Here is a 56,351-nt window from a genome sequence, read left to right as displayed (position 1 = left end):
GCCGACGCCTCGCGGTCGAAGGTGGCGACCTTCAGCACATGCGCGCGGGAGGGGTTCGCGCGGCCGTCAAGCATGTCGGCCGCGGTGACGGTCACCGCGGCCTGAGCCTTGCGGCGCTCGTAGTCCTGGCTGACCGGGTCCCAGATCTGGCCGGGCCGGTACCAGGTGGTGCCGTCCCACCAGTAGCCGCCCGCGCGGTACAACAGCGGGTCCCCCGCCCAGTCGCTGTGCAGGGACGAGGTTCCCTCTCCCATCAGGATCACGGTCCGGCCGTGCTGGGGGTGGTAGCGGATGGACCAGGCGAGGCTGTGGTTGATGGGGTCGGTGGTGAAGGCGCGCCATCCGTCGTTGGAGCGGTCGAGGTCGAAGCGCCCCCACGTGCCCTGAGCCTCGTGGCGGCCGACCGCCTCGATGGCCTCGGGGCCTTTGTCCAGCGGGAGATGGGAGTCGTCGACGAACGGCAGGCCCGGGACCGGGTGATCGGTTCGGGTGCCGTTCGCGAGGGGACGGAAGTAGTGCGACAAAGCGTTGCCCTTCTTTTCCCGGCGAGTGCTGTGTTTCTAGTACAGCACTTCCGTGCCCGCTTCTACAACGAATCAAAGCCCTTTAGTACAGCGGTATTTGGCCAAGTTGTGCGTTCATGCCGTACGCCGGTCAGACCGGGTCTGGTCACCAGCTGCGGTACTGCCGCGTTGGGCGCGCTCGGCGCGGGCGCGGCGCAGCGCCTGGGCGTGCGTGGCCTTGGCTTCGCGGCGGCGCTTGGCCCGGGTGTTCTCGATCGAGTCCGGGTCCGGATCGGGGAACGCACGCCGGCTGAGCTCGCGCAGGGCGCGGGTCTGTGCCTCGATCGCCTCGGCGATCGCCGGGTCGACGTGTCGCTCGGGCCGAACTGCTTGGTGAGCGGCGAGCGCCTGGTGATAGCCGTCGGAGGCGGTCGCCCGGGTGCGCACTGGTCCGGCGGGCGCGGTCGGGACCGGATCCGGGTCGGCGGCCGCCGTGGCAGGGCCGGTCTTTCCGAGTCCGGGCGAAAGGACGTTCAGGGTGCGCACGTTCGCGCCGCGCACCGTCGTGTTGGCCGCCTCGATCAGCTTCGGCGCGCTCCAGCGCAGCTTCGTGCCGTACGCGGGGGCGTCGGGGGCGACGTCCAGGCGGCCGGTGTCCGCGTCGAACCCCACGGCCTGGACGTGACCGGCGAGTTCGGGCGCGGCCGCGGCGAGGACGTCGCCGAACTGGGCGAGGACGCTGCCGCCGGCGGCCGGGGCGACCATGCCGCGCTCGGTCATCATCATGGTGATCGCCGTGCCGAGCCCGAGCGGCTCTCGGCCGTCGCGCCGCACCACCTGCGTCCGGGACCGCCTCGGCTTCGCCTTCTGAGTGCTGCCGCCGTTCTTCTTCGCCGCCTCCCGGGCCGCGGCCAGGGCCTGGCGCGCGAGGTCGACCCCGCTCACCTCTCCGGTCACGCGATCACCATCCCGGCCATCTCGCCGTCCAGCGGTCGCGCCGCGAGCTCGGTCAGCCGGGCCGACCACGGCGCGGGCGCAGCCGTCTCGGTGCGATCCGCCGTCCGCTCGCGCAGCTGCTCCAGCCGGACCGTGAGCAGGTACTCGGCAGTGCGTTCCCGGGCGGCTTCGGCTGCCGTTGTCGCGGCGGCGACCGCGTCCGCGCCGTTCGGGTTCGCGCGGAACCACCTGCGGTTTTGCTCGGTCTTGTACGCCCGGCGGGCTTCCTCCTCGGCCTCCGGAGTGCTTCCCAGCCGCCCGAGGGCGCTGCTGCGGTACTCCGGCAGGGCCTGCTGTACGGCCTGGAGGGCGTTGAAGGCCAGCACGGATGCCGCCGCGACCGGGTTCGTCTCCAGCTCGCCCGGTTCCATCAGCTCCAGGAACTGCAGGTGGGCGGTCTCGATGTCGGCTTCCAGCGTCGAGCGGACGTGCGCGGCCACCGCGGCGACGTCGGCGGCGTCGTCCAGGTCGGCCGCCCAAGTGGCCGCGACCAGCCCGGCCTCCGTGATCGCCGCCTCGGTCCGACGCCGGAGACCGCACGCCTCGCACAGCCCGGCCGACCGCTGCTGCCCGCAGTCCTCGCACGGCAGCTCCTGGCGCGCGGCTTCGGCGGCCGCCGCCTCCTGGCGCTCGTGCTCCCCCCGCTCCCGGGCAGCCGCACGAGCCGTCTCCCGCCGGGCCTGCTCCGCGCGGGCCTGCTCCCGGCGCCACACGAAGTCCTCCGCCTCCGCCTCGGCGTGCTCGCGCAGCCGGTCCTCGAGGACCTGGCGGCGCTTTGCCTCGCCGATGCCGGGCAGCTCCCGGTCGATGTCGGCCGCGATCCGCACCCGGCGGGCACGGCGGATGTGAATCACGTTCCCGCAGTTCGCGCAGTCGCCGCCAGTGTCCAGCCGGATCCCGTCGTCGCACCGCACGTCCGAGCAGGCCGGCCGCTGCACCAGGCCCCGCCTAGTGATCCAGCCGAACGGGCTGCTCACCCGCGCCTCGCCACCGACCTCCTCCAGCCGGTCGGTGAGCCGATCGGCCAGCAACCGAGGCGCACCCTCCGGCTGCATCAACAGGTCCTTCAGCCGCTCCAGCTCGGCCTTCACGGCCGCCACCACATGGTCCTGCTGCCAGCGGTTCAGCCCCGCCCACAGCCACGCGACCGGCCCCAGAGCCACCCGCAGACCAAGATCATCGGGAAGGTCCACCTTCCCCTGCTGCCGCGTCTTTCCACCCACCACGGCCTTCGGCCAGCCACCGGCCTGTGTCCCGGCAGCACGCTGCCCACCCTGCTCATCGACCGCGGACTTGCCAGGCTTTTCCCCGCGAAGCGGGCCGACCTTCGCCACCGGCAACGCAGACTCGACAGTGGAGTGCTCGCCATCCGGGGCCTGATTCTCGCGCACGCACACGCGCTCCGGCCGACGGTCCTCACCCCCACGGCCTTCGCCGGAAAAACCCCCAGAGAGCGGGAGAGGAACGACGGGAGTAACCACAGGTGCGTGGTCTGCGTGGAACTCTGCACCACCGGGACGCTCCCGATCCCCCGTCTCCAGGGCCGTCTCGGCACCACAAACCCCAGGCGTACCAAGGGCATTGGCATCCCGGCCAGGAGCAAGATCTCCGACTGCACCATCGGGACGCTGCGAAAACACCGACCCAGAGCCCTGGACAGCCTCCACAGGGGCCACAACACGGCCGTACGCACGGGCGACCGGCAGCAGCATGACCCGGCCACGGCCGCGCATCCGCGTCACCGTCGCCTTCCGCCCCCGGGAGACCACACCGGCCTTCGTCAACCTGGCCAGCACCTTCCGCGCGCCAGACGCCGAGCAGCCCAGCAGCCGGGCCAGCGTCGCCGCCCCGCGCCCCTCCTTCTTCCGCACCGAGCCGCCGCACAGCTGCAGCCAGCCCGACGCCCGCGTGTTCAGCACCATCAGCAGCAGCCCGAGCCGGTCGGTCGCCGCCCCCTTGCCCGTACGGCTAGCCAGCAGCCCCGGAGGTGTCGGCTCCTTGCCCTCCGGCGCCCAACCAGGACCGAACAGCGCCTCCAGCAGGCGCAGCAGCACTGACAGCTCCACCTTCGACAGCGCCAGCGGATCAGCCGCTCCCCCGCCCTGGTGCGCCCGCCACAGTGGCATGACCAGGCAGTCCAGCCCGACCGGGTGCCCCTCATCGTTCGTGACCATCCGGGTGTGTAGAGCCTCGGCCTCCCGCAGCACCGGCAGCACGTCGTGATGGACCGTCGACTCCGACATGCCCAGCCACCGGCCCAGCTCCGCACCCCAGATATACGACTGCAGATCGTCCTTCCGGCCTTCCGGCGCCCGCGACTTCGCGTACAGCACCACCGCCGCCAACCGCGCCGCGTCCCCGAGCCCGGCCAGCGACTCATCCGCCAACAGCGCCCGGATCGCAGCCAGCAACCGCAGTCGCATACTCCGACCCAACCGCAGCGCGTCATCTAGGCCCCCGCCCGGTAGCAACCGCAGACCACCCCGCCGTGAGGGAAGCTCCGGAGCGTCGACCACGGAAGAGTTGATGAACGCCGGCGGCACCGCGGCCGATGCCGCAGCGCCGCTCATCCTTCTGCCCCCGGAACAGGCACGGTCAGCCGCACCGGGGCCACGACCCTGCCGAGGCCCCTTCTGCCCAGGACGGCCCGCACCTCGATCGCCAAACGACCACGACCAGCCCAGCCGAACGCGAGCGGATGCCCCGGACCACGCTTCACAACCGGATCAGCGGTCTCCGGAACAGTACGTAGCCAACGCAGCCTCGAAGATTGGTGGCCGACAGACATAGACCCAGCGCACCGGGCACCCCAGAGAAACCGCGCACGGGATGCCGCGCCAGTCGGCTCGCATGGCGAAGTGGTCGGCTGATGGGAAAACTGTGACGCGGAAGACGGCGCAAAATGCGCCAACCGGGCATGGATGGGCTGACAAAGGGCAGCACGATGCTGCAACATAGTCGTGCCTCTCTTCTTCAGGGAGGAGGGCATGAAAAAGGCGCCTTTGGCGCTGGTTCGCGGAGAACCAAGATCGAACTGTTCGGCCGGCGGCTAACCGGACGGACAATCCCTTCAGGGGGTCGGCAAACCCTCTGGTGGCAGATGGGACGCTGTAGCCGAGGTGACGGCTAATCACCTGGGTGGCCGGGCGTCCCGGCGGCTCGAAGACCCGTTCAACGGGCGCCGCCGCAGACGACTACGACATCTCGCCCCCTTCCGGGGCGGAGGTACGCCCGCAGCCGGATCGGCGCGGGAAGACAAAGAAGGCACCCAGCCGGAGCGACGGACGAGCCATCGCTGCCACGGCGAGTGCCTTGGTGTGTGTCTGTCGGAGGGTACGGGTACCCTGCATCATGTCGTGACCTTCCCTGGATAGGTCAGCGGCCGTGCCCCGGAGCACCACCTCGCGGGGCTTAACCATGTCTATGTCGATCTTATTCACGGACACGGTACCCCTCTGAGATCCCACAACGACACCCCGGTACCCCTCGTGTCGCCAATCGACGAGCGGGTCCTGACGGAGCGCCAGGACCCGCAAATAACCCGCCCTGCTCCACACCCGAAGCACCATCCGGGCATGATTAGTGGTATGCACGCGACGCGGAAGCCCAGGAACGACGATCACCTCGACGTGGAGACCTTCGCTCACCCTGAGCAGCAGCGCCGCTACACCGCGGCCATGAACCGGATCGCCGCAGAACGCTGCCCCGGCAATCCGGTCCGCATCTACGTCAGCGCCAGCCCCAAGACGGTCAATGACTGCAATTGGGAGCGATGGCTCAAGCGCATTACCGAGGACCTGCCCGACGGAGTCGAACTCCTCCACTACCGCTCCGCCTTCGGGGAATCCGCGTACGACTGGGACACGCTCGCAGATCAGCTCGACGGACTCGTCGTCATCGGACGACCCAAACGACTCGGCAGTCGCGTCCACGTCCTCGGCCCTGTTGCCCGCCTCGAACTCCGATCGCTGGTCGCGAAGAAGCCCGTCTTGCTGTTCACCCACAACCTCGGCCTCATCCCGGTCGTCGACTGCATGAGCCAGGTCATGCCCCCGGCCGACGCGCCGCGGCTCAAGCTCATTGCGCCCAAACGGTGGAACCGTGACTCGCGCACGCTCCACGCTGCCCTGAACGCCCTTCGGCCAGCTGGCCTCGCCAGGCAGGAGCCTGTGCCGCGCCGAAGTACGCAGGCTCACCTGGGGGCTCCGTTCGCCGTCGGCGCGAGCTGACCGCTGATGGCGGGTGCATCGTGGTGCCCAGCCTTTCGGGAGGGTCATCGAACCCCGCCCCCACTGGGCAGCGCGGTCTCGTAGTAGTAGGTGAGCACGGCCTCGGCTGCCGATCCTTGTGCGGTGGCTATGCGCTGGTAGCGCGCCGACCGGAGGTCGCCGGCGATCCAGATGCGCCGGTGCTGCCTCTCTGGTGGGCAGTAGCCATCTTCACCAGAAACGAGCCCAGTCACAGCCGCCGGCTTGTTGCCGAGGTTATTGAGCACCGATGTGGCGGCGTAGATGGTCTTGGCCCCATCGTGGCCTTCCACCTCGACTGTCCAACCGCCGCCGTACGAGGGCTTGGTAATCGCGGCGTGCGAGATGGGCACGAGCCGTACGCGATCGTCGGCCTCGACTTCGGCCGCCTTGTATGCGTCGGCCGGTGGGCACAGCACGTGCAGTGTGGTCTTCACATCCGGGTGCGCTCGCAGCCAGGTTCCGAGTGGACGATCCGCCCCGAGGACGTACGTTCGCGCGGTGAGGTCCTGCGGAGTGGCGCGCCAGAGCGGTGGAGCGGAGAACTCGGCGGAAGCGGTAATCCATGCCGCGTCGGACGGCGCCAAGTCGGTCACGCCCGTGGCGACCACGATGAACTCCGTAGTGAGCACGCGTCCGTCGTCGAGGGCGAGTTCTGCCCGGTCGTCGTGTCCACTTACCCTCGCGGCGATGCCCTGCACGACCGTGCATCGCCCGGCCTTCTCCAGGCGTTCAAGGTCCACGGCCAGGGCCTTGGCGAGCTGGGGGCCGGTCGACCAGCTGCCCGGGACGTTCTCCAGGGCTCCGATCCTGTGCAGCTTGCCGCCCACCGGGCCGGCCTCCACGACCATGGTCCGCAGGTTGAGGCTGGCCGCCATGACTGCGGCCGCCACCCCGGCCGGGCCGGCGCCGACCACGAGAACGTCCGTGTCGCGTGACCGTGTGTTCACGACTGCGCCTCCGGGATTCCGTGGATTCGTGACAGGACGACGTCACTGGTGAGTAGGTGGTCCGTGCCGATGTTTCGGGCCGCCATTAGCAGCGCCGCGTCGTGGTACTGGGGCCCTCCGGTGGAGGCGCAGGCGTCAGTGACGATCCACGGCCGGAAGCCATGGTGATAGGCGTCTCGGGCCGAGTCGTACACGCACGCGTCCGTGTCGATGCCGCACAGCACCAGGTCGGTCCATCCCGCGTCCCGAATGAGCTGGGCGCCCTCGGGCGTGAAAACGGATGCCTGGTCCTTGTCGATGACGGCGGCCGCGGTATCGGCGAACGGAGCGAGCTCGGCGGCGAGAGCCTGCTCCTCGGGAGAGCGCAGCCGAGTCCAGCCGGTGATCGTTTCGTACGCCGAACCTGGTGTGTTGTGGAACCGGGTCAGCACCACGGGTGCGCCCGCTGATCGCCAGCCCTCAACGAGCCGCGCGATCGCGGGGAGCACACTACGGCTGTGCTGGTTGACGAAGCCCTGCTGTACGTCGATGACCAGCAGCGCTGTCGAACGAGGGTCCACCCAGTCCCGCCTTCCATATGTATGTCTGTTATGGGTTGCTGTCTCGCAGTGCGTCCTGTGCGGCGCGCAGCCGATCAGGAAGTTCACTCGTGGCGAGGATCGCCTCGCGCATCACCCGATGCTGGGCGGTCTCCGTCGGCCTTGCGGTGGTCAGCCGCACGTATGCGCCGCGCAGGAAACGCCACCCGTACGCCGGGGGCATCACCGGGTCGTGCCCTTCCTCGATCACGCGCAGGATGTGCGACGACAGAGCCCACAGCGCCTGGACATCCAGCTCTAGGGCAACGATCTGGCTTGTCGTCAGGGCACGTTCGTCCGGCTGGGGGTGATAGGAAACCCCAGACCAGCCAGCTACTCCCCGTGAGGCACCGCCGTCGAACGCCACCGCTTCCGGATGTGCCCAGCCATCGCGGAACTTGGCGTCTTCAACACCCGCTCCGAGAGGCCTGATGTTCTGTGGGTCCTGGCGGTTGACCAGGACCGACGGGGTGGTCAGCAACTGCAAGGCCGGATCGAGCCCTGCTTTCGTCCAAGAGTGATCACGCAACTCGTACACGGACAGGACGTACTCCGGATCCGGTGACGGATCAACGGCTCCGGGGCTGCACTGCTCCAACAGGCGCGTCATGCGCTGGCCGGTCCAGGCCCGATCCGTCAGGTACGACCGGTACCGCCACAGCGCCAACTCGGTTAGGGAGTCAACGCGTTGGTGTTCTTCCAGGAGCGCCAACGCGATCCCGCAGGCAAAAATGTGGACTGTGGAGGCATGCGCCGTCCGATGCTCCCCTGGGAGAACCCGCTGCTCAAGCCCTCCGGGGCCCGACGGCCGGGGCGCCCCGGCAGCGTAGAGCGAGCCGAGTCGATCGCCTAGGTACACCGGCAGGAATTTGTACGAGACAACGGTGCATGGTGCTGGCTGGGCTGCTTCAACCCCAGCCGCGCCAACAGGTTCCCCGCGCAGTGCCGCGAGCCGGAAGCGGAACGCTTCCTGCTCTTCCGGCGTACACCGGGCGAGCGCGGCATCAAGGATCTGTGCCATATGGGGACGGCATTCGCGAGTTGGGTCCTCTTTCCAGTGCGAGACCGTCCGGGGGCTGATGCCGAGGTCGTCAGCGAAGTCGCGGACGGACTGGCGCTTCACGGACCGCAGCAGCAGCCCCTCTTCACCTGTCCACTGCTCCACAGCGATCACTACACACCCCCAAACGGGTCCTTGACCAGGCAGCAGAGGCCGTATTGCCACGCTAAGTCCACACCACTGCTACGCGGGGGCATCTCGCTCACAGCCCATGCCCCGGAAGCTAGTTGGCGACGGAACCAGCCATTCAGCGATCGGTCGGTAGCCCCCATGTCGTCAGGCGTCGAACTCGTAGTCGAGGACGTACGAAGCCGAATCGAGTGTCATCTCGTTGACCTCAACTACGCGTTGGTCCGCGGCGAACGCCGTCCTGCAGATCTTGAGAACAGGACGTTCGAGGGACATGGCCAGGGCGGCTGCCTCTTTGCTCGTAGGCAGAAGGCACCGGACCTCCTCGCGGAAGTGCACGGGTGCGTGGCCGAGATCGGCGAGTCGCGCGTACACCCCACCCGGCCCGGTATCCGCCTGAGTGATCGCCGACCCTGCCACAAGGCTGTACGGCAGGTACGACGTTGCGACCATGACCGGACGTCTGTCGAGCATGTAGCGCCGCGACCTTGCACAGGCGGCTTCCCCCTCCCCCAGCTCCAACATGCGCTGGATGTGCGCCGGTGGGATGAGTTCCTCGACGGTCACGTGGTCCACGTCCAACGGACGGTTCTCGTCGGCGGCCCAGATGGATTTGCCGCTCCCCCACTGATCCCGCGCCAGGCGCTGAATGCCTCGTCGGCGGATGGGCTGGAATGCCTGGACGAAGAAGCCGGCCCCCTTCCGGGACTCGGCGAGCCCTTGGCTCGCAAGCATGCGGAGAGCTCGTCGGGCGGTCATCGGGGACACGGCGTACTGCTGCGCGAGGAGGCTCTCTCCCGGCAGCCGGTCGCCAGGGCCGTACGTGTCCCCCAGCTCGATCGCTTCCTTCAGTGCGTCAGCGATCTGCAGGTACTTGGGCTGCTCGGCGCCCGGTTCATCCGCCATACGACTCCTCACCTCGCTAGCGATCCTAGGCGCCTCGATGTCTAGCGCCAGCGTCGTGGGCGGCCCAGGTCGCTGATCTGTAAGCCCTTGGCCGTATTTCGATATCGAACCTCTTGACTTCGATAGCGATCATAGCCTCTACTGGAAGCAACTTCGATATCGAAGTGCGGAGAACTGGACTCCGGTCTCGGCGCACTGAGTTGGCGCCGGCTCGTTGTCGGACCTTCGCCCGGAGCCGCCGTAGGCGGGGCCGGTAGGGAACGGACGCAAGTCCCGGTCCCGACGTACGACCAACCAAATAGCGCAGCTACGTCGGAAGCTCTGCGCGCCGGGTGACGAACCACGAGGTCCCTGGCCGGCCCGACGGGAGCTACAGACAGCAGTTGCGCTGCCTGTCCTCCACGATCTGACCAGCAATTCTGTGTGCGGTCGGCTCTTGGCGGGCGGGGAACGCAGCGAGTGTCACACCACCCAGGGAGTTCTTCGTGCGCCCCAGCCCTCTCCCCCCTTACCTCGCCCGCGAGTTGAAGCCACAGGACCTCAATCTCCGCGACGGTGAGAAGCCGATGATCGTGTGCCCTGAGTGCGGAACCTGGCGGTTCTTGAAGCGCAGCATGATCCAGGCGCATCACCCGGGCCAGGAGGACCTGAAGAAGGGAGAGCGGGCGCCGCGCTGCCTTGGCAGTGCCCGGCTGGTCGACTTCTCCGGGCTGACCGTCGAGGAGTGGGGTGCCGCCCTGGTGGAGGGTGACCTTGAGGCTGGGGCGCGACGGAGTAAGCAGCAGTTCAGCAAGCCGACCCCGCCCTCGGGGCAGGCGGTCCACCGCCTGCCCCGTACCACCCAGACGCCGCTTGAGCGTGCGCGTCAGGCGATTGCCCGTCACCAGGTCGACTGCAAGATCTGCTCGGGTGGCAAGAAGTGCCGGATGACCGTGCTTCTGGCCCAACGCGAGGCGGGCCGGGCGGGGTTGGCGGCGCTGGAGCGTGCTCTGCGTGCGGTCGCCCGTCACCGCGTCGGGTGCGACGACTGCCGGCGAGGCGAGTTCTGCCCGCTGGGCTACGAGTTGGCCGAGCGGCGGGTGTGGACGGAAGAGACCCGCGCAGACGTCGTCCAGAAGCAGATCCGCGAGCAGCAGGAAGAGCAGAGCTGGGAGCGCGGCCGCGATCGCCGTCACGCTCGTCGGCGGGCAAGGGACTGGCGTCGTCTGGAGTCCGACGTCCGGCGTACGGACCGCGCCCGCGCGCAGCGCCCGGTGGGCACTGACTCCCCGAACGATCACACCAGCGTCCCGCTGGAACCGATCCACGTCTCGTGCTGACACGGAGGGGCTTCATGGAAATCGTCGAACCCGGTACGTACGACTTCGATCTCGGCGTCAGCTTCCCGACGCCGATGAAGGAGCTGTTTGAGCTCCCGGGCTCCATGGCCAAGGACTCCGAATGGACCACCTTTCGTAGGGCGACCGGCAAGACGACGCTCAAGGATCCGATCGAGAAAGACGCGCTGGCCGAGCGGCTGTCCGCTGAGGCTTTCGAGGACCTGGCCGAGGACGTCACGGTCGAGCGGCTGGAGCTGACTCTCACGTCGGTTCCGACGGTCGAGGAACAGGTGGTCCTCGACTACTTGGCCTGCATCCGGGTCGCCGGCAAGCACGTGGATTCCTGCGTGGCCTGCCAGAACGAGCAGTACTGCGAGGCGGGCGAGCCGATCCTGTACCACTTCGGGCTGGCGTTGGACCGGTACCGGCGCCGCGAGAGCCTCCTCATCTGATCTCCGCGCACCGTGCGACTCCTGTGTTACCTGTGATCGCCGCCTGTGTGACGTGCGGCGATGGCAGGGGGCAGCAGGATCTCTTCAGGTCAGCAGCCCTGCTGGGGTGGCCTCCGCCAGGGAAGGCCACCCCAGCCCGAGAAAACCGAAAAACGAGAACGGCCCCGGGGTGCATCCCGGGGCCGTTGTCGGTCGCTTGTCGTTCATCGCGAGAGGAACACGACCTTGTTGGAGAACATGATGACATCCCCCGGGCCGATCAGTGCGCAGGGGGACGGGAACCCGAGCCAGGAGGACGAGGCGCTGCGCCGCGCCAAGGAGAACGACCAGAGGGGCGGGAGGCGGTGACCGCCACCGTCTACGGCACCGGCACCCTGCACGCCGTGGCCGTGGACGCGAGGCCGTCTCTTCCCGATCCGGTGCCGGACCTGGTGGTGCACGAGTACGAGCGTGGCTTCCGCGCTGACCTGACGGCGTCCCGTGAGGCCGTCAGCGGTGTCCGCGCGCTGACTCGCTCGGTGCCTGCGACGTACGGCACCGACCAGGGCCTTGCCGAGTCCGCCGAGCTGGTGGTGTCCGAGCTGATGGGCAACGCGGTTCGGGCGAGTACGTCGCGCGAGGCGGTTCCGCTGGTCGTCGAGGTGCACGCCGCACCGGTCGGCTCGCCGGGTATCGAGGTGATCGTCCACGACACCGTCTCAGGGCAGCCGAACCGCGGGGATGCCGCGCTGGACAGTGCTGAGGCGGAGTCGGGCCGGGGCCTGGGCATCCTCGAGGCGCTCACCGACCGCTGGTCGGTCGAGCCGTCGACGGAGCCGTCCTTCGCAAAGATGATCAGGTGCCTCGTCAGCCGAGCTGAGTAGCACCGCCGCTGTACGGGTGGGCGGGCGCGCGGAAGGTCAGCCCCCTCCGGCGTTGCCCTCGCGCCCGACGGGGCCGGAGATCACCTCGCGCCCGCCCCCCATCCGCCCGAGCGGGCTCAGCAAGACCCCCAACTTCTGGTGCTGGCCGTCCTGTTGGCTGGCACGCCCATCGATTTCACGGAGGAATCACATGGACTGGCGTCACAACGCGGTGTGCCGGGACGAAGACCCCGAGCTGTTCTTCCCGATTGGTAACACCGGCCCGGCGCTCCTGCAGATCGAGGAGGCGAAGGCCGTGTGCCGTCGCTGCCCGGTCATGGACCAGTGCCTGCAGTGGGCGGTCGAGTCCCGACAGGAAGCCGGCGTCTGGGGTGGCCTGAGCGAGGACGAGCGTCGGGCCATGAGGCGCCGCGCCGCCCGGAACCGCGCCCGACAGGCCAGCGCCTGACCGTCCCGCCACCTGCAGCCCTGCGCTGCCCGGGCGCCACCGGACCAGCCCCTCGTTGGCCCGGTGGCGGCGGAGAACGCAGGGACCAGGCCGCACCAGACCAATGGCGCGGCCTCTCCCGGACCACCCACACCCCTCCGAGATCCCCAGGGAGATCCCGATGGTCGCGAACACCCCGTGCAACCACACGCCGCCCTGCCCGTCCGCCGGCAGCCCCGATCGCGAGGCCGCCCGCGTCACCTCCGGCCACCCGGAGCAGGGATGGAGCCTGCTGTGCAACGGGCTCCTTCTCTTCGAGGACACCGGCGAACTGCTGCCCGACGGACGGGTCATCGCCCCGCACCGGCCCACGGACAAGCTCGCCCTCCAGGGCTCGGTCGGCGGGCAGATGGCTCCGCTCCCCATCCACTTCGCGGACACCAAGGTGCTCCTCGGCGGCACGGCCGGCAGGGGGAAGACCAGCGCGGCCGCGGCGATGCACCGGTTCGCCCTGGCTCCTGAACGCGACTGCACCGACGCTCCTGCGGACCACCCGTCGGTCTGACGGCTGCCTCCCCCGTCCGTCCCGGCCCGGCGCCGGCACGGACGGGGTCGAAGAGAGCCGGACAGCCCGGACGGCACGGCCACAGCTATAAGGGGGAGCACATGCTCCGTGTCATCACGCGCAGCACCCACCGTCGTCTCCAGGATGCGGTGACCGAGGCCGAGAGGATTCCCGGCCTCGAAACCGAACTCGCCGACCTCCGCAGGAAGTTGAGGATCGCGCAGAGCGGGAAGGACGACGCCGCGCGCACGGCCGAGGACCTGGAGGACGCCCGGCAGGCCGGTGCCGAGATCGCGGCGACGCTCACCCAGCCGGACGCCCTGCAGCGCGATGCCATCATCGACATCGCCGCCTCGCTCGTCCGCCACGCCCAGGGCCTCGGTCTCGATGTGAAGCGGCTGCACAGCGGAGAGCCGTACAGCACGTCCCCCACCGCCTCCGTCGAACCGGAGTCACCTCCGGCCGGGGCCGAGAGCGGGGAGAGCGAAGACCTTCCCTACGTGCACGTCTACGTCCACCAGGGGCAGATCCGTTCCGTGCACCGCTGGAGCGAGACTGCTGTGCGCCAGGCCCATGCCGACGGCGCTCCCCCGGAGGGCTGGTGCCAGGACCGCAGCTGCTCCGAGTTGCCCGGGCCGATGCCGTACTCGCTGTACCCGCTGCCTGTGCAGGTGCCGTGGCCGGACCGCAGCCAGGTGCACCTGCTGCTCCACCAGGGCCGGCCGATCGCGGCGTTCGGTACCGAGCAGGCCGCCCGGCGCGACTGCGCCATCACGAGCATGGCCGCCACCGAGCCCGCCCTCGTCACGGTCGTGAGCTGGCCGATCCCGGACAGCCAGTTGTACCCGACGGGCACCGAGGATGAGCACGGCCTGGACGCCGACGCACACCGGCATCACGCCCGGCTGCTCGCGGCCATGGCCACCGGCCGGTGCGCGGCGATGCGCCTCAAGGACGTCGAGCCGCCCGAGGCCTTCCTCCAGCTCTGCTCGAACCTCAGGGCCGCCGCGGTGAAGCTCTCGGTCACCGAGGCCGAAATCGACGAGTACGCCTCGACCTGGGCGGCACTCCTCTGATCGCGACTTCACGGAGATCCGACCACGGAAGGGCATCTGCCATGCCGATCGCGCTCCTCCTCGTCCTGGTGCTGGTCGGCGGCCCCGCGCTCGTCCTGGCCGCCAACCCGAAGCAGCCGTTCTTCCTGCAGCTCTTCGGCAGCCTCCGGTCCGCCGAGCACACCCCCACACCCGAGCAGCGGTACTGGGCTGAGGTCAACAACGACGGGCTCACCAACGACCAGCTGCGCCGCCGGGCCATGCGGCTCGGCGGCACTGTGGGCCTGGGTACCAGCGGCGATGTCACCACGATCGAGGTGAGGGGCGAGAACGAACTCGGCCCGACCTTCTCGATGGTGCGCTACATCCGCGGCAAGGACGGCCTATGGCGGGCCGGGTGACCACCCGCAGGCCCCTCCCCTGAGTTGCCTGTCGTTCCCGGCGATCCGAGTTGCCGGGAACGACAGGGAGCAGCAGGGATTTCCCCCGATCCCGTGCTCCACGGCCGGCCTCCCCCGTGGGAGGCCGGCCTCGTGCCGCCGGGTCCGGTACGACCATCCCCCCGTACCGGACCCGGCTTCCCTATCCCGACCACGAAGGGTTTCGTCATGCCGATCGTGCTCGCCCTTGTCCTCGGCCTGGTCCTGGTCGTCGGCGCTGCGATGGTCCTGGTCGCCAACCCGAAGCAGCCGTTACTCCGGCAGTTCTTCGGCACCGACCGGCCCACTGAGCAGCGCCCGGACAGCCAGAACTGACCTGCTTCCCTGTGTTGCCTGTCGCCCCCGCCGACCAACTGGACGGGGACGGCAGGGAGTTGCAGGGACGATCCCCCGATCCCGCGCTCCACGGTCGGCCTCCCCCGTGGGAGGCCGACCGTTCTGCTGTCCCCGCCACGACCCTTTCGTGCCCGCTCGGTGTGCAGCTCGCCGCCGAAGCCTGAGTTTCGTGCCCGCTCTCCAAAAACTGCGGGCTGTTTCGCACCCGCCTGCCGACGCTCCCCGGAACCCTCGCCCGTCCCGGGCGGGATGACCTCTCGCCATAGCCCAGTTTCGGGGGCGCGTCGGCGCCCCGGAGCTCGTTTCGGCTCCGGCGACTGCCGTTTCGGGAGCGGCCCTCACCGTTTCGAGCACACCCTGAACCGCCCCTTCCGGAGGCCATCATGACGATCACCGAAGTGCCGCAGAAGGCGGCACACGAGACTCCCGTTTCGCACTCGCCGACACCCGCTTCGGAGGCAGCCGATTTCGTTTCGGATGCACGCGGGACCGTTTCGGGCGCGGAAGAGCGGAAGCCGATCAAGCCCAAACGCGACCGCCTGATGACCGCCCTGTCCTTCGTTGCCGCGGTCGGCGGCACGGTGGTCGGCGCCATCGGCTTCGCCATGTCCTACAGCACCTTGGCAAAGGTGGCCCTGAGCTGGGGGTTCAGCGAACGGCTCGCTCCCTGGTTCCCGGTCGGTGTGGACGCGTCGATCATCGCGTTCCTCGCGCTGGACCTCTATCTGATCCGCAAGGGCACCCCGTGGCCGCTGCTGCGGCTGGCCGCGCACTGCATGACGGGCGCGACGATCTGGTTCAACGCCAGCTCACAGGGGCAGATCGCCGCCGATCTGGTCAAGGCCGCCTCGCACGGCATCATGCCGGTCCTCTTCGTGGTCGGGGTGGAGGCCGCCCGCCGCCTGATCATCCAAAAGGCCAGGCTGGAGGCGGGAACCGCGACCGACCGGATCCCGCTGCACCGCTTCATCCTCTCTCCGCTCGCCACCCCGAAGTTCTACCGCCGGATGAGGCTGAACGGGGTCACCAGCTACCCGGAGATGGTCCGGCGCGAGCAGGAGCTCATCGCCTACGAGCAGTGGCTCAAGCGCAAGCACAAGGGCGACTTGAGCAAGGCGACCGAGGACGAGCGGCTGCCGATGAAGATGGCTGCCTACGGCTACACCGTCTCCGAGGCGCTCGCCCTTCCTGAGCAGCAGGAACGCGAGGCGGAGAAGCGGGCGGAGGAAGCCGAGAGCCGGCGTCTGGAGGCGGCCACCCGCCGGGAGATCGAGCAGAAGCAGGCCGAGGGCCGGCGTCTGGAGGCCGACGGCGAGCTCGAAGCCACCCGCGCCCGGGTGGAGGGCGAGACGGGCCAGGCCCGCGCACACGCTCGTGCCCAGGTCAGCGCCGCTGAGCGGGCCGCCCAGCGGGAGGAGCAGGAGCTGGAGACCGCCGTCATCCTCGAGGCCCGGGCCCGGCAGGCGGAGGCGGAGCTCCAGGAGTCCGAGGCGCGTGAGGCGAAGGCCGCCGCCGACCTGCGCGCGGCCGAACTGGAGGAGCAGGCCGCCGAGAAGCGGAGGGCCACGGAGGAGGCCGACCGGGTCGCCGCGGCGGAGGCTCAGGCGATCGAGACGGCGACCATCGCCGAGGCCCGCCAGCGTAAGAACGAAGCCGACCAGGCCGCCGCCGAAGCGGAGTTGAACGCTGCCGAAACGCGCCGCCGCACCGTCGAAGCTGACCGGCTGGCGGCGGAAGAGGAAGGGCGTACGGCGACCGCCCGGGCCAACACGGAGGAGGCCGGGCAGCGCGCGGCCGAAGCCGCGAAGGCCGCCGCCGAAACGCGGCTCGCCGCCGCCGAAGTTGAGCGGCGCGCGATCGAAATCGAGGACGACGCGAGGCTCTCGCCGCGCGAGCGTGCGGTCCGCAAGGTCGCCCGGATGGTCATCGCCGCAGGTGGAAACGCCGACCAGGTGCTGCTGGCCGACATCCAGCGCGAGACGGCCGTGTCCTCCACCGACACCGCCTCGAAGTACCGCCAGGAGGCCGCCGAACTCCTCGCCAGCGGGTACGCCGCCGCGTAGCGACCTGCACGAACTGCTTCGACGGTTCCACCGGCCCCCGAGATGACGTCAACACCTCGGGGACACGGTGAAGGCGCCGAAGCGCCGGGTCCCACCCTCTCACCCAACCTGCCCGTCAGGAAGGTGAATCGGGGGGTGACCAGCACAAACAGCGGCCGGGTGATCGGGCATCGCATTCTGCGAGCCGCCCGGCCGTTTTGACCCTCTTTGACCCAGCGATCGAACGGAGGATCACGACGACGTGGGCGGCACCGCGTTCTGGACAAAGCAGATAAGACGGGCGGATGGACGGTCGCCGAAAGAGGGTGCGACCAGGCGGCTGGACCGCCTGCGCGGACTGCTGAAGGAGGCCGAGCCGGCGGTCGCCGACCGCGTCTGGCGCGAGGTCGTCGACATCCTTCAGCGGACCACCGACCGCCACTCGGCGCGCGGATCCGAGTACTGGACCAACGAGATCAAACGGGCCGACAAACGATCGCCCAAGGAGGGCGCGACCAAGCGGCTGGACCGGCTGCGCGGCGTGCTGCAGAGGGTCGATCCGGTGGTCGCCAACCGCGCCTGGCGCGACGTGAGCGACACCCTCCAGCAGATCACTGTTCGTCACACACGGTGATCGTTCACCCATTCATTCACCCGGGGGAGAGATGAACTCGACCCGCCCCTACACGCGTACGTACGCGCACGAGGGCAGGCGTTCACTCCCCCGGTCGCAGACCGTGAGGGGAAAGCGATGGAATTGCTGCTTCTCGCTTGCGCATGGCTCGTGTACACGGCGGGCGCGCAGAGCGAGCAGGCAAAGGTCGGGCTGTCCCCGGCGCAGCGGGAAATCCTGAAGGAGCGGACGCGGCACGAGAAGGCCGTGCAGAAGATCGCCGACAAGCACGGGGTCTCTGCGCCGGCCGACCGCAAGGCAGGCGTCTCGCCCTGGAAGGAACCGCCGGCCTCGGAGCGCGATCCGGTGCTCACGCTGCCGGAGGCGTTCCGCTCGGGCTACCGCGGCCACACCCGCGTCGAGCGGCTGGCGACCCCGGTGGGCCGCCGTGCCGGAGGGTGGGCCGCGCAGGGCGTCGGCTGGGCTGCGGACACCGGCCGGGGCGCGCTGCGCGAGTACCGCAAGCGCCGCAGGGCCGGGGGCCATGACGATCCGGCCCCGGTGCTCGTGCCACTGCCGCCCACCCACGCGCCGGATGTTCCGCCGATGCCGGCGGGCCCGCCGACGGCGGGCACCGACAGCGGCGACGGCAAGAAGGGCGTCTCCCTGGAGAGGCCGAAGGAGGCGACCGAGGCTCCGGAGCCGGACGGCACCGTGAAGCCGCCTGAGGGGGCCACAGAGCCTCCCGCAGGCGGCGATGGCTCCCCGGGGACCCCGGAGGCCTCAACAGGCCCTGAAACGCCGCCAGATGGGGCCGCAGAGGCGCCGGTGAAGGAGCCTGCGGCTCCAGCCCCGGAGGCCTCACCGGCTCCCGAGGAGGCTGCGGACGGGCCCGAAACCAAGGAAGCGGCGGCCGAACCCGAGCCCGCCGCCGCCGAAGCCAAGGACTCCGCGGACCCGAAGGGCCCCGAGGAGCCCTCCGGCGCAGCCGAAACGGAACCCGCGCCGGCCCCGGCCGAGCCGGAAGCCGCCGCGGTGGCACCCGAAGACTCGGCTGCCGGGCCCGAAAGCCCGGCTGCCGAACCCGAAAGCCCGGAGGCGGAGCCCGAAGGCGCCGCGTCGGGACGGATGAGGAACAGCGAACCGGCTGCCGCCGGTGAAGGAGTTGGTCGTATGGCAGCAGAGGTGACGTACGAGTCTGTCGCGGAGGAGAGCGACGAGCTGTCCCTGATGTGCAAGGAGGACCAGCAGGTCTGCGACCGGATCAAAGACCGCGCCGACCGGGAAGTCGGGCGCGGCGACAAACTCCTCGCGGAGATGGAGGCGACGGGCTTCGGACAGTCCCTCCAGGCCTGGGTCACCCGCTGCAAGGAGGACTACCAGGGGATGGGCACCCACCTCGACAACCTGAAGGCGAACACGATCGCCCAGGACGAGGCCGTGGTGAAGGCCAAGGCGCTGCTGCTCGCGGGTCAGGGCGTCTACTACGACATCGCCCTGGACATGGAGAAGGTCGCCGAACGCGAGGCGTACGTCAGCGACGCGGTCGACTCCGAGGACACCTCCGCACACACCGAGATCTACGAGACGAAGGGAGCCTGACCATGAGCAGCGTAGGCAAGGCTGTTGCCTCGTTCGTCACCGTCGCCGCCATCCTGGCCAGGGCGACGGCGTACGGGGTCCGGGCCGCTATGACCAAGAGGGCCGTCGAGCGGCTGGAGAAGCGCTACCACGACCGCGCTGACTCGGCGAAGTACATGTCCGACGCGATGACCAAGTTGACCGTCGACGTGCCGACCACCTCCGCCTACATGGAGGTCTTCACGCTGTCGGAGGCCATGGCGACCGACGTCGCCGGCATCGTCGGCCGCGCCGACTCCCTGCAGGCCAACGCCCAGGGCCTGTCGCAGGCGACCGAAGCGGAGCACGGCCGGATGAGGGACGCCAACCGCACCCACAGCGTGCAGATGGCCCAGGCGAGCTTCATCCAGCCCCGCTAGGCACCAGACACCACCCCACCTCGAAGGGCGGGACCGCAATCCGCGGTCCCGCCCTTCGTCTTCGCTGAAAACGGAGAAGAACCGGATGGCCACGACCACACCGATCAAGGAAGAGACGGAAGAGACCGCTCCCCAGGAGCTGACCGGACTGCGCGCGCAGATGGCCCGGATGCACAACCCGGGCCTGTACGTCGGCTCCGGACTCGGCATCGCCTCCGGCTGGCTGTCCGGTGACCCGCTGCTGCTCACCACCCTCGGCTCCACCGGGGTCGCGGCCGGCTGGGCCGCGCTCGGTATGAACCCCGGCCCGTGGCGCTGCCTGCCCGGGCAGGGTGAGCCCTGGGAGTGGATGGTCCGCAGCAGCCGGCGCGGCTACCGGCGCCGGGTCCGCCGGATGCGCCGCCGCCTGGGACTGGACCACACATACGGGCCGGCCGTCGGCGCCGAAGGCCTGCTCGTGCCCACCATCGGGATCGCCGACGGGTGGCGGCACCGGGAGGACCGTGCCGCGCTGGTCCGTGCGGCGAAAGCCGACGCCTACCGCACACGGGCCGCGGCGCTGCGCGTCATCTGGGCCAAGGCGCTGCCCGACTGGGAGCGCGGCTGGTGGCGCCGCTACAGCCCGACGGAGATGGCGCTGCGCGCCGGCCCTCTGGCGGTGATCCCCGCCTCCGGCTACATCGACGTGCCCTGGTGGGCCCGCCTCCTCGTCGCCTCCACAGCGGCGACCTGGGGCGCGCGGGTGTGGGACCTGCCCGACCGGGGGACGCCCGCGGCGGCCGGGGACCCGGCCGGCGTCGACTGGTACCTGGCCCGGTGGGCTGAGTGGATCGCCTGCGACCAGGGTCCGCTGGCCGCGTCCAAACTCACCGACGTCCACCTGGACGAGGACAGGCTGACCGCGATCATCGTCTCCACCACCGCCAAGCCCGCCCTCGGCGTCGGCCAGGACGAGGTCTCGATCGCGTTCGATGTCCCGCCGCGGGCGGTCAACATCTACCGGCCCGACGACATGGCCGCCTCCCGCGCCAAGCTCTCCGTCCGACTGCGGACCAGGACCTCCGACCTGGACATGGACGACCTCGCCGCCGTGTGGGAGGAGTACACCCCCTACCACGGCAGCGAGCTGTACGACGCCGAGGAGACCGAGTTCGGCCGGCGCTTCAAGCTGCTGATGCCGCGCAGGGGCTCCTCGGTCGCCGACGTACAGCCGCTCGCCATCGCCCAGGCGCTGGACATGGACGGCGAGGATGCCGTCTCCCACCTGCACCTGCGGGTGATCGACGCCAGGCGCGTCGAAGTCAACGAAATGAGCATCAACCCGCTCCAGGACGGCGTCCCGCTGGACCCGCAGGCCCTGGTCATGGACGACCGCGGCTACGTCACGGTCGGCAAGGACATCTACGGCGACCCCGCCCGCTGGCGCCTGATGATCCCCAACGAGGGGAAGTTCGGGCTCACCGGCCAGCAGGGCATGTCCGCCGTGCACTCGTTCTCCTCCGGCACCACCGGCTCCGGCAAGAGCTCGCTGGAGGAGACCCTCCTGATCGCCCAGATGATCAACGGGATCGTCGGGTGGCTGGCCGACGGCAAGTACGGCGCCGGCTTCGCCTCCTGGACCCACGTGCTCGACTGGATGGTCAAGAGCCACTACGGCGCCATGCTCATGGGCCAGGCCGCCGTCGACGTCGGCAAGTTCCGCTTCTCGACGCAGATGAAGATGCAGTGGCAGGACGCCGACGGCTACGTCATGGACGGCCGCTCCTTCTTCGTCCCCGGCGAACCGTTCGCTCCCATGCAGTTCACCGCGGACGAGTTCAACGAGATGGTGATGGACCCGGCCAAGGACCACGTCAACCCGCTGCTTGCCAGCGTGTCCAACCTCGGCCGCCAGACCAGGTCCGCCGGAATCGGCGCCCGGGTCTACGTCCAGATCCCCAACCTCGACTCCATCGGAACCAACAAGCACGCCAACGCCATCCGCGACATGCTCCAGTCCGGCAACATCGCCTTGTTCCGCACCGCACGCGCGGACGTCGACATCATGTCGCTCGGATCCAGGACCCCGAAGTTCCGGCTGGAGCCGATCCCGGAGACGTTCCCCGACGGATCAGGAACCGGCGGCCTGGGCTACATCGCCGACGGCTCCGACCAGTACACCCAGTCCCGCATGATGTTCCACCCCAACCCGGTGCGCATCGCCCGCGAACTGCCCCGCCCGACCCTCACCAACCCCGAAGCCGACGCGATAGCCGACATGAGCCCCGCGGGCATCGCCTACCTCCGACGGGACGAGTACCGGCACATGGACGCCGGCGAGGAAGAGGCATTCCTGCGCGACCTGGTCCAGCAGGAGAACGAAAAGCGCGGCAAGAGCACCACCGTCGTCGACCTCGCCCCCGCCCCGGCCCTCCAGGCCGTCGCGGACATGGACGTCGAAGACGACGACCTCGACGACCTGGTCCCGCCCAGCCGCTCCGAGCTCGTCTGGCACGCCGTCGACCGCGGAGCCCGCCGCAACGGCGAGATTGCCAAGGTCACCGACCTGAAGCCGCCCAACGTCGCCAACGCCACGAAGCGGCTGGAGCGGCTCGGGAAGCTCACCCAGATCGACCGCGACTGGCACACCGTCGACCGCCTCGACGCCTGACCCCCACCCCTTCCCCCTTCACGAAAGTTGGAGATCAACCATGGAACTGACCGTTTCAGGTCTCGCGCTGCTCGTCGCCATCGGCATCGGCATCTGGATGAAGAAGGACAGCAGCTTCCGCAAGCGAGAGGTCGCCGTCGTCTCGGTCTTCTGGATCCTCGTGATGATGACGCCCCTCGGCGCGGACGGCGTCGAGAAGGTCCAGGAGATGTTCGGCAACGGAGCCAAGGGCTTCAGCGACACCGTCAACAACGTCTCCTCCAAGTAGACCCCGCCGGACACGAGAGGCGGCCCGCTCGATGCGGGCCGCCTCTCCTGTGTGCACACCCTCGGCCCACCAGTAAGGAGTGACACGACATGGCCGACTACCTCGCAGGCCGTGGGCGGGGCCAGACGGCTCAGGAAGCGTTTGATGAGGCGCGCATGCTGGCCAACTGGTACAGCAGCAGCGTCCCCACGACCACCAGAGCCGCCGCTCCCACCCCCACCGCCCTGCCGACCCCGCCCACCGCGGGCACCGTGCCGTTCGACCCGCACGGACGACCCCCCATGTCCCAGAGGGCCACCGACCACGCGGTCCTCGTGATCGTCTACTCCTGGGGCTCGCTCCCGGTCGGCGGCGCGATCTCCCTGGTCCTGTGGCGGCTGTCCAGCATGAGCCCCACGCAGCTCACGATCGCCGGCCTGAGTGCCTCCGGCCTGTTCATCGCGCTCGGCGCCGCCGCCCGCATGATCGGACGGGCCTTCCGCGACGTGGCCTCCGAGATGCCCGACCACACGGTCAACCAGTACTCCGGCACGGTCTACGTGCAGCACACCGAACTGCACACCAACACCCGTGGGTTCGGGCGGACCAACAACGAGATCACCGACGGCAAGCAGTAACCCAGCCCGCCGGAAACCACCAGCTCACGACGCGCGCTGACGTTTGCCTGTCCACTCCCGAACCCCGCCACGGGGGCCGGGGGCGGGCAGGGAGCCGGAACAGCCCCATCGACTGGATGAGGATTCACATGGACACCACGGATCCGTCCGAGGACGAGACCGCGGCCGTGGCCGCGCTCCTCCTGACCCGCCACCCGGCAGCAACATTCGATACGACTGGCGCCGTCGCGACGGCAGGATTTCTGTGCTCCCCTGGCGCACCCGGCACTGGACAGACTCGCGTCTGCCACCGCGCCCCGTTCCCGAGCGTCTTCAACGGCCGGTCCTTCGCCGAGGTCGAGGCCGAGGAGTACGTCTTCGTCGCTACCTATGCCGATCTGTTGCGCGAACACGGCTGGGCGGTCACCGAGCTGCCCCTCGGCCGCCCCGGACTTCTCGTCTCCAAGAACACCGTCGTGGCCGGGGAACTGGTCCATGGCTGACCACGACCCCCGGCCGTTCAACTGCCCCGACTGCGCCGCCGCGCCCGGCGAACTCCACGAAGACGGCTGCGACCAGGCGCACTGTCCGGACACCGGCCGTCAGCGCTTGGTATGCGACCACGACGGCGCCTGTACAAGCCGCTGGAGCGGCGACTTCGTCGGAGCCGCTGAATGCCGTGAGTGTGACTGGTGGCTCGTCGAGGACCCCGAACTCGGTCTCATTCCGTGCCCCGCCGGCACCAAGGACGCCATCGAGGACTTCAACCGGCTGTTCACCCACGCCCGCTGGGACGCCGAACTGCAGCGCTACGTCCGCACCGACCTCACGACCACCTGATTCCGCGCCGCTGAGCGCCCCGTGAAGAGAGGGACACACACGATGACCACCAACTCCGCCGCCGGGAACGGCCACGAGCATGCGCCCCGGTGGAACCCCGTCAATGAGGTCCTCGGCTGGATGAGCCGCCGGTGGAGCCAGTCCGTGAGGAACCTGGCGCAGCTGTGGCGGCAGGAAGCCGTCCGCCACGTGGCCTTCAGCGCCATCGCCACCCTCCTCGGCGCCTTGCTGCTGAGCCGCCTCATGCCCCATGTGCCCGGCTGGACCGAGATGGTCGACGAGGTGCGCGCCACCGTCGACGACCCCGTACGCCGCTACCTGACCACGCACACGCAGGCGCTCCCCATCACCGCCGCCACCACGTACAGCATCTGGAAGGTCATCGGCTTCGGCTCCTTACTCCTCGGCTTCCTCCACAACGGCCCCGCCCGTTTCACCTGGACGGTGATGGGCGCGGCCACCGTGATCATGGTGTGGGTCGAGACTCCCGGGCCCGGCCGTCCGATCGCTACCGGAGTCGCGTTCCTGGTCTGGGCCGCGCTGTCCGTCCTGGCGCTGCGCGGACTGCGTCTGCCGCCGCTCTCGTTCGTCCACGTCGACGTGCACAACGAGGCGCCGCCCCCGCCCGAGGTCGAGGTCCGCACGGAGATCCACACCCCGCAGCAGCAGCCCCAGTACCTGCCGTACGTCCTCCCGTACGTGCCGCCGTCGAAGAACTGACGTCTGCCTGTCCGCCCTTCGGCCCGCCACGGGGGCCGGGGGCGGGCAGGGAGCCGGACCAGCCAACGCGCCGCTGCCCTCCACCCCGCCTGCCGGCCGCCCCTGTCGTCCGCCCCGGCCCCGGCCGACACGGACGTAGGGGCGCCGGACACCCTGTCCGGAAGGGACTTCATCGACCATGATCATCGGCACGGGCAACGAGACGTACGTACTCGACTCTGCGCGCGACGGTCAGCGCATCCTCGCAGGAATCGACGGTGACGCCGCGGACGCTGTCGAGGCACTCATCAGCGGATACGTGGAGTTGCGCGACCGCGTCCAGCAGCTCAAGGACGGGCTGCCCCAGCATCACCCCGACCCCGAACTGTGCTCCGCCTGCGAGGCGTTGGAGCAGCCCTGCCCGTACCACGCCGGACGAGCCGAGGGCTGGATCAAGCTCTCCAAGGTGGTCCGCCTCGTGGCGGGTGACGACTCCACCTACGCCACGCTCGTCGAGGAGCACGCGGACGCCGCCGGGGACGACGCATGACGGTCGCCACCGACACCCCGCTCTCCATGACCACGGCCGCGGACATGCCCGAGAACGGCACAGTCCACGACGTCGACGCCGCGACGACCGCCCCGCAGGCCGCGGGGAACGCGGCCCTGGCCGCCGTACGCGCCGGGAACCTCGAAGCCGCTCAGCTCATCATCGCCGAGTTGCTCCCCGACGAGCGCGCCGACCTCGCCGGCCACGTGGAGGAACTCCGCAAATTGCTCGGCCCGACCTGCGCCGAGTGCGGCGCACTCACCGAACTCGGCGCGTGCACCACCGATCCCTTCAGCGCGGAGTGCCGCTTCCTGTGCAGCCGTTGCACGGCCGCCCGCCGCACCCCCTGAACGACCCCGCCGGGGCAGCCGCCTCAGTCCCCACCGGGCTGCCGCGTGCTGTCACCCCACCTCGACAAGGAGCCAAACTCATGGTCCTCGCGTTCTTCAACCGCGCCCGCACGGCGCCCGTCGAACCCCCGGACCTCGAGCCCCGGCCGGAGCTCGGCAAGACATGGATGCCCGAAGGCGTCACCGTCGTCGAGCGGCACTGGAACCAGGCGAAGAGCGCGATCGTCCTCGTCTACTCCACCAGCGACAGCGGCTACCACGTCGTCGCCTGCCTCGGCTGCCACTTCAGCGTCGCGCAGGACCCGGACCGCGGCGTCGTCAGCGGGCTGAATCTGAGCGACGCGAACCGGATCGCCACCGAGCACGCCACCAAGTGCCGGGCGGTGTCCCGCGCCCTCCCGGACTGCCCGGACGACGCCACCGCCCGCGAACAGTTACGCAAGTTGACGCTGAGTTGGCGGCGCACGGCCGACAAGGTCCAGATCATGGTCAGCTACTTCGACGTCCACCGCCTCACCCTCCAGCGCAGCAACGAGTGGATCGAGGCCGAGCTCCAGCAGCTGGCCCTGGACCGGCCCGACGTCTTCGCCGTACAGCGCAGCGACTACGACCACACGACCTTCTACTACTACGTCCTGCCGATGGCCGCGGACTGACCAGCCCCTTCGTTCGGCCTCGCACGCCGCCCGCCGGCAGCTTCGCGGGCCACGCACGGTCCGCCCGACACGCATCCGACGCCCTCCCCGGCCGGGGAGGGCGTCCTTGCGCTCGGGACATCAGGAGCTCAACCCCGTGAGCCAACGCCCCACCTGGACAGGAGGCATCCATGGCTGACACCGCAGCCACCCCGACCAACCGCACCTGGCATCCGGTCACAATCGGCACCGGACACGGCCGCAACAACGTCATCTGGCACGACGACCGCGTCCACCAGCCCGACCGCTGGAAGAAGACCGGACGCGTCCTCGTGCCCCACCTCTTCCACCACCTGGTGCCGGAGTTCTTCATCACCCGCGTCCTGGACGTGATGGAGGACAACCCACACATCACCTTCGTCGTCCCGACGGAACACGCGGTCCGGATGCGCGACTTCGTCCAGAAGCGTGAGGCCGGGATGCGGCAGGACGCCGCCCAGTTCGATGGCCCGCCGGACGACGGCCTGCACGCCAGCCCGGCTGCCAAGTCCGCGCGGGCCCGCGCCGCGAAGCCGCCGGCGAACATCTGGCTCGGGGTGACGGTCAACGACCAGTGGACGGCCAAGACGCGCATCCCCGCACTGCTGGAGACTCCGGCCGAGAAACGGGTCGTCGTCTGCGAGCCACTGACCGGCCCCGTCGACTTGGACCGATTCCTGATCGAGCGCCGCGAGGTCACCCACCCGGATGCCGACGCACCGGAGGACGCCGTCGTCGACGGCATGGTGCGCCACGGCGACCAGTGGCATCGCACCGAACGCCTGCACTGGGTCATCGCCGGAGGCGGGTTCGGGCTCAACGCCCCTCCACTGCACCCGCAGTGGGCCCGCGACATCCGCGACGCGTGCGCGCAGCACAGCGTGCCGTTCTACTTCACCCAGCACGGCGACTACGTCACGGCTTCCGTCGTCGACGACCCGGCATTCGGCGGCGGCCGCGCCTACGACGACCCGCTGCACGGCGGCCGCAGCTCGGCCTCGCTCCGCGAGCGAGGCCCCAGCCGCACGTTCCGCTCGGGCCCGTGGCGCGCGATGGAGCCCGGCGACCGCACCCGACACACCTGGATGCTCGACAAGGACACCATCGCCGTCCGCGTCGGCAGGAAGTCCGCCGGCCGCGAGCTCGACGGCCGCACCCACGACGCCGTGCCCAGCTCCTCGACGGCCACGAGGCCGACAGCCGAGGCGGCGGCCACGCACTGAGCGCGCCGGACCGCCGGTGAAGCGCCCACGGCGCCAACGGCATCCGACTCCACCCACACCCGTCCACGACTGGCACGGGCGACGCAAACACCCCACGAGCGGCGGGCGGCGGGCACACCGCGCCCGCCGCCCGCTCACACTCCGAATCCCCTACAGGAATCCTGATGACCAGCCGCTCCGAGGCCACGGACCCCACTCCGTTACCCCACTTCATCGACCTGCGCTCCGTCGAGAACGACCTGCGGACGCTGCGCGGCCGTCTCCGTACGGTCGCCGAGTTCATCCACGACCCGGCCCACGACTTCGCGGCCCGCCACGCGCTCGCGCAGCGCCTGGGCCTGCCCGTGCCGACCCCGGCACCCGCCGCGCGGCAGACGACGGAGGCCACCCGGTGAACCCGTCCCCGACCACCACCGAGCCTGGCACTCAGCCCTCGCTCGTCGACCAGAACCTCAAAGACGCGCTCGCCACCGTGGCATCGGAAATCGGCCGTACCGACAACAAGACCTCCTTCCTCCTCGCCTTCAACGGCGCAGTCATCGCGGGCCTGGTGGGATCGGCCGACAAGGATCTCCCCTTGCTGCGCCTCGTCGCGGGCGGACTCGCGGTCCTCGCCCTGGCCGCCTCCACCATCTTGCTGCTGCTCGTCGTCCTGCCCCGTCTGCACGGTGCGGACCGCGCGAGCTTCCCCTACTGGGCCAGGTGCGACTCCCAGCAGATCCTCGCCGAGATGAGCGACGACCGCCGGGCGGACCGGCTTCGTGTCCTCTCTCAGATCGCGCTGCCCAAGTTCCTGGGGCTGGGGCGTGCCATCCGCCTGTCGCTGGCCGCCGTCGTCCTGGTCGTCCTCGCTGTCCTCGCGCTCATCGCGACCGCGCTCGCCTGACAGCACAGGACCCGGGCCACGTGACGACGCCGGACGACGACCGCTTTGCCCAGCCCCGTCACCCGACCTTGCCCCGCCTGCCCGCCCAACCTCCCTGGAGCCCGCTGTGAAGAAGACCCCCGCCAAGAAGGCGGCCGCGAAAAAGCCCCCTGCGAAGAGGTCAACGGCCAAGACGACCGCCGCGAAGAGGGCCCCTGCCAAAAAGGCCGTAGCGAAAAGGTCACCGGTCAAGAGGCCCGCCGCGAAGAGGACCTCCACCAAGAGGGCCGCGGCGAAGCCAGCGCCGAGCACCAGGATCGTGTACTGGCTCTTCCGCAGCATGGGGCGGAGCGCCAGGAACCTCGATCCGGCGCACCGCAAGGACGGCGCCGCGCTGCTCCTGCTCGCCAGCGCGCTGATCGTCGCCGTGGGCACCTGGGCCGACCTGCGGGGTCCGGTCGGCGACCTCGTGGAGGTCCTGGTGACCGGCTGCTTCGGCCGCCTCGACCTGCTGGTCCCGGTACTGCTCGGCGCCATCGCCGTGCGCTTCATCCGGCACACGGAGAAGTCCGAGGGCGACGGCCGTGTCGTCATCGGCCTGTCCGTCTTGGTCATCGGCGTTCTCGGGCTGGTCCACATCGCCTGCGGCTCGCCGGCTCGCAGCGACAGCATGCAGGCCCTACGGGACGCTGGCGGCCTGATCGGATGGGGCGTCGCAACCCCGCTGACGTACAGCATGGGCGACGTGCTGGCCGTACCGCTGCTGGTGCTGCTCATCGCCTTCGGGCTGCTGGTCGTCACGGCCACCCCGGTCAACGCCATCCCGCAGCGCCTGCGGGCGCTCGGCGCGCACCTCGGCGTCCTCCAGGGGCAACCGGCCGACGTGCCCGGCAACGACGAGCGACACGCGGAACAGAGGCGCGAGGCGATGCCCGCACGCTCCAGCCGCAGCGGGCCCGCCGGGGAGGCGAACGACTCCGGCGGAGTGCAGCAGGAGGCACTCCCACGGCGCGGGAAACTCGCGGCCGCAGCAACACCGGCGCCCGCCGCCGCTCAGCCGCACCGGATGGTGCCGTCCCCCCGGGTCGTCCCCGACCTCACCAAGGCGCCGACCGCTGGCGAGGAGCGCAATCCTCCCGCGCGCGCCGAGCAGCTCCAGCTGTCCAACGACATGACCTACTCCCTGCCGGCGCTCGACCTCCTCACGCGTGGGGGTCCCGGTAAAGCGCGCAGCGCCGCCAACGACGCGGTCGTCGCCTCGCTCTCGAACCTCTTCACCGAGTTCAAGGTCGACGCCCGCGTCACCGGCTTCACTCGCGGGCCGACGGTCACGCGCTACGAGGTCGAGCTCGGCCCGGCCGTGAAGGTGGAGCGGATCACCGCGCTGACGAAGAACATCGCGTACGCCGTCGCCAGCCCGGACGTGCGGATCATCAGCCCGATCCCGGGCAAGTCCGCGGTCGGCATCGAGATCCCCAACACCGACCGCGAGATGGTCAACCTCGGCGACGTGCTGAGGCTCGCGGCGGCCGCCGAGGACGACCACCCGCTGCTGGTCGCGCTCGGCAAGGACGTCGAGGGCGGATACGTCATGGCCAACCTCGCGAAGATGCCGCACATCCTGGTCGCCGGAGCCACCGGGTCCGGTAAGTCGTCGTGCATCAACTGCTTGATCACGTCCGTCATGGTGCGCGCGACCCCCGAGGACGTGCGCATGGTCCTGATCGACCCCAAGCGGGTCGAGCTGACCGCGTACGAGGGCATCCCGCACCTGATCACGCCGATCATCACCAATCCGAAGCGGGCCGCCGAGGCGCTGCAGTGGGTCGTACGGGAGATGGACCTGCGCTACGACGACCTGGCGGCGTACGGCTTCCGGCACATCGACGACTTCAACGCAGCCGTACGAAGCGGCAAGGTGAAGGCGCCGGCGGGCAACGAGCGGGAGCTCACGCCGTACCCGTACCTGTTGGTGATCGTCGACGAACTCGCCGACCTGATGATGGTCGCGCCTAGGGACGTTGAGGACGCGATCGTGCGCATCACGCAGCTCGCGCGCGCGGCCGGCATCCACCTGGTGCTCGCCACCCAGCGGCCCTCGGTGGACGTCGTCACCGGTCTGATCAAGGCGAACGTGCCCTCGCGGCTCGCCTTCGCCACCGCCTCGCTCACCGACTCGCGGGTCATCCTCGACCAGCCCGGCGCCGAGAAGCTGATCGGCAAGGGAGACGGGCTGTTCCTGCCGATGGGCGCGAACACACCCGCCCGAATGCAGGGCGCCTTCGTGAACGAGGACGAGATCGCGGCAGTCGTCCAGCACTGCAAGGACAAGATGGCACCCGACTTCCGGGACGACGTCGTCGTGGACACCAAGCAGAAGAGGGAGATCGACGAGGACATCGGCGACGACCTGGACCTGCTGTGCGAGGCGGCCGAACTGGTCGTCTCCACCCAGTTCGGATCGACCTCGATGCTCCAGCGCAAGCTCCGGGTCGGCTTCGCCAAGGCCGGACGGCTGATGGACCTCATGGAGTCCCGCAACATCGTCGGGCCCAGCGAGGGTTCCAAGGCGCGCAACGTCCTCGTGAAGCCGGACGAGCTGGACGGGGTGTTGGCAACGCTCCGCTCCGTCCCCGGCAGTGCGCAAGGAGAAGACGCGGACACCGACCGCCTCCAAGAGCGGGTCCAAACCGGGGCTGGCGGAGCGTAGCTGCGATGAGCCGCTCCCGCTGCAGCGTGGACGCCGTGAGCCGGGCACCACCGCACTGACCCGCTGCCTGGGATCCGGCCGCCAGCCGGTACTCCGCGGCGGTACAGGGTGCGACCAGAGCATGGGCCGAGCACTCCAGTGCCCGGGTCCGCCATGGTCGGCCCGACCATCACCCCGACCACGGCAGCCCAGGTAGCACGTTGCCTCAGTGTGACCGGTGGTCGGGGCTGATGGTCGCCCGCGTGGTCGGGGGCTCAGGGTGCGGTACCTCAATGGCCTCCTACTCGCCTTCGCATCCCGACACCGGACCGACGTCCGAGTTCCAGACCGCAACACCTCTAGGCCGCCTGATCCCAGATCAGGTGGCCCACCTGCGTTTTTCCACCTCTCCCGACTCCAGAAGGAGCACAACCTCATGAGTAAGATCACGCGAACCGGCGCCGCGCGTGGCGGTGCCGTCGCAGTGGAAGGCCTCGAGTTCATCCTCCTGGCGGCGGTCGCCGGAGTCGGCGGCTGGGTGGCCTTCAACGCGCCGGGTCTCCCGCCCGCTTGGGCCGGAGTGTCCGCCGGAGTCTTCGGGCTCGGCCTCGCCGCCGGAGTCAATGACCTCCTCGACTCGTTCATGGCGTCGCTGCGCGCCCGCACCTCGCCGTCCCCGGCCACACCGGCGTCCGAGCAGAGCGCGGAGGAGCCGACGCTTCCCAGCAACACCGACGACGTCCTGGAGCTCCTGACCGAGGCGGCGGCGGCCGGTGCCGCCTACCAGGCCGCGATGTACTCGGGGAAGGTCGACCCCGCACACGCCCTGCTGCACAAGACGGAGCTGTGGGTGGGCGTCGACGGCACCAGCGCCCTGTTCCGTCTCGCTGATGGCGCGTACGTGTACTACGAGAAGGACGAGAGCGGGAGCCACCCTGCCCACCTGTACTCCTTCGCCACCCCCGAGACCGGGCACGAGCCGGTCCCCGTCACGTCCCTGGAGCAGGTGCGTGACCTCCTGGAGCAGCACGTCACCCGCGAGCTGAAGGGCGAGCCGGTCGCGGTCTGACCCTGCCGGCCCCCTGTGCCGCCCCGGTCCCTCGCAGGCCGGGACGGTGCGGAGGCCCGGCAGAGCGGATCGCGCCCAGCGCGCACAACTGCAGCAGAGCCGTTCTTTACGGCGTAAAGAACGGCTGCCGCGCCGGAGTTGATCCACGAGCTCGTGCGGAACGGCCCGAGTTCACCGGTGCGTCGGCCGCGCACGTGACGCGTCCTCCCTTCCCAGCCCCGCCAGCCGTGAGCTGATCAGCCGCCACCGGACAGCACACGTCTGTCGTAGGGCCTCGGCCTGACCCGACAACCCCTGTGTCGAATCCACCAGTTGAGGAGCACACCCGACCATGATCCGAACCCGCGCTATCGAGCGACTGGCGCTTTTCGGCAGCCTCCTCGCCGCCTTCGGCGAGATCCACCCCTTCTGTGACCACTGGGCCCAGGGAAGTGAAACTGCCCGCTGCAAGCGCCTCTACGGCCCGCAGCTCGTTTCCCGCGACGGCCGCCCCGTCGACGCGGAGGACACCGCTCGGTCAGCCGAGCCGACCATGACCGCCAGCGCACGAGGCCGCCGGGCCGTCGCCCTTCACGTCGCCACATACACCGCGATCCAGACCGGCGCGGCCACCGGCCTCACCCGCGCGTTCGGCTACCGCGTTCCGGCCTCTGCCCTTCTGGCCGGGGCCGCCATCAACGGCGTGACCCACGCCGCGATCGACCGCGGCGCCTTCTTCCTGTGGCTCGCGAAGAAAGCGCGCCAGACCGGCTACATCGAGCACTGCCAGGCGGTCCGCCTGGACAAGGACGACACCCCGAAGAAGGAGATCAACGGGCCCGGCACCGCGTGGATCGAACTCGATGCCGCGCTTCACCGGGTCATCGGCGTCGGCGCCGCCGCGGTCACCACCTGGCTCGCCACCCGCAAGGGCGGCCGCTGATGAAGGACCTCGATCTCAGCCTCGCTCCCGATCCCGTCGAACGCCTCGCCTCCCTGCTGCGCCTGCGCTTCGGGGAAGCCTGGATACCGGAGCCGGCCGCCGACGGCTGCGGCGCACTGCTGCGCACCCGGGAAGGCCGCGCCATGTGTGCCACCCCCGACCCGGTCGCGAACCGCATCATCCTGCAGGCCTGGGTCGACTGGGACTGGGTGACCCCGACCGCCGTGTTCCCGGTCGACCTGGCGGGCCACCGCCACCTCGACCACTGGCTGTCGTGTGCCGACCTCACCGACGCCGGTCACGCCATGAAGAAGCTGATGAGGGGCCTGCTCGACCAACTCGAGTCGGTTCCGCCCCTCTCGGACGGCGGGGAGCCCGTGGACCTGGACGCCGCCGAGCAGCAGCTCGGCAACCTCGCCGGGCAGGCAGGTGAACTGGCCCGGCAGGCCAGCCAGTTCACCGCCCGGCTCATCTACCGCAAGCCCGTCGCGGCTGGCGCGAAGGGGCTGCTCCGGCTGGCCGGGCAGACCGCGCGCACCGCGACTCGCGTCGACCTGCTGCGCGGCAACATTCCCACCGACAACAGCGCCTCCCGCTGCTGACGGCTCCCCGTGCTGGCCCGATCCATCCCGGATCGGGACGGTGCGGAGGACCGGCCAGACCAGCCGGCTCCCTTGGATGGCGGATCACCTCCACATCCACTGCGGCGACCGCCACCACCTGATCCTGCGCACGAGGGGCAGGCGGCTCCAATGCCAGTCCTCCGTGCGCCTCCGACGCCCTTCTTGGAGGACTGCGTGCGCTCCCAGAGCGAGTCCGTACTCGCCCCGCTCTCCCTGCCCGACGGCCCGTTGCTACTCGCGATGATCGGCGCCGCCGGCAGCGGCAAGAGCCGCGTCGCCCGGGCGTTCCCGGCCGACTGGCGGCTCGAACTGGACAACTACCGCTGGCAGGCCACCGGATCGCCCGGAGACCAGACCGCGACCCCGATCGCGAGCGTGGTGTTCCGCGAATTTCTGGACGCCCGCCTCACCCGAAAGCTGCCCGTCCTGGCCGACTCCACGAACAGCGAGCGCGACGTGCGCGCCTACCTGCTCCGGCGTGCCCGGCACTGGGGGATGACCACCGTGGCGATCGTCTTCCGCGTCCCGGTGGAGGAATGCCTGGCCCGGCAGGAGACGCGCACGGAGACCAAGCAGGTGCCGCCCGACGCCGTCACCCGCCAGGCGGTCGGCGTGCCCACCCCGGACCAGTTGATCGACGAGGGCTTCCACCACGCGTACTACGCCGACGAACTCGACCTGCTCGGCCTGCTGCTGAGCCGCTCGGCCACCGCCGACCCCGACCCGCTCGCCGACGTACGGCGCACCTTCGGCGAGGACCTGGCCGCCGTGTTCGCCTGGCACCACGGGCGCGAGCACGGCTTCGCCACCGGCACCTTCGCCGTAGCCGACCGCGAGATGACGGTGCGCTGGATGGACGACGGTGACCCCTACGACCACCACTGGCAAGCCCGCCTCAACGAGGCCTGCACCGACGGTTGCCCGGGCCCAACGTGGGTGAAGGTCACCGACGCGGCAGACCTGCAGGACGTCTATCTCGGCGGCGCACCCGACGAACCGTGGTGCGACAGCTGCGACAGCCACCGCTTCACCGTCGGCTGACCGGAGGCCCCGATGGACGTCGTACTCGCCAGCCTCGTCGCCGTGACAGGCACCCTGGTCGCCGGCTTCGGCGGCATCCTCATCCAGCGGAACACCACCCGCAAGGATCAACTTCGCACCACTGCAGCCCGGTTCGCGTTCCAGCTCTCCGTCCACCGCGGGCACCTCTACAAACGCTGGGAGATAGCCCGGCGGGAGGACTCGGACCCCCGCGAGACGGAGGCTGCCAACGACACGAGCAACGCCTCCCGCGACGACGTCACGCTCCGCCTGTACGAGCTGCGCGTCTTGACCCGCAGTACGGAACTGCTGCGACTGGCCGATGCCGCGGTCGACGCGACTTACGCGGTGAAGCCGCGCGGCGAGGATCTATCGACGGTCACCCGGGCAGAGATGGACGCTCGCCGACACCGCGCCATCACCGCGGACCATGCGTTCCTCGCGGCTGCCGCCGCCTTCTGAGCCCTCTGGCCTTTACGCCGTAAAGACGCTGACGGCCCCCGCCCGGCGAGATGAATCCGCCGCGCTCACACACCGGACGTGATCCGGCTGCACCTGAACCGCACATGCGCAGGGCGCGCCCCTGGCCTGCAAGCACCGGGCGCGCCCTGCTCCCCCAACGAAGGAGGTCTCACGAGATGACCACAGCCAGCACCAGCACCGCAACCACCCACCCCGGACAGGTCGCTGCCACCTTCAGCGCGCCCGGGTGCAAGACCTGCGGCGGTCGCCGTGCCCGGCGTCTCGACTCCTACGGCGGAGGCCAGCCGCGATCCGACGCCGCCGCCAAGATGGCCGCCATCCGCCTCGGGGACGGCGCCCACGTCCACTTCAGCCTCACCGACGACTGCTTCGCCGTCGTCCGCGCCGTCGACCCGGACGAGGTGACCCCGTGATCACCGAGGTCATCGCCGCGGCCCTCCCCACTGCAGGTTGGGCCCTGACCACCGGACTGCTGGGCTACAAACTGCGCGCCGCGCGCCGCGACCCGCTCAGCCGCCTGTGGACCCGCATGCCGTGGATGCGCCGCACCGACCGGCTGATCCGCCGGCACCAGGCCACCCACGTGCTCATGCTCGACCTGGACGGCTTCAAGCCGGTCAACGACGTCTTCGGCCACCCGGCCGGCGACGCCGTCCTGCGGGCAACCGGCGCACGTCTGGCCGACTTCACCGCCCAACACGGCGGACGGCACACCGAGTGCGGCCGCCTCGGTGGAGACGAGTTCGTCGCCACCCTCACGCTCGACGACACCGACGTGGCGGCCTTCACCGACGGCCTGGCCCACGAGCTCGCCCAGCCCGTGCCGTGGCCCGGCGGCCCCCTCACTGTCACTGCCTCCATCGGCATCGTCGCGATCGCCGACCTGGAGCAGCCGTCCGCATCCACCGTGCTCAAGCGCGTGGACGAAGCCATGTACGCCGTCAAGAAGGCCCGAGGCGGACGCGGCCACCGCGCCCCGCGCCGCACCACCGCGACCACCGGCACCGAAGCGAGCCTTCAGCCGACACAGGGGGTAAGCCGATGAACTCGCAGGACAACGCCGTGATCCTGGAGGGCTTCCTCGACGAGGAGACCCTGCCCGGCACACGGGACGACGTCGCCCGTTTCCGCATCCACCTGGCGGCGGACGAAGACCGCGTCGACGAGGCCGTGCTGCCCTGCGTCGTGCACAACCCGGTCCTGGCCGTCTCCGTCCTGACCGAACGCAAGCGGGGAGACCTGCTCCGCGTCACCGGCCACCTCCGCCTCCCCCAGACACCGGACGGCGCCATATGGCTGGAGGTCCACACGATCGACGTCCTCCACCCCACGCTGCTCACCGACCCCACCGACGAGGAGGTCACACCGTTCGTCGAGCGCTACGCCTCCTACGTGACCCTCTACGAGCCCGACGGCCTCACCCACGTGTGGCACGAGAGCGGCGAACAGGTCGGCGTGACCGATGACCCGTCGGAGATCAGCGACCTCATCCACGCCTACGAGCACCCCACCGCCTCCGGCGAGACAGGAGGCCTCACGTGATCGACATCGCGTACGCCTGCGCTCTCTACCCCATCGCCGGCTACCAGCTCACCGCAGCCGCCCTGCGCGCCGCTCTCACGGCGGCCGCCGGCGACAAGCGCGACCAGACCCGCGAACCCCTTGCCCAGGAAAAGGAGGGGCACCGATGAACAACACTCCTGAGATCACGCTCACTGGCGCGCTCGCCGAGCAAGCCGTCCTCGACGACGGCGAGGCCCGATTCCGCCTGCTGCTCGCACCCGAGGGCGACGACGGCCAGGAGCTCACCCCGCAGGAACACGACGTCCGCGAAGCGGTCCTCCCTTGTTCCCTGGCCGATCCCTTCTACGCGGCCGACGTCGCCGCGCTCCCGCCCGGAGCCCCGCTCAAGGTCACCGGCTACCTCTCCCTGCCCGACCAGCCGACCACGCCCCTGCGCCTGGTCGTGCTCACGGTCCAGCCCGAAGACCCGGAGCACGAGGCCTTCGCCGACCCTGCGCCCCCTCCCTCGCAGCGCCCGGCACTGCGCCTCGTCCGCGCCAGCGAACCAACCGCCCACTGAACCACCGCACCCCGTGACCGAAGGACTTCCGATGGCGATACCCGCCACCCCCGCAAACCCGCTGGACCTCACCACCGCCGTTGCCCTCCACCTCCTGGCCGCCGGCTTCCCCGCCGACGACATCAAGCTGCGTACCGACATCGCACCCGACGACCTGTACCGCCTCGCCGCCCTGCACAACGTGACCGCCCCGCACGGCACCGTCGAGGGCTTCGGCTGCCACCAGGCCCGCCGCGAATCACCTTGCGAGCAGTGCGCACCCCTCGAAGCCCGCTTCGAGGCCCAGGCCCGAGCCAGGCAGCGCATCGCAGACGCCGAACGCACCCTCCACCGGCAGCCCGCCGGTCGCCGCGGCCGCCGCAGCACTCGCACTCGCGCATAGCCCCCGTCCGGCCCGGGGCGGCCGTCGACCTCCGAGCCCGGCCGCCCCGGATGCCCTCCCCCCCCGTCCCGCCCGCATGACCCCGCGCTGGGACAGAGCCAATCGGCTCAAGTGCCTGTTTCTGAAGCCCCGTATCGGGAGGAATCATGAATACGACCCGCAACGCCGCTGACGTCGTGGAGCCGGACGGCTACGCCCCGGTCGACCACCCCGGCGTGACCGTCCCCGAAGAACTGCGCTGCTGGTCGGTGAGCTGGCCGGAGTACGCGCCGGTGACGATCACGCCGCCCGAGCTGCGGCCACTGGCGCTCACCCAGCACGTGCCCGGCTGGGCCGAGCCGCACGCCACGCCGGACATGGTGCGGGACTGGGAGCAGCGCCAGGCCGACGCCCTGGTGCCCTTCGAACTCGATGAGCAGGGGAGGCCGCTGCACCCGCACGGTCGCACCGGTCGCACCGGGCGCAACCTCGGCCGATGGGGCGAAAACCAAGCCGCCGACCCCATCGTGGTCGCCGGGACCAGTGAGCAGCGGTGGGTGCTGCTGATCACCCGCGACGACATCGGGGTGGAGGCCATCCCGGGGGGCATGGTCGATCCGGGCGAGACGGCCCCGAACGCCCTGGTGCGCGAGCTGCGCGAGGAAACCGGTATCGACCTCACCGACCAGCAGCCCACCATCCTCGGCCGCCAGGTCGTCGACGACTGGCGCACTACCGACCACGCCTGGGTTGCGTCCACCAGCGCGCTCTTCCAGCTGCCTGGACAGGTCACCGCAACCGCCGGTGACGACGCAGCGGACGTGTGCTGGTTCCCGTTCGGCTCCCTCGACCAGCTCACGGCAGCGGTCACCGCAGCCGGACGCACTCTCTACGCCGCGCACCGCCCGCTGCTGCAGCGCGCCCTCGAATACCTCAACCAGCAGTCATAGCCCCCACGCACAGGCTCCATCGAGGCCGCTGACCATCACCTTGCTGAAGGAGAACGCAATGCCGGAGTGGCACACACCCGGTCAGGCCAGCCTGTCCCCGCATGACGAACCCACCACCATCCGCGCACTGACCATCCATCCGCCCTGGTCCGACCTGATCGCCCTGGAGGACGAGGCGATCGCCAAACGGATCGAGAACCGCAGCTGGACCAGGAGTTGGCGCGGCACCCTGCTCATCCACGGCGGGCTCACCCTCGACGAGACGGCACTGAAACTGCCCGCCGTACGCGAGGCACTGCCCGACGACTACCAGCCGGTGAAGGGATTCGTCGTCGCGATCGCCGACCTCACCGGCATTCACCCCGACGACGGCCAGTGCACCCCCTGGTCGGAGCCAGGCTGTTTCCACTGGGAGCTCACCAACGTGCGGCGCCTCCAGCCGGTCAAGGCCCGCGGGATGCAGGGCCTGTGGACCCCCAGGCGGCCACTGCTCGACCAGGTCGCCACCGCCAACCCGGACCTCGCAATGCGGCTCGCCGCCTAGGCCCCGTCACACCCCACTCCCTCCAGGCCAGAGTCCACAGAGGGCCAACTCCCTTCCAGGCCTGAATCCCCCGACCGCAACACCACAGACAGGAAGCCGTTCGTGAAGCTCATCGTGGAACACTCCGCCCTCGCCGCCGCCATCGGCTACGCCTCCCGCGGCCTCCCCGCCCGGCCCCCCGTCCCCGTCCTTGCCGGGCTTCGGCTGGACGCGAGCAACGGCCAACTGCGCGTCAGCGGCTTCAACTACGAGGTCTCCGCGGACACCTCGGTCGCCGCCACCGTCACCAAGAAGGGGCGTGCCCTGGTCAGCGGGCGGTTGTTGTCCGACATCGTCGCCAAGGTCCACGGGGACGTGCACCTCGAACTCACCGGCCCCCGCATGGTCCTCCTCGCCGGAGCCGCGCGGTTCACGCTGCCCACCCTGCCCCTCGGCGAGTACCCGACCCTCCCCGAACCCGGAAGTCCCTCGGGCACACTGGCCGGCCCGGCGTTCGCCGAAGCCGTCGCCCAAGTCGCGTGCGCGGTCGGCAGGGACGACACCCTTCCCGTCCTCACCGGCATTCAGCTGCGCCACGACCAAAAGGACGGCACCCTGACCCTGGCCGCCACCGACCGCTACCGGTTCGCTGTGCGCACCGTGCCCTGGAAGAACAGCGACCTAGCCGCCGACTGCACCGCACTCGCCCCGGGCAAGACCCTCCTGGACGCCGCCAAGACCGCCGCCGCCGACACCACCATCGATCTCACCCTCGCCGGCGTCGCCGGGGCCGACAGCCTGTTCACGGTGCGCGGCGAGCACAGCACCACCACCCTGCGCGCCCTGGACGGCGACCTGCCCAAGTTCAAGGAATTGTTCCCGACCGAGTTCAACCACACCGCAACCGTGGAGATCACCGCACTCAAGGCCGCGGTCCAGCGCGTCGCCCTGGTCGCCAGCAAGGAATCCCCGGTGCGGCTCACCTTCACCGCCGACAACACACTCCGACTGGAGGCCGGCACCAGCGACGAAGCTCAGGCTGTCGACACCGTGGACACCACCCTCGAAGGCGGTGAAATCTCCGTTGCCTTCAACCCCGGCTTCCTACTCGACGGTCTCACCGCCCTCACCGCCGACTCCGTCGACTTCAACTTCGTCAGCGCCACCAAGCCCGCCCTCCTGCGCGGCCACGACACGGACGACCAGGCGCTGCGCTATCTCCTCATGCCAGTCCGCCTCACCGGCTGAACCCCAGCCCCTCCCCGGGTCTCGCGCTCGCGACTCCGACCGGCGCGAGGCCCGGTTCTTTACGCCGTAAAGAACCCAGGAATCGTTCCCGGAGCCGCCCTGCCTCGCCGCAGGGCCCCCTCCGCTGCGCCTACCACTCCGCCCCGCCCAGATCTGTGCGCGTTGGTAACGCGCCCCTCCCGACCGGGCCCGAACCAGGAGGATGAGACGCAATGGCACTCCTCTCCCAACAGGCCGTGGGGCCAACTCGCATCCAGCGCAAGCGAACCAAGAACTGGCGCGCTGGAAGCGCGAGGTGTGTCGACCGCAGCAGCCGCTACGGCAATCCGTGGCGCATCGTCGACGACGTCGCTCTCCTCGCCCCGGACGGCACCACGCAGCGCCTGGCCTCGCCCAGCGAAGCCCGCAAGGAAGCCAGCAGCCGCTACCGGGCCTGGCTGCACGGCGAAGGCCCCGACACCTACCGCGTCGGCAAGAGGACCTTCGACCGGCGCCGGGTCCACACCGACCTGTGGCGCCTCGAAAACCGTGACCTGGCCTGCACGTGCCCACTGCCCGGCGACGGCGAGGACGACCACTGCCACGCAACCGTGCTCCTGGAACTGGCCAACCACCCCGAGAGGACCAGGACGTGCACGTGACCGGCTCTGTACAGGCGCCGTCGCCGCGCGGCTACCGCGCCGCCACCCTGCACCTGACGATCGACGCCGCTGAGCACGCGCGCCGCCAGGAGGCCGGCCTCGGGCACATCAACGACTCGCACTGTGCCCTGCTGGATACCCTCATGTCCCTCCCACCCGGCATCCCCGTTCCCCACGATGACCTGACCGAGCGGCAGCAGGCCGACGTACGGCGCGCCCCCGCCGGGATCCTGGACCTGACCCTCGGCATCGTCACCCGGCACGCCATACGCCCCTGCCGCGTCGACCTCGCCACCGTCCACGCCACCTGCACCCGCGACAGCATCGGTCGGACAACCTCCTACGCGCCGTTCTGCACCCGCGCTGTCGTCACCCCCACACCGCCCCGCCGCAGCTACCTGCTGTCCGAGGCGAACCTCTGGGGAGTCGGCGTCTTCCTCGACCACGGCAACGGCGAGCTCGAAACACTCGTTGAACCCGAGCCGTGGCGACCCAAGCGACACACACCGGCCGCCTGGCGCTTCGCGGAGGCCGCGTACGCCTCCTACCTCACGCACACCCCAACCCCCGAGACGACCACAACCCATAGCCACGCAGGAGAACAGACCCGTGGGTGACAACACCTCCATCGAATGGACGGACCACACCTTCAACCCGTGGTGGGGATGCTCGCGGGTCTCACCCGGATGCAAGAACTGCTACGCGGACCAATTCGCCCGCCGCTGGGGCCTCGACCTCTTCCACCGCGGCGGCGAGCGCCGGATGCTCTCCGACCAGTACTGGCGAAAGCCCCTCGCCTGGAACCGCCAGGCGAAGGACACCGGCCGACCCCGCCGCGTCTTCACGGCCTCCATGGCCGACGTATTCGAAGACCATCCCCAGGTCACCGAGGCCCGCGAACGACTCTGGCAGCTCATCGGACAGACCCCCTGGCTGCGCTGGCAGCTGCTGACCAAGCGGCCAGAGAACATCGCCACCATGGCCCCGTGGAGCGACGCGTGGCCGGACCACGTATGGATCGGCACGAGCGTCGAAGACCAGCGCTACGCCGAGGAACGCATCCCTCTCCTCCTCAAGGTCAACGCGAGCGTCCGGTTCCTGTCCTGCGAACCGCTCGTGGAGCAGATCGATCTGGAGCCGTACCTGGCCGACGTCACCACCGGCGCGGGCATCAACTGGGTCATCGCCGGCGGCGAATCTGGTAGCAAGGCCCGCCCGATGAACCCGGCTTGGGCCCGCATCCTCCGGGACCAGTGCAACGCGGCGGGCACTCCCTACTTCCTCAAGCAATGGGGAGAGTGGGCACCGTCCGGCCGCATCGCAATCGGCGGGAATCAGCGCGGCCACGCCCTGGTGGGAGACCCGGTCGACGAACTCGGCCATCGCGTCGAGATGGTCCGCCTCGGCAAGAAGAAGGCCGGGCGCCTCCTCGACGGCCAACTGCATGACGCCGTGCCGCCCCTCAGCCCTGCCCGGGCGTCAGCATCCGAAGGCTGACTCCCCCTGCGGCCTTTACGCCGTAAAGACCGCCAGCCTCCGCACGCTCCTCCTCCACCGCCCGCCGACGACACCCGCACCGTTGATACCCGCCCTGGAGACCTGCCAGATGATCGGCAGCCCGGCTGACAACATGGGCGCCAGCCCCGACCTCGGGAGACACGAATGGACTCGACCGCACCGCCCCCCTTCCTCCCGCTGCCCCCGGTCCCCGACGCGCGGGCAGCTCTCATCCGTGACGATCCCGCCTGGTCTTACCGATCGGCGTGCGCAGCCGGCGGAGGCATCGCTCACCTCCGGGTCTGGAAGGCCGGAGACGAAGGCCACGTCGCCATCGTCACGGAAACCGGCCTCGGAGCCTCCACAACCAACAGCGCGGGCGAGATCTGGACCGAGCTCGCCTCCAGCCTCCCCGGCCCGCTGGTCCTCTTCGAGCACTGGCCCGCGGGCGACTGTGACGACCACGACCGCCTCGACCAGGTCGCGATGGAAGGCCGGCGCCCGACCTGGCGCCGCATCTGGCCGACCGCCCCGGCCAACCCCGACCACGACCTCTGCACGGCGTGGATGCAGGCGTACGGACACGACCTGCTCGCCACATCCAACCCAGCCGTGTGAGCAGCACGATCAGCTAGGCCCCGCAGCCGCCCCGAATCGCTGGAGTGGCTGCGGGGCCTAGCTTCTTGCGCTCCTCTACGTCGACACCTGCCCCCGACCCATCTCCTGGCCGTAGCTCGTGGACAAGGACGATCTCCTCCGTCTTTACGGCGTAAAGACTTCCGAGCCGTCTCACCGGGGGAGTGGGGGAAGGGCAGCACACCCACACAGACGGTCCACGGCCGAACAAGGCCACGGCCGTACCCATCGACAACCTGCCTTCAGGGAGTCTCAATGACGAAGTCAAGGCGCCTGCGTGACCGGTGGGGCGGGGGTGAAGAGTCGTCCGTCGCGCAGGAGGGCCCACAGCACGTCGGCTCGTCGGCGGGCCAGAGCGATGACGGCCTGGACGTGTTTGCAGCCCTCGCCGCGCTTCCTGAGGTAGAAGTCCCGGTTGGGGCCTTCGCGGATGATGCTGGTCTGCGCGGACAGGTAGAAGACGCGTCGCAGGCGGCGGCTGTAGCGCTTGGGACGGTGCAGGTTGCCGGTCCGGCGGCCGGAGTCGCGTGGAACAGGGACCAGCCCGGCTGCCGAGGCGAGGTGGCCGGCGTCCGCGTACGCCGTCAGGTCACCGGCCGCGACGACGAACTCGGCGCCGAGTATCGGGCCCATGCCGGGCAGCGACTCGATGATCTCTGCCTGCGGATGGCCGCGGAAGGTGTCGCGGATCCGTTTGTCGATCCGCTTGAGCCGTTCGTCCAGGGCCAGGATCTGTGTGGCCAGGTCGGCGACGATCTGCGCGGCGACATCCTCGCCGGGCAGCGCGGTCTGCTGGGCTCGGGCGGCTTCGAGTGCGGTCGCAGCGACATCGTCGGCGCCCCGCACGCTGCGGTTGGCCAGCCAGGCCGTCAGCCGTGCCCGGCCACGGCGACGGATCGCCGCCGGAGTCTGGTAGCCGGTCAGCAGGACCAGCGCGCCTTTGTGGGCGGAGTAGTCGAAGGCCCGTTCCAGTGCGGGGAAGACACCGGTCAGCACGTCACGCAGCCGGTTGATCATCCGTACCCGGTCGGCCACCAGGTCCGAGCGGTGAGCGGTCAGCAGGGCCAGGTCGGCGGCCAGCTGGGCGGGCACGTCGATGGTGGCGAAGTCCCGCCGCTGTCTGGTTGCTTCGGCGATGACGTAGGCGTCGCGGGCGTCGGTCTTGGCCTCGCCCCGGTAGGCGCCAGACATGCGGTTGACGGTGCGGCCGGGCACGTAGACGGCCTGCTGGCCGTGGGCCGCGAGCAGGGCGAGCAGCAGTGCGGAGGACGTGCCGGAGATGTCCACCGCCCAGTGGACTTCGTCCGCCAGGTCGAGGATCTCGCCGAGGGCGGCCAGGATGGCCGACTCGTCGTTGTCGATCTTCTTCGACCACAGCGTGGCACCGGTCTCGTCGACCACCGCTGCCCAGTGATGGCCCTTGCCCGCGTCGATGCCGCACCACACGCAGCCAGGTCGCTTGCCCACTTGCCCCTCCTCGTTCCGCACAGCATGCCGTCGGCCCGAGGAACACCCCGCTGTCATCTCCGTAATCAGCGACCGCACACGGCGCGCACATCTCAATCAGCAGCCAGGGCGCCCCGGAGAGCCGGGCGGCCACTCCTTGGAAGCCACTGAAGGCAAGCAGCAATGAGCCACACCCGGCCCTCCCGGGCCGCCCAACAACTTACGGAGGCAGCAATGCGCGACAGCACCGACTACATCGAACCCGGCGACCGCGCCGCCGTCTGGAGGGCCCTGGCCCGCGAGTACGCCGCGCAGAACTGGCCCCGACACGAGATCGCCTACGCCCTGTGCGTCGACGAGCCCACAGTCGACCGGCTGCTGGCCGCTGAAGGAGCGGCGCAGCAAGAGGCCACCACACCCGCCCCGTGACCAGTACAGCCGCTCGTACCTGGGCCCCTGACGGACCCGGCTCGTTCCAGGCCCCCGCCGGCGTGCGCGCCGTACGGGACCGTGACGGACGCCGCTGGACTCGCGGCCTAACCCGCTGGACATGCACGGGCTCGCACTGGATCCGGTGGCGTGTCCTCGTCGCCGAACACGGGCCGATCGCCGAAGACCTAGCCCCGTGATGCAGACGAGCGCACCACGGGAACCAGCCCGTGCCATCCCCCTCAAGTCCCCGCGTCAGGCCGCCCCCGATTCCCGTCGCGGCCTTCGGCCTGGCGGCCCCACTCAAAGCCACGACACCTTCGCGACCACCCGCCGTACGAACGGACAGCCATGGAATCCCCCGAACAGACCCCCACCGCGGCCCCAGAGATACGGCGCTCCGCAGTCATCTCGGACTGCGGCCAGTACCGCTATCTGCTGGTGCGGCAATGGAAGAACACCGGCCCCACAGCAGTGTTCGTGCTGCTGAACCCCAGTACCGCTGATGGGACCACTGACGATCCCACCAGCCGGCACTGCATCCGTTACGCCCGGAGCTGGGGCTGCGGCGCACTGCTCATCGTCAACCTGTACGCCTGGCGGGCGACCAAGCCGATCGAATTACGGACGGTCGAAGATCCGGTGGGCCCCGAGAACGACGCCTTCCTGTACGCCGCAGCAGCCACCGCCGAGGACTCAGGCGGGCCACTCGTCGGCGGATGGGGCACCCATGCCCGACCGGACCGCATCACTCAAGCCCTCGCGCTGCCTCACATGCACCGACTCAGCGCCCTCGCAGTCACCCGACTGGGTCAGCCCCACCACCCGCTCAGGCTGAGCAAGGCCCGGACACCTGCCCACTGGACACCGCCGAGCACCCAGGTCCCAACCACCCCGCCGTGGCAGAGCGAGCCCAGCACTGCGCTGGCCGTGGTCATCATGCGCCCCGGCCTCCCCGACATCCGGCTGGGTCCCTACGCGTACCCGCACCAGGCGACCTCGGTGGCGAGTAGCCTGCGCCTCCAGATGTGCAGCACCCAGCACGTGGACGGCACCACCGTGACCGTTCAGCCGTTCCGGCCGGACCTCACGTACCAGGATCCCCGCGTCCCGACGGATCCCTTCCAGCTCGCCAGCACGATGGATGAGGAGGAACCGAGCGCGGTGATGGGGCACGACTTCCCCGACCTGTGGGCACGGCTCCAGGCACAAGAGGGGCACGACCGGGCGAGTTCCATCTGGCGCGCTGCCTGCACCATGTACGACGCGATGCACAGCGAGTTCGCTTCCGAGTGAGGCCCGCCCACTCGTCCCGTGCGCCTCGCAGCCCCCCGGCCGACCCACACCACGAAGAGCCCCGCACCCTGGACACGTCTCCAGGGTGCGGGGCTCTTCGTGTTTCAGGGCCGATCTTTACGGCGTAAAGAGCCTGCTGTGCCCGACCGGGCAGGGGAGACCTCCGTGCTGACACAGCACGCTCCGTGCCTGGAACCCCGTGCGAGTGAAGCCCTGCGGCAGCGGCCAGCGCTCAGGGGGGTGATTCGGATTGCCCAGTTGACACGCTGGGCAGTGTGCCGATGGCGGACACCAGGTCTGCCACCAGGCCCTGCGACACCTCGCGACCCCGGTCTTTACGGCGTAAAGACCGGGGGAGTGCGAGCCATGAGGCGCCGCGCTCGTTAAGCTCCAGCCCGAGAAACCCCATCTCCCATCGAGTACCACCCCAGGAGCATGCATGGCCGGCGCCCAGAACGATCTGACCGTGGCGGAGCGGCGCAAGCTGAAAGAGGACGAGCGGCGGCGTGCCGCGGAGGAGGCGCAAAGGAGCGCTGCAGGCGAGCAGAATGCCTCAGGCGACGCCTTCGACGCACCGATCGAAGACCTCGCCCACAACCCCCGCAACGCGCGCGAGGAGCTTGAGGGGCTCGAAGGACTTGCGAGTACCTACGAGTCGGTCGGCCTGCTCCAGTCGTGCGCGGTGGTCCCGGCCGATGTGTTCAACAACGCCTTCCCGGAGAACGCGGAAGAAGTTGGTAGCGCCCGGTTCGTCGTCATCGGCGGTAACCGGCGGCTTGGTGCTGCACGGCTCGCCGGCCGGAAGACGGTCCCCATCCTGGTGAACAGGAAAGCCACAACACGCAAGGACATCCTGGTCGCGGCTGCCACGGAGAACCTCTCGCGCGAGGAGCTCAAGCCGTTCGAGGAGCTCGCGACCATTGAAGAGCTCAAGAAGGAATTCGGGACGTACGACGCGGTCGGCAAGGTCCTCGGGAAGAGTGCTGGATGGGTCTCCCAGCGCCGCCGGCTGCACAACCTCCAGCCTGAGGTCCGCCAGGCCCTTGAGCAGCGCACCCCTGGCATGACGATCGAGTTGGCCCGGTCCCTCGGCACGATCAAGGACCGTGACCGCCAGCTCGCTGCCTGGGAGACAGAGAAGGAGCTTGCCGCGGCCCGTGATTCGGAGCCCAAGCCGGACAAGGGGCGGGGGAACGATGGGGCCGGCCGGAAACCGGCAAAGAAGGCGGTCCCTCGGCAAGGCGGCACCGGGGTGGATGCACTGGACGAGGCTGCGAAGGCGCGGCGAGAAGCATGCCAGGCGACCGTCATGGATTTCAGTGAGGACGCATCCCGGCTCCACATCATCGCCCTGCAGACCTCCATCGACCCGGATGAAGCTGTCGCGCTCGCCTCTCAGTGGCTCAGCGAAGCAGGCGTCGGTGCCTCATCTCTGAGCCTCCCGACGCTTCCCGGCGATGAGGGCAAGGGCCGACAGGCGAGGGCCGCACTCGCACTCTCACTCGCGCGCTGCGAGATCCACATGTCGCGCAACGGCGGCAACGACGCCGCCCACGCCAGCGCTTACTTGGACTGGCTGGGCACGCATACCGACTACCAGCCGGCCGACGACGCCGAGCCCGCCCTCACTGCGTAACGACGGAGACCTTTCGTGACCACAGATACTCACCTCCCGGAGGACACGGGACGCGAGACCCGCGTGCTCGTGTGCACCAACGGCTCCGCAGGATCCGGGAAGTCGACGACCGCCGCCGCTCTGGCCTACGCCGCAGCCAAGAAGAAGAAGCGCGTCTGCGTCATCGGACTCGACAAACAGCGGGACATTTCTCGGCTGCTCGGGTACGACGACCCGGACGGAGACGAGGATCTCCCCACCCTGTACGACGTGGTGGACAAGATCTGCTCGCTCGCCGAGGCGGTCCTACCCGCCAAGAACAGCAAGACCAAGGAAGTGATCCCCAATCTGTGGGTCGTCCTTGAGTCGAAGAAGCTCGATGAACTGGAGTTCAAGCTCGCGGCGGAGACCGCGCGGGAACTCTGGATGTTCCGACTGATCGGTGAACTCAAAGGGCGCTTCGACGTCATCATCTTCGACTGCCCTGGCGACGTGAAGCTCGCGACGATAGGAGCGATCATCGCCGGTGGCGAAGTCGTCGGCTGCACCAAGTCCCAGGAGAAGGAGGCCCGCGGCCTCACGGAACTTGAGGACAAGATCGCCGACGTGGTGAAGTCGTACGGCCACACCGGCATGCCCACGGGCATCGACTGGGTGGTCATCAGCGAAGGCGTCGATCACAAGTCGCAAGGCAAGGTCTACAAGGACATGGAGGACCAGCTCCGGGAGGCGTACGGCGACATCGTCCTGGAAACGGTCGGAGACGATGTCAAGGTCCCCGAGGCGTACACGGCCGGCCAGCCCGTGACGCTCTACGCCCCGGACTGCCGGGCCGCCAAGGCCTTCACGAAGATCGGTCGGCAGATGAGTCTGTACCGATGAGTGCTTTACGCCGTAAAGACCACCACCCGACCCCCGGAGCCCCTGCCGGGGGTCGCGTCTTTACGGCGTAAAGAAGCAGCACGGGCTGCGACAGGAGCGCCCAAGCGATCACTTTTCGCTGACGATCCTCAACAGACAGCCCGCGAGACGCTACAACCCGCCACACATCGTGGGAGTGTGAGAGCTGCTCATTAGTGAGGCTCGAACAGGGGAGTGGTACGTGAGCGCGGGGAAGGGCGGCATACCCACGCTGACCCGGGTCCACCGGATCTTGATCGGTGTGGTGGTCTTCGGAGCGGTCGTCATCGCCGGGATCGGCTTCGCCGGATCGTACGCGGCCGTTCGTGAACTGGCCCTCAGGAAAGGCTTCGGGAACTTCGCCTACGTCTTCCCCCTCGGCATCGACGCGGGCATCTGTGTCCTCCTCGCCCTGGACCTGTTGCTCACTTGGATCCGCATCCCCTTCCCCCTCCTCCGCCAGACAGCATGGCTGCTGACGGCAGCCACGATCGCCTTCAACGGCGCAGCAAGTTGGGGCGATCCGCTCGGCGTCGCGATGCACGCGGTGATCCCGGTCCTGTTCGTGGTCGCCGTCGAGGCAGCACGGCACGCCATCGGCCGGATCGCCGACATCACCGCCGACAAGCACATGGAGGGCGTCCGCCTCACCCGCTGGATCCTCTCCCCGGTCCCCACCTTCCTGCTCTGGCGCCGCATGAAGCTGTGGGAACTGCGCTCCTACGAACAGGTCATCCGGCTCGAACAGGAGCGCCTGGTCTACCAGACCAGCCTCCGCTCCCGGTTCGGCCGAGCCTGGCGCCGCAAGGCCCCGGTCGAGTCACTGATGCCGCTGCGCCTGGCCCGGTACGGCGTTCCTCTCGCCGAGACGGCACCCGCCGGCCTTGCTGCCGCGGGCATCGACGAGTTGCCGATCGAGTTCACCTTCACCGTCGAACGGACACCCGCCCCGATCCGCGCGGAGGATCCCGCGCTCGAGGCCGCGGCCGCCCCACAAGAAGACCCGGGCCAACGGCGCACTGAACCAGACCAACCCGAGACGCAGGCCCCGCCCGCTGAACCGGACCCGTCACCCGATACGGAGCCGACCGACCAGGATGCAGCCGAGGGCTTCGCCGAGGCCTACCAGGCATGGGTCGCGAACTTCCAGACCGAGCCCACCGCCGCCCAGTTCGCGTACTGGCTCCAAGACCACGGCATCACCACCGCCGCCGGCGGCCTGCTCACCGAAGAACAACTGCAGCCTCTGCTCCAGGTCCTCAACCAGCGCTACGGTCCGTCGCCCGAACCCGCTGCCCAAGAGCAGCAGACGGACGACGAACTGTCCTGGCACGACTACTTCTACAACTCCTGGCTCATGTACGCGCAGGAACACGGCGCTTATCCCGACGCGGCCGCGCTCGCCACGTACGTCTACGAGCGGGACAACATCACCGGCCCGGACGGACGTCCCATCACAGGCGGGGACCTGAAGGCCTTCGTCGATGCCTTCCAGCAGCGTGAGTTCGACGAGGTAGACCCGCCCGTCGGTCAAAAAGCCGACGAGCCCTACGAGGACCAGGCCGACGAGCCTCTGCCGCGCGAAGAGGAGCCCGAAGCGGCGGCCGCTGGCGTGGGCTCGCAGCCGGCCAAGGGCCAGCGCGGGCCCCGCGTGGACGCCCCCATCGACGCTCCGCCGCCCGGTGAGGAGGAAGAGCCAGCCGCTGCGGGTGCTGAACTCACCACCGTCGACCGGTACTACCTGGCGTGGTCGGAGTTCCAGACGCAGCGCGGCGACGAACTCCAGTCGTCGACGCAGGAGGCCGAGCAACTGTCCGCTTTCCTCGCGGAGAAGAAGGGCATGAAGGGGCGCGGGGGAAAGCCGGTCAGCCCGTCCACCCTGCGCCGCTACCTCCTGCCGTTCCGGGTCTACAACCTGTGGGCCGAGCAGCGAGTGCGCAGCGACATTCCGTCGCTCGACGCCATTGCGCAGGAGTGCGCAGCCCAGGGGATCACTGCGCAGCACAACAAGCCCGTCACCACCGCCTACCTCGCCGAACAGGTCGAAGACTTCGAACGGCGCTGGCAGGTCCTCACGCACCACCATGCACAAGCACAACGTTGAGACCGCTGCCCGGCACCTGCGCAAGGGCTGATCCCACCCGCCCTCACAGGCTGCGCAATCGCAAGAAACCCCTGGTCAGCCATGCATTGCGCAGCTTTCTTGATCATTGCGCAGCCCGTGTCACCGGCGACCTGCGCAATCGCCGCCCTGCGCAGCGCGCACCCCACACCCTCGAACTCGGGAGGATCCATGCGAGCCCTGCTCATCGCCCCCGCCGGCACCGTCACCGAACTCGACCTCCCGGAGGCCGGCGAGCGCTCCGCGATCCGTGACCACGTCGGGTCGACCGAGGCGGTCGATCAAGGCCTGTACCACCCGCACGCCCTGCTGCACGTACACGGCAACGGGCAATCGATCGGCCTCGACAGCAACCTCACCGCCTGGGCCCTGGCGAGCGCCTGGCGAGGCATGCCCTTGTACCCGGTCCACGGGCCCGTCGTCGTCACCGGCCGTACGCAGGACGGGGAGACGAGCTCGCTGGACGACGAACTCGCCGCGCACGTACACGCGGTTGCGCAGACCGTGAGGGAGACGCGGGAGGCCTGGCAGGCACGGCCGCCCACGTCGAACGAGACGGCCGTGCGTGAACTGCTCGCCTACGTCGCCCGGGACGTCTCCGCCCACCGGTAGAGCGCACTGCGCAGCCTGCGCACCCCGTCTACTGCGCCTTGCGCAGCGCTGATCCGGTCCCGTGGAGAAGATCGTTGATCAGCTGTTCCGTCTCCATCTCAAGATCGCAGTCCAGCGATCGGTTGACCTGTTGGACCTGAGTGATGGCGGTGTGCAGGCCGGAGCGGTTCCCGGCCGAGTGCTCAACTCGCATCCAGTCCCTGTAGAGGAGCTCGGCGCTGCTGTCGACGTCGAGGCCGGTCGCGATAGCCTGCCGGGCCGCGGTGAGGTCGTGGTGCGGGCCCGACGGGGTGCGGTGCGTGGCCACCGTGTGGGCGACGTCGATGATCCGCGTGATCATCTCCTGCTGGAAGGGCCCGGCCCAGGGCAGCGGCCTCGAACCGAACGGCCGCCCCCGCACCAACCCGAGGGCCTTCTCCAGGTCCTGGAGACCCGCGGGTCCCTGGGGCAGCGCGCGCTCGGCGAGCTGGAGGAACCTCGTCCAGTCACACCGCACCGCGGGGGAGAGGCGATACGGGTCTTCGCCGGTGCGGCGGCGCGGCACGTACGCGTCGCCGGCCGGGTCATTGCCGAGGGCGCTGCGCAGGCCGCGCAGCCGCGCGTTGAGGGTGCTCGAACTCCACGGGGCGAGCGGGTCCATGTCGGTGCACAGCGCATCGGCGGAGCGACCGGGCCGGAAGAAGAGCAAAGCGGCGAGCTGCGCGATCCGCGGGCCGTGTCCCGAGGCGGCCACGCCGTCCACCTCGACCGGGCCCAGGACACGGATCTCCGGGGCATGCAGATCGTGTGCCTCCGACTCCTCTGCGCTCTCGCTGTTCGCCGGTTCCGGGAGTTGAGCGGCCGGTTCCTCCGCCACTTCATCCTCTGCCGGGTCTTCGACGAGCGCCTGGTCCTCGTCGGGATCCCCCTTCCCGTGAGGCGGCGCGGTGTGCAGGAGACGCAGCCCGGCCGGGTCCGCGGACGCGGCCAGCAGGGCGGGGAACACGTCGCTCTCGTGGTCGCCTTCGCCGGTGTGCACCGTCACCGATGCCACGGGGGCTTTGTGAGCGGCGTAGGTGTCGGCGCCAGCGGCGTGGCCATCGGATTCCGCCCTGGCCGGTGGGGGCGTCATCTCGGGCTCGGGCTCGTCCGGAACGTCCTCCCATGGGCCCTCGGCCGGTGCGGCGGGCTGCCCCGAGACGGCGAGCGCCGTGGTGATCTGCTGGTACGCGGCGCGCTCAAGTCGCTGCACCGTGATCTCGGCACCGGCGAAGTCGAGTTGCTGCGGCTCGTCGAGCTCGGCGTTGAGGATCTCAGCATCCGGGAAATGCGCGGCCGCCGTAGCTGCCGGTGCGATCAGCGTGACCGGAATCCGGGCCTTGTCGATGACGTCGGCGAACTGCCAGGCCGTGTCCTCGTCGAGAGAGGCAGCGCACAGCAGCAGATAGGGATGGTGGCCGGTCTCCGGCATCTGGTGCACCTCCAGCAGTCGCTCGGAGAGATCCCGCAGGGCGTGTACGGCCTCCCGCATGTGCATGATCCGAGAGGTCGGCAGCAGCCGGGGCAGGTCCTCACCGAACCCGACGGCGACGACCTCGACCACGCTGCCCCACGGGCTCATCCCGATCTCCACCGCGAGCGACGTGCACACTTCCGTGATGCGCGTCGGATCGCCGTCGAGCAGCAGGGCGGGCACCTGGGCCAAGTTCACCAGCAGGAGGTCACCGTCCTCGGTGCTGCCGAGGGTCACCAGCCCCGGATACGGTGCCGGCACGTCGCGGGCGGCCTCGTCGTCCAGGAGCTCGGCGTCTCCCGGAAGTACCCACCACCCATCACGTCCCGCCGTGAACGGCGCCAGCGGCTCCAGCGCGAGGTCCTCACGCAGAACCTCCAGCGTGCGGGCCCCGATCCGTGCGGCCCGCAGGCCGGGCAGGCCGGCCTCGTCCTCCAGCCGGTGGGCCATCGTCCGCAGGGCCACATCCAGACGGGCCGACCCGCCGGGCTCGGCGGCGGCCGCCAGCTGCGCCTCGGCAGAAGAGGTCTCCGAGGCGATCGAGATCGTCTCACCGGGCTTGCGGCGCCGGCGCTGCAGCATGCGGCGCGTGGCGAGAGCACCGGTTACGGCGGCTGCAAGTAGCGCACCGGCGCCCAGCACCATCCGCAGCTGCAGCACTTGACCTGTAGGCGACGACGCGGGCGTATCGGCCGACGGGGTCTCGGGCGCCGGCCTCGTGTGCGTGTCCGATGCCGACGGCGCGCCCGATTCGGGTGGCGTCGACGCGTTGTTGCCGGTCGAAGGTCCGGTAGGCGCGGCACCCTGGCCCTGGCCCTGGCTCGGCTGCTCGGCTGGACGGCTCGACTCGCTGGGAGCGGGAGTCTCCGTTCCCGAGGAAGCGGAACCACTGGGAGCCGCCGACTCACCAGCCCCCGTGCCGGCACCCGGTGCTTGCTCAGTGTCGTCCGAGGACGGGGGAGCGGAGTGCTCGGTGCCGGAGCCGCCCTCCGTGCCCTCGCTCGGATGGTCGGGCCGCTCGGATGCTGCCCCCGGCACCGTGACCTGCTGCCCTGGATAGATCACATCCGGATCTGTGATCTTCGGCAGTCCGTCGGGCTGCGCCGTGCCCTGGCTGGCCTCGAACAACTGCGGCCACTTGCTGCCGTCGTGGAGCTCCTCGGCCGCGATCTCCGAGAGGGAGTCGCCAGCCTCCACGGTGACCACGTCCCCGCCTTCCTTGGGGGCGTCGTGTGTGCTGGAGGCGAGCTGCGTGCGGATGCCCGTGTCGGTCGACTCACTGTGTACCTCGGCGTGGCCGGGCACGCGCAGGGTCGTGCCCTGCGGCACCACCGTGGCAGTAGTGGGCACTTCCGGGTTGAGACGCTGCAATTCGGTGTAGCGAGTGCCATCTCCCAGCAGCTGCTCGGCCAGTTCCCACCAGGTGGTGTCCTCCGCTCCGACGGTGAACTCCCGGACATTTCCAGCAGTTACTGCCGCCTTCTCCGCGGCCGCAGCCGGGGCGGGGGTGCTCTGCTGGCTGCTCGTCGCCTGGTCGGCAGACGGCACGTGGGTCGCGGTGGCGGCGACCGCCGGAGTGGCTGCACTGGCCGCGGCCGCAGGCGAGGCCAGCACGATGCTGCCCAACAGGAACCCGGCCAGACGCTGACCGGTTGCCATGCCCGGAAGCCGCGGGGTCGTACGCCGCGCCAGGACGGCGACGATCTCGATCAGGACGGGGACCACGAGCCACAGCCACGCGATCCACGCGGCCACAGTCATCGTGGCCAGCAGCCCCGAGCCGTCATCGTCCGGGCTCAGCAGCACCTCGCGTGCCTCGTCCAGCGTCGGCACCGTCGCGGGCAGCGTGCCGACGGCGAGCAGCAGCGCGGGCACACCGACGACCAGCGCGGCCAGCGCGACGAGCGCGAACAGGCCGCGCACGACCGCCCGTGGCCAAGAGCGGTCCTGGCGGCGCACGGACGTGGGGGAGTGGGGCATGGGGTCAGCCTCCGGGCTGGTGAAGCAACGTGGCAGTGCCGTGTCCCGTCACGGACATCTCACTGACGCCGATCAGGGAAGCGAAGTAGGGGTGGTAGGCGTCGCGCACGGTCACCGTGAGGCTCTGCCCGTCCTCGGCGATGGCGACGTCACCGTCTACACCCTCGCTGCTGAGGAAGGCGCGGGCGGCTGCCTGGGCGGCGTCCGGGTCGACCACGATCGCCTCGCCAGTGATGGCCTGGCCCGGGTCGATCTGCTGGGCGCCGGCCCGCGCAGCCTCCTGCGCGATGTAGTCGGCATCCGACATACGGTCCAGGGCCAGCCCGCCATCGATGACCAGGCCGACGATGAGGAACGCGATCAACACGGTGCCCGCGTAGAACAGTTCCATGCCGCCCCGGTCCCAGCCGGAAGGGATACGAAGTCGTCGACGCCACCTGGTCATGAGCCGCCCCGCGTTGCCCACGTGTCCACGACGGACGTCTTAGTGCTGGTGAGCGTCTTGGACCCGGCGACGCCGGGCAGCGCGAGCTCGCTCAACGGCGCGGTGCACGACACGGTGGCCGTCACACTGGCCGCCTGCCCCACCGGCGCGGACAGCCCGCTGGTGTCCAACTCGACGCTGATGCCGGCGCAGTGGATCCCGGAGTTGGCCAAACTGGACTGTGCGGCCTGGCGCGCGTCAGCTTCGCCGGAGGCCGGGTCGCTGGCCAGCGAGGCGGTGCGCGCGGCATCTCGCGCGGCCGCGTCGGCGGCGCCCTCGGCCAGCGCCACCCGCCCGCAGGCGATCGTGAAGCCGATCAGCACCAGCGCCACCGGCACGAAGATCGCGAGACTCAACGCGGCGCTGCCACGGTCACGCTCCAGCCGGTCGGGCCACAGTCGACGCCTCATGGGCGGAACTTCTCGACGGGGGCCTGGACGCTCTGGCTGACGTGCCCGCTCCACCCCGGCACCAGGTTGATCACGTTGCCTTCCACAGAGACGCTGACAGTCTCTCCGTCGTCGCTGACCCGTACCGCAGCACCGTTCAGCGAGCCACCCATGCGGGCGAGGAACTCGCCGGCAGCCGCCTCTCCCGCGCCCGGCGCGGCGTCGTAGGCCCGCTGCGCGTCCACGGCCTGCTGCGCAGCGTGGTGCGCCACCGACCGGCCATGGAACCAGACACCGCCCTGAATCAGGGTGAACACCAGCAGGAACGCGAGCGGGACGACCATCGACATGTCCAGGGCCGTGGCGCCGCGGTCCTCCCGCCACCACTTTCTGCCTGCCAGGTGCCGCCACGGGCGTATGCGTGTCGTCGGCATGCTCAAAAGCCCAGTATCTGCGCGGCCTTCTCGCCGACCGTGGTGTTGGCCGCGGCGTACACGACGCCGACCATGGTGCCTCCGGCGACCAGGATCAGGCCCCACTCGGTGGCCGAGGCGCCACGGTCCTTCACCTGAGCGCGGATCACGGCGCCGTGCCGACGCAGTGCGTCCAGCACGAGTGAGAAGC

General features: G+C 69.8%; 62 protein-coding genes and 1 pseudogene (2 of these 63 cut by a window edge). 50 read left to right on the top strand and 13 right to left on the bottom strand.

Going from position 1 to position 56,351, the window contains the following annotated elements:
• The 3 genes from EF387_RS33155 to EF387_RS33145 all read right to left on the bottom strand — a co-directional run.
• Positions 1-524 carry the 5' end (the start) of a hypothetical protein gene (locus tag EF387_RS33155; RefSeq protein WP_128380363.1) on the bottom strand. 871 nt of this gene lie to the left of the window's left edge, so 524 of the gene's 1,395 nt are visible here — the first part of the coding sequence; the start codon lies at positions 522-524; its stop codon lies beyond the left edge, outside the window.
• A 114-nt stretch (positions 525-638) separates the two neighbouring features.
• Positions 639-1,460, bottom strand: coding sequence for a DciA family protein (locus EF387_RS33150; RefSeq protein WP_128380362.1), 822 nt, complete (start codon positions 1,458-1,460; stop codon positions 639-641).
• The gene (locus EF387_RS33145) at positions 1,457-3,922 is read right to left on the bottom strand and encodes a hypothetical protein (protein ID WP_238431837.1); all 2,466 of its coding nucleotides are present in this window, start codon (positions 3,920-3,922) and stop codon (positions 1,457-1,459) included. The genes EF387_RS33150 and EF387_RS33145 overlap by 4 nt, the downstream gene beginning before the upstream one ends.
• 1,164 nt (positions 3,923-5,086) lie before the next feature.
• Here EF387_RS33145 and EF387_RS33140 point away from each other — a divergent pair.
• Complete coding sequence (locus tag EF387_RS33140; protein WP_128380360.1) at positions 5,087-5,728, top strand: hypothetical protein; 642 nt, start codon at positions 5,087-5,089, stop codon at positions 5,726-5,728.
• A gap of 44 nt (positions 5,729-5,772) precedes the next feature.
• On the opposite strand, the gene EF387_RS33135 is transcribed toward EF387_RS33140, so the two are convergent.
• From EF387_RS33135 to EF387_RS33120, 4 genes are all read right to left on the bottom strand, one after another.
• A complete protein-coding gene (locus EF387_RS33135; RefSeq protein WP_128380359.1) occupies positions 5,773-6,696 on the bottom strand; it encodes an FAD-dependent oxidoreductase in 924 nt (307 codons plus the stop codon).
• Positions 6,693-7,256: a cysteine hydrolase family protein gene (locus EF387_RS33130; protein ID WP_162467250.1), complete on the bottom strand. Its 564-nt coding sequence runs from the start codon at positions 7,254-7,256 to the stop codon at positions 6,693-6,695. Before EF387_RS33130 ends, EF387_RS33135 begins: the two co-directional genes overlap by 4 nt.
• A gap of 28 nt (positions 7,257-7,284) precedes the next feature.
• Positions 7,285-8,448 carry an XRE family transcriptional regulator gene (locus tag EF387_RS33125; RefSeq protein ID WP_128380358.1) on the bottom strand — a complete coding sequence of 388 codons (1,164 nt, stop codon included), beginning with the start codon at positions 8,446-8,448 and terminating at the stop codon, positions 7,285-7,287.
• 162 nt (positions 8,449-8,610) lie between these two features.
• Complete coding sequence (locus EF387_RS33120) at positions 8,611-9,369, bottom strand: GntR family transcriptional regulator (RefSeq protein WP_128380357.1); 759 nt, start codon at positions 9,367-9,369, stop codon at positions 8,611-8,613.
• 485 nt (positions 9,370-9,854) lie between these two features.
• Between EF387_RS33120 and EF387_RS33115 the strand changes: the two genes are divergently transcribed.
• From EF387_RS33115 to EF387_RS32920, 43 genes and pseudogenes are all read left to right on the top strand, one after another.
• Complete coding sequence (locus EF387_RS33115) at positions 9,855-10,688, top strand: hypothetical protein (protein ID WP_238431836.1); 834 nt, start codon at positions 9,855-9,857, stop codon at positions 10,686-10,688.
• Positions 10,689-10,702: 14 nt separating this feature from the next.
• Positions 10,703-11,140 (top strand): hypothetical protein, encoded by a 438-nt coding sequence (locus EF387_RS47165; RefSeq protein ID WP_162467249.1) that lies wholly within the window; start codon positions 10,703-10,705, stop codon positions 11,138-11,140.
• A 344-nt stretch (positions 11,141-11,484) separates the two neighbouring features.
• Positions 11,485-12,003: an ATP-binding protein gene (locus EF387_RS47160; protein ID WP_162467248.1), complete on the top strand. Its 519-nt coding sequence runs from the start codon at positions 11,485-11,487 to the stop codon at positions 12,001-12,003.
• Between the two features lie 190 nt (positions 12,004-12,193).
• Positions 12,194-12,451: a WhiB family transcriptional regulator gene (locus EF387_RS33105; protein ID WP_128380354.1), complete on the top strand. Its 258-nt coding sequence runs from the start codon at positions 12,194-12,196 to the stop codon at positions 12,449-12,451.
• 160 nt (positions 12,452-12,611) lie between these two features.
• Positions 12,612-12,797 (top strand): annotated as a pseudogene (locus EF387_RS49785) (DUF5999 family protein); the annotation flags it as partial.
• A gap of 299 nt (positions 12,798-13,096) precedes the next feature.
• On the top strand, positions 13,097-14,071 hold the full coding sequence (locus EF387_RS33095; RefSeq protein WP_128380352.1) for a hypothetical protein: 975 nt from the start codon (positions 13,097-13,099) through the stop codon (positions 14,069-14,071).
• 41 nt (positions 14,072-14,112) lie between these two features.
• Positions 14,113-14,451 (top strand): hypothetical protein, encoded by a 339-nt coding sequence (locus tag EF387_RS33090; protein ID WP_128380351.1) that lies wholly within the window; start codon positions 14,113-14,115, stop codon positions 14,449-14,451.
• Positions 14,452-14,658: 207 nt separating this feature from the next.
• Positions 14,659-14,805, top strand: coding sequence for a hypothetical protein (locus EF387_RS46805; RefSeq protein ID WP_155589796.1), 147 nt, complete (start codon positions 14,659-14,661; stop codon positions 14,803-14,805).
• Between the two features lie 404 nt (positions 14,806-15,209).
• Positions 15,210-16,889, top strand: a complete 1,680-nt coding sequence (locus EF387_RS33085; protein WP_128380350.1) for a DUF2637 domain-containing protein — start codon at positions 15,210-15,212, stop codon at positions 16,887-16,889.
• A 241-nt stretch (positions 16,890-17,130) separates the two neighbouring features.
• On the top strand, positions 17,131-17,502 hold the full coding sequence (locus EF387_RS33080) for a hypothetical protein (RefSeq protein ID WP_128380349.1): 372 nt from the start codon (positions 17,131-17,133) through the stop codon (positions 17,500-17,502).
• Positions 17,503-17,619: 117 nt separating this feature from the next.
• Positions 17,620-19,083, top strand: a complete 1,464-nt coding sequence (locus EF387_RS33075) for a hypothetical protein (protein ID WP_128380348.1) — start codon at positions 17,620-17,622, stop codon at positions 19,081-19,083.
• Between the two features lie 2 nt (positions 19,084-19,085).
• Positions 19,086-19,481, top strand: coding sequence for a hypothetical protein (locus EF387_RS33070; protein WP_128380347.1), 396 nt, complete (start codon positions 19,086-19,088; stop codon positions 19,479-19,481).
• A gap of 85 nt (positions 19,482-19,566) precedes the next feature.
• On the top strand, positions 19,567-22,131 hold the full coding sequence (locus tag EF387_RS33065; protein ID WP_128380346.1) for a hypothetical protein: 2,565 nt from the start codon (positions 19,567-19,569) through the stop codon (positions 22,129-22,131).
• A 40-nt stretch (positions 22,132-22,171) separates the two neighbouring features.
• A complete protein-coding gene (locus EF387_RS33060) occupies positions 22,172-22,399 on the top strand; it encodes a hypothetical protein (protein WP_128380345.1) in 228 nt (75 codons plus the stop codon).
• A gap of 89 nt (positions 22,400-22,488) precedes the next feature.
• Entirely contained in the window at positions 22,489-23,016 is a 528-nt protein-coding gene (locus tag EF387_RS33055) for a hypothetical protein (protein ID WP_202918442.1), read from the top strand.
• A 128-nt stretch (positions 23,017-23,144) separates the two neighbouring features.
• Positions 23,145-23,498: a hypothetical protein gene (locus tag EF387_RS33050; RefSeq protein ID WP_128380344.1), complete on the top strand. Its 354-nt coding sequence runs from the start codon at positions 23,145-23,147 to the stop codon at positions 23,496-23,498.
• Positions 23,491-23,835 (top strand): hypothetical protein, encoded by a 345-nt coding sequence (locus EF387_RS33045; RefSeq protein WP_128380343.1) that lies wholly within the window; start codon positions 23,491-23,493, stop codon positions 23,833-23,835. The genes EF387_RS33050 and EF387_RS33045 overlap by 8 nt, the downstream gene beginning before the upstream one ends.
• Before the next feature lie 42 nt (positions 23,836-23,877).
• Complete coding sequence (locus EF387_RS33040; protein ID WP_128380342.1) at positions 23,878-24,555, top strand: hypothetical protein; 678 nt, start codon at positions 23,878-23,880, stop codon at positions 24,553-24,555.
• A 178-nt stretch (positions 24,556-24,733) separates the two neighbouring features.
• The gene (locus tag EF387_RS33035; protein WP_128380341.1) at positions 24,734-25,084 is read left to right on the top strand and encodes a hypothetical protein; all 351 of its coding nucleotides are present in this window, start codon (positions 24,734-24,736) and stop codon (positions 25,082-25,084) included.
• Positions 25,081-25,434: a hypothetical protein gene (locus EF387_RS33030; RefSeq protein WP_128380340.1), complete on the top strand. Its 354-nt coding sequence runs from the start codon at positions 25,081-25,083 to the stop codon at positions 25,432-25,434. The genes EF387_RS33035 and EF387_RS33030 overlap by 4 nt, the downstream gene beginning before the upstream one ends.
• Before the next feature lie 80 nt (positions 25,435-25,514).
• Entirely contained in the window at positions 25,515-26,090 is a 576-nt protein-coding gene (locus EF387_RS33025) for a hypothetical protein (protein WP_128380339.1), read from the top strand.
• A gap of 170 nt (positions 26,091-26,260) precedes the next feature.
• Positions 26,261-27,331 (top strand): DUF5131 family protein, encoded by a 1,071-nt coding sequence (locus EF387_RS33020; protein ID WP_128380338.1) that lies wholly within the window; start codon positions 26,261-26,263, stop codon positions 27,329-27,331.
• Positions 27,332-27,495: 164 nt separating this feature from the next.
• The gene (locus EF387_RS33015; protein ID WP_128380337.1) at positions 27,496-27,726 is read left to right on the top strand and encodes a hypothetical protein; all 231 of its coding nucleotides are present in this window, start codon (positions 27,496-27,498) and stop codon (positions 27,724-27,726) included.
• Complete coding sequence (locus EF387_RS33010) at positions 27,723-28,217, top strand: Pycsar system effector family protein (protein WP_128380336.1); 495 nt, start codon at positions 27,723-27,725, stop codon at positions 28,215-28,217. Before EF387_RS33015 ends, EF387_RS33010 begins: the two co-directional genes overlap by 4 nt.
• A 298-nt stretch (positions 28,218-28,515) precedes the next feature.
• Entirely contained in the window at positions 28,516-30,906 is a 2,391-nt protein-coding gene (locus tag EF387_RS33005; protein WP_238431835.1) for a DNA translocase FtsK, read from the top strand.
• A 415-nt stretch (positions 30,907-31,321) separates the two neighbouring features.
• Entirely contained in the window at positions 31,322-31,954 is a 633-nt protein-coding gene (locus EF387_RS33000) for a hypothetical protein (RefSeq protein WP_128380335.1), read from the top strand.
• A 331-nt stretch (positions 31,955-32,285) separates the two neighbouring features.
• Complete coding sequence (locus EF387_RS32995; protein WP_128380334.1) at positions 32,286-32,876, top strand: hypothetical protein; 591 nt, start codon at positions 32,286-32,288, stop codon at positions 32,874-32,876.
• Positions 32,876-33,478, top strand: a complete 603-nt coding sequence (locus EF387_RS32990) for a hypothetical protein (protein WP_128380333.1) — start codon at positions 32,876-32,878, stop codon at positions 33,476-33,478. Before EF387_RS32995 ends, EF387_RS32990 begins: the two co-directional genes overlap by 1 nt.
• A 195-nt stretch (positions 33,479-33,673) precedes the next feature.
• Positions 33,674-34,540: an ATP-binding protein gene (locus tag EF387_RS32985; RefSeq protein ID WP_162467247.1), complete on the top strand. Its 867-nt coding sequence runs from the start codon at positions 33,674-33,676 to the stop codon at positions 34,538-34,540.
• A gap of 12 nt (positions 34,541-34,552) precedes the next feature.
• Complete coding sequence (locus tag EF387_RS32980) at positions 34,553-35,002, top strand: hypothetical protein (protein WP_128380331.1); 450 nt, start codon at positions 34,553-34,555, stop codon at positions 35,000-35,002.
• Between the two features lie 176 nt (positions 35,003-35,178).
• Entirely contained in the window at positions 35,179-35,436 is a 258-nt protein-coding gene (locus tag EF387_RS32975) for a hypothetical protein (RefSeq protein ID WP_128380330.1), read from the top strand.
• Positions 35,433-36,068: a GGDEF domain-containing protein gene (locus tag EF387_RS32970; RefSeq protein ID WP_128380329.1), complete on the top strand. Its 636-nt coding sequence runs from the start codon at positions 35,433-35,435 to the stop codon at positions 36,066-36,068. Before EF387_RS32975 ends, EF387_RS32970 begins: the two co-directional genes overlap by 4 nt.
• Positions 36,065-36,565 carry a hypothetical protein gene (locus EF387_RS32965; protein ID WP_128380328.1) on the top strand — a complete coding sequence of 167 codons (501 nt, stop codon included), beginning with the start codon at positions 36,065-36,067 and terminating at the stop codon, positions 36,563-36,565. Before EF387_RS32970 ends, EF387_RS32965 begins: the two co-directional genes overlap by 4 nt.
• Positions 36,562-36,714 (top strand): hypothetical protein, encoded by a 153-nt coding sequence (locus tag EF387_RS46800; protein ID WP_155589795.1) that lies wholly within the window; start codon positions 36,562-36,564, stop codon positions 36,712-36,714. Before EF387_RS32965 ends, EF387_RS46800 begins: the two co-directional genes overlap by 4 nt.
• The gene (locus tag EF387_RS32960) at positions 36,711-37,106 is read left to right on the top strand and encodes a hypothetical protein (protein ID WP_128380327.1); all 396 of its coding nucleotides are present in this window, start codon (positions 36,711-36,713) and stop codon (positions 37,104-37,106) included. The genes EF387_RS46800 and EF387_RS32960 overlap by 4 nt, the downstream gene beginning before the upstream one ends.
• 31 nt (positions 37,107-37,137) lie before the next feature.
• A complete protein-coding gene (locus EF387_RS32955) occupies positions 37,138-37,488 on the top strand; it encodes a hypothetical protein (protein ID WP_128380326.1) in 351 nt (116 codons plus the stop codon).
• A 146-nt stretch (positions 37,489-37,634) separates the two neighbouring features.
• A complete protein-coding gene (locus EF387_RS32950) occupies positions 37,635-38,417 on the top strand; it encodes an NUDIX domain-containing protein (protein WP_128380325.1) in 783 nt (260 codons plus the stop codon).
• A 58-nt stretch (positions 38,418-38,475) separates the two neighbouring features.
• On the top strand, positions 38,476-38,961 hold the full coding sequence (locus tag EF387_RS32945) for an ASCH domain-containing protein (RefSeq protein WP_128380324.1): 486 nt from the start codon (positions 38,476-38,478) through the stop codon (positions 38,959-38,961).
• Positions 38,962-39,063: 102 nt separating this feature from the next.
• A complete protein-coding gene (gene dnaN, locus EF387_RS32940; RefSeq protein WP_128380323.1) occupies positions 39,064-40,188 on the top strand; it encodes a DNA polymerase III subunit beta in 1,125 nt (374 codons plus the stop codon).
• 212 nt (positions 40,189-40,400) lie between these two features.
• On the top strand, positions 40,401-40,829 hold the full coding sequence (locus EF387_RS32935; protein WP_128380322.1) for a DUF4326 domain-containing protein: 429 nt from the start codon (positions 40,401-40,403) through the stop codon (positions 40,827-40,829).
• The gene (locus EF387_RS32930) at positions 40,826-41,446 is read left to right on the top strand and encodes a hypothetical protein (RefSeq protein ID WP_128380321.1); all 621 of its coding nucleotides are present in this window, start codon (positions 40,826-40,828) and stop codon (positions 41,444-41,446) included. Before EF387_RS32935 ends, EF387_RS32930 begins: the two co-directional genes overlap by 4 nt.
• Positions 41,439-42,326 (top strand): DUF5131 family protein, encoded by an 888-nt coding sequence (locus EF387_RS32925; protein WP_128380320.1) that lies wholly within the window; start codon positions 41,439-41,441, stop codon positions 42,324-42,326. The genes EF387_RS32930 and EF387_RS32925 overlap by 8 nt, the downstream gene beginning before the upstream one ends.
• Positions 42,327-42,491: 165 nt before the next feature.
• Positions 42,492-42,944, top strand: coding sequence for a hypothetical protein (locus EF387_RS32920; RefSeq protein ID WP_128380319.1), 453 nt, complete (start codon positions 42,492-42,494; stop codon positions 42,942-42,944).
• 282 nt (positions 42,945-43,226) lie between these two features.
• Here the strand turns inward: EF387_RS32920 and EF387_RS32915 are convergent, their stop codons facing one another.
• Positions 43,227-44,429, bottom strand: coding sequence for an IS110 family RNA-guided transposase (locus EF387_RS32915; protein ID WP_128380318.1), 1,203 nt, complete (start codon positions 44,427-44,429; stop codon positions 43,227-43,229).
• Between the two features lie 213 nt (positions 44,430-44,642).
• Between EF387_RS32915 and EF387_RS32910 the strand changes: the two genes are divergently transcribed.
• From EF387_RS32910 to EF387_RS32885, 6 genes are all read left to right on the top strand, one after another.
• Positions 44,643-44,837 (top strand): helix-turn-helix domain-containing protein, encoded by a 195-nt coding sequence (locus EF387_RS32910; protein ID WP_128380317.1) that lies wholly within the window; start codon positions 44,643-44,645, stop codon positions 44,835-44,837.
• Positions 44,838-45,188: 351 nt separating this feature from the next.
• Positions 45,189-46,133 (top strand): DUF1643 domain-containing protein, encoded by a 945-nt coding sequence (locus tag EF387_RS32905; RefSeq protein ID WP_128380316.1) that lies wholly within the window; start codon positions 45,189-45,191, stop codon positions 46,131-46,133.
• Between the two features lie 439 nt (positions 46,134-46,572).
• Positions 46,573-47,769 (top strand): ParB/RepB/Spo0J family partition protein, encoded by a 1,197-nt coding sequence (locus tag EF387_RS32900; protein WP_128380315.1) that lies wholly within the window; start codon positions 46,573-46,575, stop codon positions 47,767-47,769.
• Between the two features lie 15 nt (positions 47,770-47,784).
• Positions 47,785-48,630 (top strand): ParA family protein, encoded by an 846-nt coding sequence (locus tag EF387_RS32895; RefSeq protein WP_128380314.1) that lies wholly within the window; start codon positions 47,785-47,787, stop codon positions 48,628-48,630.
• A 220-nt stretch (positions 48,631-48,850) separates the two neighbouring features.
• Positions 48,851-50,752 (top strand): DUF2637 domain-containing protein, encoded by a 1,902-nt coding sequence (locus EF387_RS48705; RefSeq protein WP_238431834.1) that lies wholly within the window; start codon positions 48,851-48,853, stop codon positions 50,750-50,752.
• A gap of 189 nt (positions 50,753-50,941) precedes the next feature.
• Entirely contained in the window at positions 50,942-51,382 is a 441-nt protein-coding gene (locus EF387_RS32885; RefSeq protein ID WP_128380313.1) for a hypothetical protein, read from the top strand.
• 28 nt (positions 51,383-51,410) lie between these two features.
• Here EF387_RS32885 and EF387_RS32880 read toward each other — a convergent pair whose 3' ends face one another.
• The 5 genes in view from EF387_RS32880 to EF387_RS32860 are tightly spaced (at most 4 nt apart) and all read right to left on the bottom strand, a layout consistent with a single transcriptional unit that may run on beyond the window.
• Positions 51,411-54,854 (bottom strand): AfsR/SARP family transcriptional regulator, encoded by a 3,444-nt coding sequence (locus EF387_RS32880; RefSeq protein WP_128380312.1) that lies wholly within the window; start codon positions 54,852-54,854, stop codon positions 51,411-51,413.
• A 4-nt stretch (positions 54,855-54,858) separates the two neighbouring features.
• On the bottom strand, positions 54,859-55,299 hold the full coding sequence (locus EF387_RS32875) for a hypothetical protein (protein ID WP_128380311.1): 441 nt from the start codon (positions 55,297-55,299) through the stop codon (positions 54,859-54,861).
• Positions 55,296-55,748 carry a TadE/TadG family type IV pilus assembly protein gene (locus EF387_RS32870; RefSeq protein ID WP_128380310.1) on the bottom strand — a complete coding sequence of 151 codons (453 nt, stop codon included), beginning with the start codon at positions 55,746-55,748 and terminating at the stop codon, positions 55,296-55,298. Before EF387_RS32870 ends, EF387_RS32875 begins: the two co-directional genes overlap by 4 nt.
• Positions 55,745-56,161 (bottom strand): TadE family protein, encoded by a 417-nt coding sequence (locus tag EF387_RS32865; RefSeq protein ID WP_128380309.1) that lies wholly within the window; start codon positions 56,159-56,161, stop codon positions 55,745-55,747. The genes EF387_RS32870 and EF387_RS32865 overlap by 4 nt, the downstream gene beginning before the upstream one ends.
• Before the next feature lie 2 nt (positions 56,162-56,163).
• Positions 56,164-56,351, bottom strand: the 3' portion of a protein-coding gene (locus tag EF387_RS32860) for a hypothetical protein (RefSeq protein WP_128380308.1). 19 nt of this gene lie beyond the right edge of the window; the window shows 188 of its 207 coding nt (coding positions 20-207); its start codon lies beyond the right edge, outside the window; it ends in the stop codon at positions 56,164-56,166.

The sequence above is a fragment of the Streptomyces cavernae genome (genome assembly GCF_004023625.1).
GTDB lineage: Bacteria > Actinomycetota > Actinomycetes > Streptomycetales > Streptomycetaceae > Streptomyces > Streptomyces cavernae.
The sequence above is the reverse complement of the archived record's forward strand: the minus strand, read 5'-3'. Positions and strand labels throughout refer to the sequence as shown.

Excerpts from the sequence above, each read along its gene's own strand:
- EF387_RS33140 (WP_128380360.1), top strand. The coding sequence starts at position 5,087 with ATGCACGCGACGCGGAAGCCCAGGAACGACGATCACCTCGACGTGGAG.
- EF387_RS33090 (WP_128380351.1), top strand. The coding sequence starts at position 14,113 with ATGCCGATCGCGCTCCTCCTCGTCCTGGTGCTGGTCGGCGGCCCCGCG.
- EF387_RS32955 (WP_128380326.1), top strand. The coding sequence starts at position 37,138 with ATGGCGATACCCGCCACCCCCGCAAACCCGCTGGACCTCACCACCGCC.
- EF387_RS32960 (WP_128380327.1), top strand. The coding sequence starts at position 36,711 with ATGAACAACACTCCTGAGATCACGCTCACTGGCGCGCTCGCCGAGCAA.
- EF387_RS32965 (WP_128380328.1), top strand. The coding sequence starts at position 36,065 with ATGAACTCGCAGGACAACGCCGTGATCCTGGAGGGCTTCCTCGACGAG.
- EF387_RS47165 (WP_162467249.1), top strand. The coding sequence starts at position 10,703 with ATGGAAATCGTCGAACCCGGTACGTACGACTTCGATCTCGGCGTCAGC.
- EF387_RS32990 (WP_128380333.1), top strand. The coding sequence starts at position 32,876 with ATGAAGGACCTCGATCTCAGCCTCGCTCCCGATCCCGTCGAACGCCTC.
- EF387_RS32910 (WP_128380317.1), top strand. The coding sequence starts at position 44,643 with ATGCGCGACAGCACCGACTACATCGAACCCGGCGACCGCGCCGCCGTC.
- EF387_RS33060 (WP_128380345.1), top strand. The coding sequence starts at position 22,172 with ATGGAACTGACCGTTTCAGGTCTCGCGCTGCTCGTCGCCATCGGCATC.
- EF387_RS46805 (WP_155589796.1), top strand. The coding sequence starts at position 14,659 with ATGCCGATCGTGCTCGCCCTTGTCCTCGGCCTGGTCCTGGTCGTCGGC.
- EF387_RS32905 (WP_128380316.1), top strand. The coding sequence starts at position 45,189 with ATGGAATCCCCCGAACAGACCCCCACCGCGGCCCCAGAGATACGGCGC.
- EF387_RS33070 (WP_128380347.1), top strand. The coding sequence starts at position 19,086 with ATGAGCAGCGTAGGCAAGGCTGTTGCCTCGTTCGTCACCGTCGCCGCC.
- EF387_RS32865 (WP_128380309.1), bottom strand. The coding sequence starts at position 56,161 with ATGCCGACGACACGCATACGCCCGTGGCGGCACCTGGCAGGCAGAAAG.
- EF387_RS33020 (WP_128380338.1), top strand. The coding sequence starts at position 26,261 with ATGGCTGACACCGCAGCCACCCCGACCAACCGCACCTGGCATCCGGTC.
- EF387_RS33025 (WP_128380339.1), top strand. The coding sequence starts at position 25,515 with ATGGTCCTCGCGTTCTTCAACCGCGCCCGCACGGCGCCCGTCGAACCC.
- EF387_RS32875 (WP_128380311.1), bottom strand. The coding sequence starts at position 55,299 with ATGACCAGGTGGCGTCGACGACTTCGTATCCCTTCCGGCTGGGACCGG.
- EF387_RS33145 (WP_238431837.1), bottom strand. The coding sequence starts at position 3,922 with ATGCGACTGCGGTTGCTGGCTGCGATCCGGGCGCTGTTGGCGGATGAG.
- EF387_RS33075 (WP_128380348.1), top strand. The coding sequence starts at position 17,620 with ATGGAATTGCTGCTTCTCGCTTGCGCATGGCTCGTGTACACGGCGGGC.
- EF387_RS32980 (WP_128380331.1), top strand. The coding sequence starts at position 34,553 with ATGGACGTCGTACTCGCCAGCCTCGTCGCCGTGACAGGCACCCTGGTC.
- EF387_RS33065 (WP_128380346.1), top strand. The coding sequence starts at position 19,567 with ATGGCCACGACCACACCGATCAAGGAAGAGACGGAAGAGACCGCTCCC.
- EF387_RS32870 (WP_128380310.1), bottom strand. The coding sequence starts at position 55,748 with ATGAGGCGTCGACTGTGGCCCGACCGGCTGGAGCGTGACCGTGGCAGC.
- EF387_RS32900 (WP_128380315.1), top strand. The coding sequence starts at position 46,573 with ATGGCCGGCGCCCAGAACGATCTGACCGTGGCGGAGCGGCGCAAGCTG.
- EF387_RS32920 (WP_128380319.1), top strand. The coding sequence starts at position 42,492 with ATGGACTCGACCGCACCGCCCCCCTTCCTCCCGCTGCCCCCGGTCCCC.
- EF387_RS33055 (WP_202918442.1), top strand. The coding sequence starts at position 22,489 with ATGGCCGACTACCTCGCAGGCCGTGGGCGGGGCCAGACGGCTCAGGAA.
- EF387_RS32885 (WP_128380313.1), top strand. The coding sequence starts at position 50,942 with ATGCGAGCCCTGCTCATCGCCCCCGCCGGCACCGTCACCGAACTCGAC.
- EF387_RS33095 (WP_128380352.1), top strand. The coding sequence starts at position 13,097 with ATGCTCCGTGTCATCACGCGCAGCACCCACCGTCGTCTCCAGGATGCG.
- EF387_RS32935 (WP_128380322.1), top strand. The coding sequence starts at position 40,401 with ATGGCACTCCTCTCCCAACAGGCCGTGGGGCCAACTCGCATCCAGCGC.
- EF387_RS33030 (WP_128380340.1), top strand. The coding sequence starts at position 25,081 with ATGACGGTCGCCACCGACACCCCGCTCTCCATGACCACGGCCGCGGAC.
- EF387_RS33035 (WP_128380341.1), top strand. The coding sequence starts at position 24,734 with ATGATCATCGGCACGGGCAACGAGACGTACGTACTCGACTCTGCGCGC.
- EF387_RS32880 (WP_128380312.1), bottom strand. The coding sequence starts at position 54,854 with ATGCCCCACTCCCCCACGTCCGTGCGCCGCCAGGACCGCTCTTGGCCA.
- EF387_RS32975 (WP_128380330.1), top strand. The coding sequence starts at position 35,179 with ATGACCACAGCCAGCACCAGCACCGCAACCACCCACCCCGGACAGGTC.
- EF387_RS33045 (WP_128380343.1), top strand. The coding sequence starts at position 23,491 with ATGGCTGACCACGACCCCCGGCCGTTCAACTGCCCCGACTGCGCCGCC.
- EF387_RS32945 (WP_128380324.1), top strand. The coding sequence starts at position 38,476 with ATGCCGGAGTGGCACACACCCGGTCAGGCCAGCCTGTCCCCGCATGAC.
- EF387_RS33000 (WP_128380335.1), top strand. The coding sequence starts at position 31,322 with ATGAGTAAGATCACGCGAACCGGCGCCGCGCGTGGCGGTGCCGTCGCA.
- EF387_RS33040 (WP_128380342.1), top strand. The coding sequence starts at position 23,878 with ATGACCACCAACTCCGCCGCCGGGAACGGCCACGAGCATGCGCCCCGG.
- EF387_RS33015 (WP_128380337.1), top strand. The coding sequence starts at position 27,496 with ATGACCAGCCGCTCCGAGGCCACGGACCCCACTCCGTTACCCCACTTC.
- EF387_RS33105 (WP_128380354.1), top strand. The coding sequence starts at position 12,194 with ATGGACTGGCGTCACAACGCGGTGTGCCGGGACGAAGACCCCGAGCTG.
- EF387_RS33085 (WP_128380350.1), top strand. The coding sequence starts at position 15,210 with ATGACGATCACCGAAGTGCCGCAGAAGGCGGCACACGAGACTCCCGTT.
- EF387_RS33120 (WP_128380357.1), bottom strand. The coding sequence starts at position 9,369 with ATGGCGGATGAACCGGGCGCCGAGCAGCCCAAGTACCTGCAGATCGCT.
- EF387_RS33050 (WP_128380344.1), top strand. The coding sequence starts at position 23,145 with ATGGACACCACGGATCCGTCCGAGGACGAGACCGCGGCCGTGGCCGCG.
- EF387_RS32995 (WP_128380334.1), top strand. The coding sequence starts at position 32,286 with ATGATCCGAACCCGCGCTATCGAGCGACTGGCGCTTTTCGGCAGCCTC.
- EF387_RS32950 (WP_128380325.1), top strand. The coding sequence starts at position 37,635 with ATGAATACGACCCGCAACGCCGCTGACGTCGTGGAGCCGGACGGCTAC.